Consider the following 56997-nt stretch of genomic DNA (forward strand, 5'->3'; position numbering starts at 1 on the left):
TGAGCTGAACGAGCACGTCTGGTACGACTTCCCCAGCGTCGAGAAACTGGTCACCGAGCTGGTGACGGTGCTGTCGGCGAAGGACCCGGCCGACGCGGCCGTCTTCAGCTCGGGCGCCGCCACGTTCACCAAGAAGCTCCAGGAACTGGAGTCCACCGAGGCGTCGATCAAGGCCGCACACGCCGGCGCGGGCGTGGCGATCACCGAGCCGGTCCCGGTGTACCTGCTGGAGGCGAGCGGGCTGGTCAACAAGACGCCGGAGGAGTTCAGCGAGGCGATCGAGGAGGGCACCGACGTACCGGCGGCGGTCCTGGCCGAGACCCTGGCCCTGTTCTCGCAGAAGAAGGTCAGCGTGCTGGCCTACAACGAGCAGACCTCGGGGCCGGAGACCGAGAAGGTGCTGGCCGCGGCGAAGAGCAACAACATCGCGGTCGTTCCGGTGACCGAGACGCTGCCGGCCGGCCAGGACTACCTGAGCTGGATGGGCGGCAACCTCGCGGCGCTCCAGTCGGCGCTCGGCTGAGCCCGATGACCCCGATCCTCGCGATAGACGACGCCACCCTGAACTACGGCTCCCGGCGGCTGTGGTCGCATCTGGACCTGACCGTGCGGCCGGGTGAGTTCGTGGCGGTGCTCGGCGCGAACGGGTCGGGCAAGACCAGCCTGCTCCGCGTCCTGCTCGGCCGGCAACGCCTGACCAGCGGCACGGTCACCATCGCCGGGCGGCCGGCGCACCGCGGCAGCAAGGACATCGGTTACGTACCGCAGCAGCGGCGGATCGACACGCTCACCCCGCTGCGCGCCCGCGACCTGGTCGGGCTGGGCCTGGACGGTCACCGCTGGGGACTCAACCTCCCCGGCGGCGGCCGCCGGCGGCGCATCGACGCCGTTCTCGGCAAGGTCGGTGCCGACGCGTACGCCGATCGCCCGGTCTGGTTGCTCTCCGGCGGTGAGCAGCAGCGCGTACGCATCGCGCAGGCCCTGGTCGCCGAGCCCGCGCTGCTGCTCTGCGACGAGCCACTGCTCTCCCTCGACCCACGCAGCCAGCAGGAGGTCACCGCGCTGGTCGACGAGCGCCGCCGGGCCGAAGGCACCGCGGTCCTGTTCGTCACCCATGAGATCAACCCCGTCCTGCCGTACGCGGACCGCGTGCTCTGGCTCGCGGACGGCCGATTCCGGATCGGGACGGTCGACGAGGTACTCACCTCCGAGGTGCTCAGCGAGATGTACCGGACCCAGGTCGACGTGATCCGCACCGGCGACCGCGTCCTGGTCGCCGGCCTCCCCGACCCGGCGCACTTCTCGTGACCGGCTTCTGGCACCAGATCTTCAACTTCGCCGACTACCGCGAATTGCTCGCCCTCGTGCACAACTCGCTCATCGCCGGGGCCGCGCTCGGCGTGGTCGGCGGCCTGATCAGCACCTTCGTGATGATGCGCGACCTGCCCTTCGCGGTGCACGGGATCAGTGAGCTGTCCTTCGCCGGCGCGTCCGGCGCCCTGTTGCTCGGCGTGAACGTGGTCGCCGGCTCCCTGGCCGGCTCGCTGCTGGCCGCGCTGGTCATCGGCGCGCTGGGCAGCCGGGCCCGCGACCGCAACTCCATCATCGGCGTACTCATGCCGTTCGGTCTCGGTCTCGGGGTGTTGTTCCTGGCCCTCTACAAGGGCCGCTCGGCGAACAAGTTCGGCCTGCTCACCGGCCAGATCGTCGCCGTCGACACGCCCCAGCTGACCTGGCTGCTGGGGACCTCGGCCCTGGTGCTCGCTGCCCTGGTGGTGATCTGGCGCCCGCTGACCTTCGCCAGCACCGATCCCGAGGTAGCGGCCGCGCGTGGCGTGCCGGTGGGCCTGCTCTCCCCGGTGTTCATGATCCTGCTCGGGCTCACCGTGGCGATGTCCGTACAGATCGTCGGCGCTCTTCTGGTTCTCAGCATCATCTGCACCCCGGCCGCCGCCGCGATGCGCGTCACCGCCGCCCCGCGCCTGGTCACGCTGCTGAGCGTGCTGTTCGCGGTCTGCTCGATGGTCGGCGGCATCCTGCTCGCGCTGGGCAGCAGCATCCCGATCAGCCCGTACGTCACCACCATCTCGTTCGTCATCTACCTGACCTGCCGAGTCATCGGCCGGGCCCGGCGGCTTGACTCTCCAATTGGAAATGGGTATCACTTTCGTCAAAGAATCCGACGAATAGGGCAACCCGCATGAAGATCGCGTTTGTTGGCAAGGGCGGCGCCGGTAAGACCACCCTGGCCGCGCTGTTCAGCCGCTACCTGGCGGCCGAGGGAAACACCGTGCTGGCTCTCGATGCCGACATCAACCAGAACCTCGCCGTGGCACTCGGCGCCGACCCGGCCGAGCCGGCCGCCCGGCCGGCCCTCGGCGAGAGCCTCCCGGAGATCAAGGAGTACCTGCGCGGCCATAACCCGCGGATCAGCTCCGGCTCCTCGATGGTCAAGACCACCCCGCCCGGCCGCGGCTCCCGGCTGCTGCGGATCACCGAGGACAACCCGATCTGGCGGCGCTGCGTCCACCTGGCCGGCGGGGTACGAACCGCGGGCACCGGCGCCTTCGCCGAGTCCGACCTCGGTGTCGCCTGCTACCACTCCAAGGTGGGCGCGGTCGAGCTGATCCTCAACCACCTGGTCGACGCCGACAACGAGTACGTGGTGGTGGACATGACCGCGGGCGCTGACGCGTTCGCCTCCGGCCTGTTCACCCGCTTCGACCACACGTTCATCGTCTGCGAGCCGACCGTCCGCGGCGTCGGGGTCTACCAGCAGTACCTGGACTACTCGGCCGGACACCGGGTGGCGATCTCGGTGATCGGCAACAAGGTCACCGACGCCACCGACGAGGCCTTCCTCCGCCAGCACGTCGGCACCGACCTCCGGGCCAGCATGTCGGTCTCCCGGCACGTCCGAGCGGCCGAGCAGGGCCGCCCCCGCGACATCCACGAGCTCGAACCGGAGAACCGCGCGGTGCTCGACGCGATGCGCCACACCGTGGACGCGTCGGCGCGCGACTGGCGGCGGTTCCACGCCCAGGCCGTCGAGTTCCACCTGCGCAACGCGGAGGCCTGGGCCAACGAGGCGACCGGCGAGAACCTGGCGAATCAGGTCGACCCGGAGTTCGCCCTCTCCTTATAACGAAAACCACGTTTAGTAACGACCGCAAGAAACTGCCCACTCTCACCCGGGGCCGGGCTTCCGGAACTAGCTTTTGCCCGGAAAGAAAGATCCCTTTTCCGTACGCGCCGGACCGCTCCCGTGGCACTCGGTCCCGGCAGGTGCGGCTCACCCTCCGCGCGCCGGCCCCGGGCGGTCCCGACCCAAGACCCCAACCGCCACCCGCAAAGCAAAGCCCCGGCGGGAGGGGTGTCCGGTTGCGCGAGAGTCGCGGCACGCGCCGGTGTGGCACGCCGGCCGCGCGGTGGCGGCGGTCGGGGGTAGTTGCGGTTGTCGACGGTGTCGCCCGTACCGGAAAGGTCTGTTTCTTGGGATCCTGATCCTGAAACGCCTAGGCGCAGTCGGTGCAGTGGCCGAAGATCTCGATGGTGTGGCCGACGTCGGTGAAGCCGTGTTCGGCGGCGACCCGGTCGGCCCACTTCTCCACGGCCGGGCCGGCGACCTCGACGGTCTTGCCGCAGCGGCGGCAGACCAGGTGATGGTGGTGCGTCCCGCCGCACAGCCGGAACAGCTGCTCGCCGCCGGGCAGCCGGGTCGAGTCGGCCTCACCGGCGTCGACCAGCAGCTGCAGGGTGCGGTAGACAGTGGTCAACCCGACCTTGGCGCCGCGCTCGCGCAGCATCTGGTGCAGCTGCTGCGCGCTGTGCGAGCTGTCCGTGTCCCGCAGCAGCGCGAGCACCTCGCCGCGCTGGCGGGTGCTACGAGTGGTGTTCGGGATCGTGGTCACGGCGCCAATTATGCACCTCTACGCATGTGCTCATCTCGCAACTAGACGATAATTACTGGAAACGATTACCGTTCCGGTTCTCAGGAACGGAGTCTTCATGAACGAGGCCGCCCTGGAGCGGGCGGTGATCGCGTTACGCGGCATGGCGTACGAGCACCGGCTGCACATCCTCCTGCTGCTGCGCGAGGGTGAGCAGACACCGACGTCGCTGGCCCACGCCGTGCCGGCCGAAGCCACCGCCATCGCGCACCACCTCCGGTCGCTGCGGGACGCCCGGCTGATCGTGCGACGACGCCACGGCCGGCAGATGTTCTACTCGCTGCACAGCGAGGCGATCGGGCGGTTCGTCACCGAGATCTACCGGCACGCCGAGGAGGCCGGGGCACGTCGCGCCCCGGCCTCGGATCAGTTCTAGCCGGCCTTGCGGGTCAGCCAGGTGGTGGCGGGCTTAAGGACCAATTGGGTGCCGTCGGCCTTGGCCTTGACCTGGTAACCGTCGGAGAACAGCCGGGAGCCGAGCCAATTGAAATCGTCCCGCACCGGGTTGCGCGGGGTGTAGGAGACGAAGTTGGCGGCGTCGTCGGTGCTGCCGCTGCCGTCGTAGCGCGCGACCGCCGGGTACGGGAAGACCGGACGGGTCCGGTCGACCGTGCCGCCGGTGCTGTGCGACGCGATGATCTTCGCGGGCGCCCGGCCGCTCTCGGTCCAGGCCATCACCGGGGTGAGCACGTCGAAGACGTTCGGGCCCTCGCCGCCGCCGCAGTGCGCGACGCCGGGGAAGAGGAACAGCTTGGCGAAGCTGTCGACGGCGTTGCGGCCCAGCGTCTTCTGCAGGGCGTCCCAGTATTCGAGGGTGCCCTGCGGGGAGATGTGCTGGTCCTCCCAGCCGTGCCAGAGCAGCAGTTTCCCGCCGGTCCGGCGGAACGTCGACAGGTCGGGGTCCATCGCGGACAGATAGCTCGACGACTGCACCGTGTCCCAGAACCCCTGCGCGGTCAGCTTGAGGTCCTTGAGCTGCCAGTTCGCGTTGACGTAGTTGGTGAAGCCGAGGTACCGGGCGAACGCGAGCACGAAGTTCTCGCTGCCCACGTGGGCTCCCTGCGCGGCCGGGACGAACAGCGACCAGTCCAGCTCCGAGCCCCACTCGTGCGAGATCGCCGGCTCCAGCCGGTCGCCCTTGTCGGTCACGGCACCGTTGTGCAGCCGCCGGACCACGCCGGCTTCGGCCGGACTCAGGCAGGTCGAGGCGTCCTGCGCTTTCTTACAGACCAGGGTGTACGGGTTGAAGTCGCACACCCGGGGGTCGCCGAGCAGCCCGTCCTGAACTCCGTCCAGCCTGTCGCACGCGGCCAGCACCGCGCTGTGGATCAGCGGCAGCTTGGCCGCCAGCAGGATGTAGTTGCCGTTGTCGTCGAGGTTGGTCAGCACGTTCCACGCGTGGTGGTAGGTGTTCTGCACGACCATGTTGTTGGCCGGCGCACCGGCGGCGATGCCGTCGAAGTCGCCCGGATAGCGCTGCGCCTCCATCAGCGCCTCGCGCCCGCCGTCGGAGCAGCCGGTGAAGTACGAGAAGGCCGGCTTGTGCGCGTAGAACCTCCCGATGATCGCCTTGGCCACCTGCGACGTGACGTGCACGCCCCGATAGGCGAAGTCGATCTGCGCCTGCGGGTTGTTCGCCGCCCACGAGCCGTCGTTCTGCCCCTGGTGGCCCATGTCGGTGGTGGCCACCGCGACCTGGCCGGCGACGACCGGCGGGCAGTTGGCCGCCTGCCCGAAGTTGATGTTGGAGCTGCCGCACTCGCCGCCGCATCCGGTCTGCACGTACCGCTGGGTCCAGCCGGCGGTGGGCAGCCGGAGCACGATCGTGTTGGCCGGCGCGATGGTGCCGCGCACCTCGCAGTACGGCGCGGCACCGGTGGTCACCAGGGTCGCCGAGGTGATGGTGACCGGTGCGTCGGTGGCCCGGCTGAGGTCGAGCCCGGTCACCGATGAGCAGTCGATGACCGGGCTGAGGGCGGCCAGATCGCGCAGGCCGTCCGCGGTGACTCGCGGGTGGGCGCTGGCTACGCCGCCGGCCGTGGCCAGGGCCGCCACCACGGCCACGGCCAGAGCCGCGCTGAAGAGGGATTTCCGGGATCGCAGGAACTCGTACATGGACGGCTGCCTCCTCGGCAGGTCGCAGTGCATCAAGCGCGCTACGGCCGGGTTACAGCCGCGTTCCGGATGTTAGCGAGATTGTTAACGATCCGGAAGACGATTCCGTCCACAACGGCCCCTCGGCCGCAATCTAAGCTTTCGCGAATCGTCCCCTCAGCCGTTGCAGATCTCGATCATGTCGGTGCGGGGCACGACCTTGACGCGCTTGCGGCCGTGCGGTGCGCCGAGCGCGATCTCGTGCTCGTCCAGCAGCTGCCAGCCGGCCCAGTTCGTCGCGCGCACACCGCGATTGGCCAGGTGGGCCAGGATCGCCTCCAGGTCGCGCTCGGGCGCGACCGGCAGCTTCGCCTCGTCGGCCACGATGCTGGCGACCGTCTCCCCGGCGTCGCCCTTGGTGTGGCCGATCAGGCCGACCGGGCCGCGCTTGATCCAGCCGGTGACGTACATGCCCGGAAGGTGGTCGCCGTCGAGGTCCAGGATGCGGCCCGCGGTGTGCGGGATGGTCCCGGTCGTGGTGTCGAACGGCAGGTCCGGCAGTGCCTGGCTGAGGTAGCCGACGGCCCGGTACACGGCCTGCACCGGCCAGTCGGTGAACTCGCCGGTGCCACGCACCCAGCCGTCCCCGGTCAGTTCCTGGGTCTCGGTGCGCAGCCCGGCCACCCGGCCGTCGCCGAGCACCTCCACCGGAGACTGCAGGAAGTGCAGGTGCAGCCGGCGAGGCCGGTCGCGAGGGTCGCGTACGGCCCAGTTCTGCAGAATGTCGACGCACATCTTCACGTGCCGCGTCGCGCGCATCGCGGCGAGGCTGCCCTCGTCGAACTCGATGCCCTCCGGGTGCACGATCACCTCGACGTTCGGTGACGCGTCGAGCTCGCGCAGCTCCATCGGGGTGAACTTCACCTGCGCCGGGCCGCGCCGGGAGAACAGGTGCACGTCGGTGACCGGGCTGTCCTTCAGGTGCCGGTACACGTTGTCCGGGATCTCGGTCTCGAGGAGCTCATCGGCGGTCTTGGCGAGGATTCGGGCCACGTCGACGGCCACGTTGCCGGCGCCGATCACCGCGACCTCGGTGGCCTCGAGCGGCCACTCCCGGGGCACGTCCGGGTGCCCGTTGTACCAGGACGCGAAGTCGGCGGCCCCGAAGCTGCCGGCCAGCTCGATGCCCGGGATGTCGAGCGGCCGGTCCTTCTCGGCACCGGTGGCGATGATGGTGGCGTCGTAGAACCGCTGCAACTCGTCCTGCTTGACGTCCACCCCGTACTCGACGTTGCCGATGAACCGGATGCGCGGATTGTTCAGCACCCGGTACAGGGCGTTGACCACCTCTTTGATCCGCGGGTGGTCCGGCGCCACGCCGTAGCGGATCAGGCCGTACGGCGTCGGCAGCCGATCGAAGATGTCGACCGTCACCGCCTCCGAGGTCTTGATCAGGTGGTCGGCGGCGTAGATGCCGGCCGGCCCGGTTCCGATGACGGCAACCCGCAGCGGGCGTTCCATGGTCGCGTTCCTCACTCGATCGACAACGTCAGCCTCGCGATCATAGTTAGGCATGCCTTACCTAATTTGAGGCGCACGTCACATCTGCGGGAAAAGTGACGACTTCGACGCTCGCCCACCGCGGGCTCCGTTCGTGAAAACTTTTCTCAGAAGAATGTCGCCTTGGACGTCGGATCCCTTTAGGATCAGCACCGCGCATCGCCCGGATACATTGAAGGGGATACATCGCTGTGGAGAACCCTTCACGGGTCCGACCCCACGTGTTCAGAACGCATGAGGAATCGTCCGTACCGCAACCTCCCTCATTCGGCTCCGGCTCCCACCGATCTGTTCCGGCGGCCGACTCGATGGATTGGCGACCGACCGGCGAAAGACTTCGGCGCAACGGGATCGGTCTCCTGATTTCGGTGCTCGCCGTCGCCGCCGTGATCGCAGTCCTGGTATCGACCAAAGACCCGGTCACCCGCCCGCAGGTCCCGCCGGTCGCCGACGTCCTGCCCAGTTGGCCCAGCGGTCCGGTCCGGGTAGAGCCGGCGCCGACCCAGCCCAGCGCGATCGTGGCGGATCTGCCGCAAGTGACTGGTCAAGCGGTAGTTCCGGAGGACACTTCGCGGCCGGCCCGCACCACGACCGCGCGCCGCACCTCGGCGCCCGCGCAGAACGCGACCGCCTACCGCACCACCCAGGCCGAGGAGTTCGACGAGCAGAACGGCATCACCGTCGAAGCCGACCAGACCGGCCCGGGCCGGCACGTCGGATTCATCACCACCGGCGATTGGGTGCGATACGACAACGTCGGTTTCACCGATGTGCCCGCGACCACGTTGCTGATCAGCGCCTCCAACTGGGCCGCGAACAACGGAACCGGCGAGGTCGAACTACATCTGGACAACCGGTCATCGGCCCCGATCGGCACAATGACGATTCCCAACAACGCCGACTGGTTCACGTTCACCGCCTATTCGATGAAAATCCAGCCGACGACCGGCGTGCACACCGTCTACCTGACCTTTACCAGTAAACAAACCGAAGAATTCGGCAACGTCGACTGGTTCCGTTTCCAGCATTGATCTGATATCGGAGATAACCCTTGTCCAGAAGCTCAGTGATTCTGGTCGCTGCCCTGGCTCTCACCGCCGGCACCGCCCTGACCCCGGTCGCGGCGGCCGCCGCCACGGCGACCGTCCAGTACGTCGCGCTCGGCGACTCCTACTCGGCGGGCGTCGGCACCCCCGACGAGTCCGGCTCCTGCGGCCGCAGCCCCAGCAGCTATCCCTCCCTGTGGGCGGTCAACCACCCCGCCGCCGTCCTGCACTTCGCCGCCTGCGGTGGCGCCACCACCGACAGCGTGCGCACCTCGCAGCTGGGTGACCTCGACGCCGGCACCACCGTCGTCAGCATCACCGCCGGCGGCAACGACGTGGGCTTCTCCCCCACCCTGTCGGTGTGCACGGCCGGCAGCGACGACGCCTGCCGCCAGCAGGTCGCCTCGGCCCGCGCCGCGACGACCAGCGTGCTGCCCGGCAAGCTCGACGCCACCTACCAGGCGATCCGCGCGAAGGCCCCGAACGCCCGGCTCGTCGTGCTCGGTTACCCCCGCCTGTTCAACCCGGCGGTGACCTGCCCGACCGGCGGCCTGAGCACGGTCAAGCAGAACCTGCTGAACGCGGCCGCCGACGACCTGAACGCGGTCATCCGCACCCGCGCGACCGCAGCCGGCGCCACCTTCACCGACGTGACCACCCTGTTCACCGGCCACGAGATCTGCACCGCGGTCGCGTGGATCAACAACGTGTCCCCGGCCCGGCCGTCCGACTCGTACCACCCGAACGGCGGCGGCTACGCCCAGGCGTACCTCCCGCTGTTCACCGCCGCCGCCGGCATCGGCGTCTGAATTCGTTACTGGGCCTGGAGCACGTCGGCAACCCCGCCGGTGGTCCATCCGCTTTCCAGGACGGCCAGGCCCTCGGCGACGGCAGCGCCGCCGAGGCTGGCCGGCCTTGCGCCGGCGACGGTGGCCGCGAGCCGATGCGCCGCACCGACCGGGCCGGCCGGCTGTGCCACTGGATCCTCGAGATCCACCTGGTCAACCGCGAACGCGGCTTCGGCGGCTTCTACGAGGAACTCCTCGACCTGGCCTGACCCGGCCACCCGATGAGGTGACGTTCGAAGACATCCCGCTCGGCGAGCACGTAGTCCGCGTCGCCGAGGTAGAGGACGTGATGCCCGGCGGCGAGGTGGCCGGCGTAGGCCTCCTCGCCGGCGGCGGCCCGGGCCCGCATGAAGTCGACGACGGTGTGCAACCGGGCGGCCACGGCGTCGATCAGCCCGGCCCGGCCGGCGTCGTCGAGTCCGTAGCGGTCGCAGAATATGCGCAGGCGGGCGGCCTGTTCTTCGGTCGTGCTCCCGGCCGCCTCCACGGTGCCCGGGGCGCTCATCGGCACCCACCGGTACGCGGCGTAGGCGACGTCCGACAGGCGCGGTCCGGGCCGCGCGTGGTCGAAGTCGATGATGCCGGCCACCCGGTTGCCGTCGAGCACGCAGTTGTGCGGCGCGTAGTCGCCGTGACAGATGACCTCGACCGGCTCGGCGGCGGGGATCTGCCAGCCGTCGCGGGGCGCCGTGCGCGCGTACTCGGCGGTGGCATCGTGGTACGCCCGCAGCAGTTCGGCCGCGCTCTCCAGCGCCTCGGGTGAGGCCGCCGCCGGGGTGGCCGGGTAGTTCGACACCTCACCCGGCAAGAAGTCGAGGACCTCGAATCCGTCGCCGGTGATCTCGAGCACCCGCGGCACGCCGCGGAAGCCCCGGGCGGCCAGCATCCGGAGCAGCCCGTGCACGCGCGGCGACCAGGGTCCGGTCGGCCGGCGCACCGTGTCACCGATCCGGATGACCTCGTTGACCCCGCCGGCCAGCACCTCGTAATCCGCCATCTACGTCGCCCCCTCGTCCTCGTCCCGCCCGCCATATTGCCTTGACCGGTACCCGGGGGGTTCACAGTTCCTCGACCCGCAGGTCCGGGCCGCGCAGTCGGCCTGGGGGTTCGTCGACGACGCGGCCGCCGCCCTGATCGACGAGGAGACCGGCCGATCGTCGCGAAACAGCAAACCTTTGCAAACTTCAGCCGGTTTGCAGTCATCAAAGCGCCGTTGACAACGGTGCAACCGATTGCAATATTCTCGATCGTCGATGCTTCATTTCGCCGATCGAGGGGGCTGGTCACGATCGCCACCAACGCCGCGGAACGCCTCCGGCCACTCGGGGAGGCGGACCCGGGCCGGGAGGTCCTGCCGGTCCGGATCCTCCAGGTCGGCGCCGGTAACTTCCTGCGCGGTTTCGCCGACTGGATGGTGCAGCGGGCCAACGACGCGGGCGTCCTGCGGCACGGCATCGCGGTCATGAAGGCCACCCCGCGGCCCGAACTGGTCACCGGGCGGCTCACCGAGCAGGCCGGGATGTTCCACGTCGTGCTCGACGGCGTTCGCGACGGCCGCCCGTTCAGCGAGACGACCCTGGTGACGGCGGTGCAGTCGGTCGTCGACGCGTACCGGGAGTGGGACCTCTGCCGTGATCTGATGCGCGAGGAAACGCTGAGTCTGGTCATCTCCAACACCACCGACGCCGGCATCGTCTACACGCCCGACGACCTCAGCGCCGCGCCACCCGCCTCGTTCCCCGCCAAGATGACCGCACTGCTGCACGAACGCTGGAGCCACTTCGCCGGCGACCCCCGGCGAGGCCTGTCGTTCCTGCCCTGCGAGCTCATCGAGGACAACGGTGCGACGCTGCGTTCCCTGGTGGTGCGGCATGCCCGCGAGGCGGCGCTCGCCCCGCAGTTCGTCGACTGGGTCACCGAGCACTGCCGCTTCTACGACACCATCGTCGACCGGATCGTGCCGGGCCTGCCCGAGCCCGAAGCCGCCGAACTCCGCGCGTCGCTGGGCTTCGACGACCGGCTGATCGTCCGCGGCGAGCACTACGCCGACTGGGCGATCGCCGGCGGACCGGCGATCCGCGACGAGTTCCCGCTCGACCGGGCCGGCCTGCCGGTGCGGTTCATGCCCGACATCCGGCCCTACCGCGAGCGCAAGGTCCGCATCCTGAACGGCACGCACACCGCGATGGCGGCCGTCGGCCCGCTGCTGGGCTGCCACACCGTGCGCGACGCCGTGCAGCATCCGGCGGTCGGCGCCTACCTGCACCACCTGCTGCAGGACGAGGTGCTGCCGTCGCTGCCGTCCGAGGACCCGGAGGAACTACGGCAGTACACCACCGCCATCCTCGACCGCTTCCGCAATCCCGCGCTGCACCACCTCCTGGCCGATATCCGGCTCAACGCACTGGCCAAGTGGCGCACCAGAAACCTGCCGGTGGTTCTCGACGCCTGGTCGCAGGGACGGCGAGCCGACCTCGGCATCTTCGCCTTCGCCTGTCTGCTGACCAGCTACGCGGGCGCCTTCGGCGAGATGCCAGTCCGCGACGACGAAACGCTCGTGGCCGGCTTGCGGTCCGGATTCGACGCCACCCACCCCGACCGGTGGATCGCGGACTTCATCGCGTCGCTCGACTGGCCCGAACTGAGCGACACCGCAACGGCAGCCCGCCTCACCGCGGAAACCGGTGCCCACGTCCGCGCACTGCTCGCAAACGAGCCTGCCCACGCCCTGCAGACGCTGCTGGCCGGCCACGAAGCCAAGTCGCCCTGACAGCCATTTTCCGAAGGCTGGGCGCGGGGCCGCTTTGCGATCCAAAACGACAATCCCTTTTCCGTACGCGCCGACTCAGTCCCGTGGCACTCGGTCCCGCTTGGCGCGACTCACCCTCCGCGCGCCCGCTACGGGCGGGCCCGGCCCCACCGCCAGGCGGCCTCCGGCCGCCGGCCGACCCCGGATGTCCGGTTGCGCGAGAGGCGCGGCACGCGCCGGTGTTGCACGGTGGTCGCGCGGTGGCGGCGGTCGGGTGTGGTTGCGGTTGTGGGCGGCGCAGCCCGTACTGATAAAGGTCAGCCTCTGGTCCGTAGGACCGCGAAGTCGAAGCGTTCGACCAAGTCGGTGCCGGACGGTGGCGGGCTTGGTCGATCTGGATTCGGGCGGCGCAGGTAATAGACCTTTCCGGTCAGCCAGGAGAGAACGTCGCCGATCGGCTCGTATTGTCGGCCGGTGCTGCCGAGCAGGACCGGCTGGCCCTCGTTCTCGTTTCTCGGGCGGCTGTGGCCGACCTGCCAATCGACGCCCGGGGCGGCCCGGCGGACGGTCTCGGCGAGATACCAGGCGACCGCGTCCAGCATGCGCAGCGACTCGTCCGACCAGTTGTGTGGCGCCAGCATGGCGGTGCGGCCGAACCACATCGGGAGGTCGGCGTCGCGGGGCCGGCGGAGTGTCGAGCCGTTCTCCAGGACGATCCGGTCCTTGGGTGCGTCGTCGGGGCGCAGCTGCAGGAAGCCGACCGCCCACTCCCAGAGCGGACCGAGGCTCGCCCGCGAGAAGTCCCGCGTGACCGGTGCGCCGGCCAGCCGGGCCAGCCGCTGGTCGCCGGCGGCCAGGTAGCGGCGCAGGTAGTCCTCATCGGACTCGGCGGGCGGGACCTGACCGGGGCCGCGCGAACCCGGCGCGATCAGGTCGAGGACCGCGTTGAGCGAGGCTCCGGTCAGGTCCCGTTCCTCGACCACGAACCGGGCGCCGTGCCGCCGGGCCAGCTCCTGCAGCAGGTCCACCACCCGGGCCAGTTCGGCGCGGTAGACGCCCGGTGGCCGTTTCGGGTATGCGTCGGCGACCGAGACGACGATCTCGCGCACCCCGTCACGGCCGGCCGAGACGGACCACTGCGTGCTGGCCCGCTCGCCCTCCCAGACGAGCTCGGCGAACTCGCCCCGGGCGACGCCCTCGGTCAGATCCTCGTCGTCGTCCCCGAACAGCCGGCCGAGCACCGCGACCGTGGCCGCCCGGCTCAGCTCGGCACCGGACGGGACGACGCCCATGTCCAGGCTCATGCGACGGCAGAATACCGTCTAGAGTGGACGGATGTTGGGTGTCGTCGCGAGCGCGCTCGGTGGTCCTGAAGTGTTGCGGGTGGCGGAGTTGCCCGAGCCCGAAGCGGGGCCCGGGCAGGTGCTCGTGCGCACGCGGGCGGTGTGTGTGCACCCGGCCGACGTGGCAGCCACCACCGGAATGATCCCCGGTGGGCCGGTGCCGCCGCCGTTCCTGCCGGGCTGGGACATCGCCGGCGAAGTCGCCGCGGTCGGCCCCGGCACGACCGAGTTCCGGGTCGGTGACCGCGTCGTCGGGATGATCCCGTGGTACCTGACGCGGGGCGCCCCCGGCGGCTACGCCGAGTTCGTGGCGGCCGACGCGGGCTGGCTGGTGCCGCTGCCCGACGAGCTCGACTTCGTGTCCGCGGCGACGGTGCCGCTCAACGCCCAGACCGCACACCAGGGCCTGGCCCTGATCTCGCCGGTCGGCCGCCTTCTGGTCACCGGTGCCAGTGGGAGTGTCGGCGGCTTCGTCACCCAGCTGGCCGTTCGGGCCGGCTACCACGTCCTGGCCCAGGCGAGCCACGACGACGAGGAATGGGTGCGCGGTCTCGGCGCCCACGAAGTCATTCCCCGCTCGGCCGATCTGGCCCCGGTGGCCGCGGTGTTCGACGCGGTCCCCCTGGGCGAGGCGGCGGCCGCCGCCGTCGAGGACGGCGGAGTCGTGGTCGCCACCCGGCCCACGCCGCCGATCATTCCCGCCCGAGGTGTGCGCCAGGAGGTGCAACTCATCCACCTCGACCGCGAACTGCTGGCCGATCTGGTGGGACAGGTGGCATCGGGACGGCTACGCACCCGGGTGGCGGCCACCCTGCCGTTGGCCGAGGCAGCCGAGGCGCACCGGCGAGTCTTGGCCGGCGGCCTGCGCGGCAAGCTCGTGCTGACCTTGAGCTGAGCAACGGATGGCGCCGGACGGTCAGCCGGGCTGCCCGGACAGCGTCGGTACGCGTGGGGCGGGCGGAAGCCGGGTCGCGGGGATGTCCGCGGTGATCCGGGCCGGCCGGAAGCCCTTGACGATCAGGTAGACGCCCAGCGAGAACTCCCACACCCCGATCGGGATGGTCAGCAGGCCCGACTGCGTCGACACCTGGTCCCAGAAGCCGAACAGCGTGGCGATCGCCGACGTGGCGAGCAACGGCGCCGCGATCAAACCAAGGACAGGCAGGATCCGGGGTACGAGTCGGGAGCGGTACAGCAGGGTGCCCAGCAGGACGGCGTTCACGGCCGGGATGAAGCCCTGTCCGAGCAGGAACGTCCAGGTGTGCAGCCCCGCCAGGGCCTGTCCGGTAACCAGGGCGTCCGCGCCGGCTCCGGCCTGCCGGACGGTCACGAAGGTCATCACGATCACGACCCCGGAGAAGATGGTGGCGGCTTCCAGGACCCGGGCGCCGACGAGACCGAGCGCCATCGCGTGGTTCTGCCGCTTGACCACCGGGTACAACGCGACCGCCGTGCCGATACCGGCCAGGGCCACGATCATCTCCAGGACGACGCCCCAGATCACGCCGGTGTCCGGGCCCGGGCCGACGACGAAGTTCGGGTCGCGGATCGGCGCGTACAGGCCGAGGGTCGGCACCGAGACGAAGCTGAGCAGATAGCAGATGCCGGCCGCGAGCGCCGTCTTCCGCAAGGGAGTCATCGGTGCTCGCCGGGCCGGCGGCGGCCGGATGTCGGTGGTGGCCATGTCGGTTTCCCTCCCGATCGGATGGCGTTCGTTGCCGACGCCTGCGGGTGACCCTACGCCGCCGGAACCGGCCCACTGGATGTCGTTTATGCAGCTCAGGGTCGTATACCGGCACCGCGGAGGCAACGCCGATCACCCGCCAGGTTCTTACCGAACGGTGACGGCGGAGTCGTGGTCGAACGGGCCGGTGTGCCGTCCCGGAGCGCGTACGTGCGCTAACGGGGCGGTGCCCGGCGGGGACGCGGCGAGGCGCGCTAGGCGATGCCGGAACAGCGGCCGGTAGAGGTAGCCGGCGACCGCGGTCAGGAACGCCGTCATCAGAGCCGACCCCACGACGACGGTGGCCGAGGAATCCGGGTCGTCGCGTGCGGCCATGGTGATCGCCATCCCGGTGACCGAGGCCCCGATCAGGCTGTAGGCGCCAACCATCGCGTAGATCGGTTTGCGCGCCCAGGGCCGGTGGCGCAGTGCTCCGATGCCGACGGCGAGCGCGACCGGGGCGACGACGGCCAGCGCGGCGGCGTCGCCCCCGATGATCTGGTTCAGGGTCGTCGGGGAGGTGCGGTAACGAATTACCCCGGACACGAACGGCCCCAGCACTGCGACGGCTGCCACCGCCGCGCCGAGCAGCACCAATCCGGCGCCGAGCAGGCGGTTCCGATCCTGATCGGCTACCTGCATCTAGGCGAGCCAGGTGTTGCGCCGCACCAGCGGGATGGCCGCCCACCGGCGGCCGAGTCCCCAGGTGGTTCCGGCGCCGAGCAGGGCCAGTAGAACCAGGACTGCCGCGTAGACGAGGTGGTCGTCCATGAACGGATTGGATTCCGGCGGCAGGACCGCGGTCCACATGAGTACGGTCAGCAGCGCCCCGGCGGCCGCGGCCATCCACATGCCGATGCCGAGGATCAGCGCGACGCCGATGCCGAGCAGGGCGGCCATGAACAGCACGTCGACGACGACGTTGCCGGCGATCGAGTGGTAGAGACCGGCGAACGGTCCGCTGGCGGCTTTGCCGAGGAACCCGGCGGTGGGGCTGCCGCCGTCCAGCCAGGCGTTCGCGGCGGGAGTGCCGCGCCCGAGGCCGAACAGTTTGTCGAGGAACGCCCACAGGAAGATCCAGCCCAGGGCGAGGCGGATGCCGGCGAGAAGGTACCGCGTCGCGGTGGCCTTGCGCCCGGTCACCGGGGAGGCGTTCTCCGGTACGGCGGCGGTGCCGGCCTGGTGCCGCCCGCCTCGTTCCAGCGGTTGTGTGGTGGTCAAGCGTGGGGATTCGTGACCGTTGGCGATGTTGACCATCGCACTCACATTCCTTCAGTTGCTCATGACGCATGTTCCGCAGCGCGTCCAGCGCGTCAACGGACGGAGGTGCCGCCTGCGCGAGATTTCTGCACGGCTGGGAGACCGCGTCAGCCGCAGCAGGATCCGTGATCGGTCGCAGATGTCGGAGGCGGTGGCGGGCTCAACAGCCACCGGGGTCCCGGGCGACGTGTTCACCGTACGCGCATTTCACCGTTCCTGCCGGGCGGCGCCCACCCGGCCGGCGGGTATGTCGTTTATGCAGCTCAGGATCGGATAACGGCACCACGGACGCGACGCCGATCACGCGTAGAGTCGACGGCGATAGGCCTGTTCACCCTTACGGTGACCCGCGATCCAGACCCCGTCGCTATGCCGTTGCACTGCACGGAGACGACAAATCGTCCCCGGGCAGCTGCCCCAGCCCCCGGTAGCGCACCATGTTCCGCCAAGGCGCTGGGAGACACTGTGGCCGCCGAACACCGTCCCGCCCGCCTGCCGATGGACCCGCGGTGAGCGGCACGGAGCGTCGGAACCCGGTCCGGCCGCTGCAGTCGCCGTACCTGCTCACCGCCGCGACCGACCGCCTCGGAGTGGGAATCACCATCAGCGGCGACGCGAGCACCGCCGTCATCGAGCTGACGGCGCACGGGCCATGGCTACCGCATCTTGGCGATCAGATAACCGCCCACCTGCGACTGTGCGTTGCCGGACCGTCCACCGCGATCATCATCGATCTGCAACACCTCGACGATCCGTACGCGGTCAGCATGCCGTTCTGGCTGGCAGCCTGGCGGCAGGCCAGACTCGAGCCGTCCCCGGTGCACCTGACGTTCTGCCTGCCCGCCACCACAGCGCTCAGTCGCCGGCTCCGCAATTTCCAAGGACCACAGCCCCGCGTGTGCGCCGACGTACCGGAAGCACGAATAGCGATCGCCGAGCGGATCTCACGCGCCGACCGGCTTCAGGTCCGCCTGACGCCCCAGCCGGCCTCCGTACGCGCCGCCCGCGGTCTCGTCACCCAGGCCTGCCACGCCTGGCAGCTTCCACAGTTGCTGCCCGACAGCGCTCTGATCATGTCGGAGTTCGCCGCCAACGCGGTGGAACACGCCCGCACCGACTTCATCGCCACCGTGCGACGCAGCGGCACCGGGCTGCACGTGGCCGTCCGGGACGGTGCCGCCCGCTTCCCCCAGCCGAGCCGGCCCCCGCTCTCCCACCCGCAGCCGAGTTCGCCGCTCGAACGGGGGCGCGGGCTGCGGCTGGTGCACGCGGTGGCCGACGCGTGGGGCGCCATGCCGACGCGCGGCGGCAAGGTCGTGTGGGCAACAGTGAATCACTTCCCTGCTCAGGTTCTTACCGATCGGTGACGTCATCGGGGCTGCCCCGTCCGGTGGAGCCCGTCGGCCGTATCGGGACACGTCGGCTCAGCACAGCCGCCACGTCGTCCACCGAGGAGCCTGAATGAAGGTCACCGATCGTCAACGCCGGCTGGTCCGGTCCCGGGCCGCGCGGGTCACCGTCGCCGCGGCCGTTCTCGCCGCCTGCGGCGCGCTCACCGTCACGTTCGTCAGCGGCGGCGGGCGGGACAGCGCCGCCGCGGCCACCGACCTGAGCCAGTACGTCGCCATCGCCAAGGTGGCGCCCAACGTGACGGCTCCCCCGGTCCGTCGTGGTGCCTCCACCGGACGGTTCACCGTCGACTGCGGAACCAACGGCAACGGCAAGTTCAGCCCGGACAACCCGGTCGCCCAGCCCGGCATCGTCAACGGCGCCGAGCACCTGCACGACTTCGTCGGCAATCTCGCCATCACCGCGAACACCTCCGACGCCGACCTCGCCAAGGCGGGTACGACCTGCCGCAACGGTGACCGGTCATCGTATTTCTGGCCGGTGGTGCGGATCGACGACGCCGTTCGCCCGGACGCGGCCGGCGTCGGCCAGGCCGTCCGGTCCACGGTGCCGACGGTGAGCTGCCCCCGGGTCGCCGACCGGCTCCCCGCGATCCCGGCGCAGGTGAAGAGCGCCGTGGATGCTCAGCTGCGGGCGCTGTCGCAGCCACGGGAAAACGCCGAGCGGCGGCTTGCCGGCCTGCGCGGACGCCTCGACACCACCGCCAACTCGTCGGTGCTCGAGACGCTCCGTCTGCAGCGCGCCGCGCACCTGCGGCGGATCGGTGAGCTCATCACCGCGGCCGGTGGGAAACGACCGGCGAACCTGGTCGGCCTGGCCGAGTGCGACCTCAGCTACGACGCCCTGCACGCGCTCACCCACACGCGGGACACGACCCCGGCCGCTGAGCTGACGGTTCGGTGCCCCAGCACCCGGGACAAGCTGCCGGGTGTTCCCGCGGCTGCTCTGGCCGAGGTGGACGCGGGCCTGGCCGAGCTCGACCGGCAGCAGTCGGAGGCCGACGAACGTCTGGTGGATGCTCGCGGGCAGGCCGATCCCGACTTCGCCCGCAACGCCGTCCTCGGGCCGCTCGCCGCCCGGCGGGCCGCGACACTCGATCGGATCGCCATCGCCATCGGCCGTAACGGCACCCGGCCGCAGGGTCTCGATTCCCTCGCGGCGTGCAGTCTGAGCCGGGCCGCCACGCCGGCGCCGTCCGCCTCGCCGACCACTTCCGCGTTGCCCGAGCCGCAAGGCCGCGATCTGGAGCTGCCGAACAACACCGGCGGCATCGTCCGTCCCGCCACCGTGCGCATCGAGTACCGCGGCAACCCGACCGGCAAGGTGGTGGCGATGCCGAAATTCCTGCGCGAGCTCACCGGCGACGCGAAGCCGACCAGCCGGGGACCGGCGAACGCCCGCGCCACCTGGACCTGCTCGGGCTTCACCGACCGGCTGACCGACAAGTATCCGATCTGCCCGCGCGGGAGCCGGGTGACCCGGGTGCAGGACTTCCCCGGCTGCTGGGACGGTGTCAACATCGACAGCGCCAACCACCGCGCCCACGTCGCGTTCGCCGACCGGACCACCGGTGCCTGCCCGGCCGGCTTCAAGGCCATCCCGCAACTGCGCATCACCATCGCGTACGACATCGCGCGCGACGATCAGGTCAACGGCCGGTACGCGCTGGACTCGTTCCCCGAGGAGAACCACAACCCGTTCTCCGACCACAACGACTTCATCAACGTCAACTCCACCGGGCAGATGAAGCGGATCACGGCCTGCCTCAACACCGGCCGGCAGTGCTCCTGACCAGCTCCGGGCCGGGATCAGCGGTGGCGGCGGCTCCGGACCGCCGCCACCGCCACCGCGGCCCAGATCACGGCGTACGCCTCGAGCAGGCCACGCCCGTAGTGCAGCGGCAGCAGGGACGGGTTGTCGGCGGCTCGGCCACGGGCGAGCACCAGCGGGACCGCCACGACCGTCACAGCCAGGCTCGCCAGCAGCCCGGCCCGGACGAAAGCCCGCTGCCGCACCGGGACGAGCCGGCCGATCAACGCGCCGGCACCGATGGCGATCGGCAGCAGGACAGCGTCGTGCGCGACGAGCACGCCGATCAGGAACACCAGGGCCCCGCCCTTGACGTCGGCGTCGGTGAGCGCGCCGGTCACGGCGTACGTCATGACGAGCGCACCGATCACGATGAGCGCTCGCCGCGCGGTTTTCACGACGCGCTCCGCGCGGTGATCCGGGCGACCCACTTGGTCTGCAGCACCCCGGGACGGTTCGGGGCGATCAGCCGGGCCGGGTATCCGTGGTCGGGATGCAGCGGCTCGCCGCCCAGCCGCAGGGCGATGAGCGTGAACGGGTCGCGGACGTGTGGCGGCGGCACGGTCGTGGCGCGGTACCGGCCGCGGGTCTCGAGGGACTCCACGTATGCCTCGACGTCGTCCGGGTCGACACCGGCGAGGGCGACCAGGTCGCGCAGCCGGACCCCGGTCCAGGTGCCGGTGGAACTCCAGCCTTCGACGCAGCTGATCGGCAGCACGACGGTGTGCTGCGGGAGGGCGGCGAGGTCGGTCAGGGTAAGGCTTTCGGTCCGGGACGGGCCGATCACGGTCAGCCGGTAGGCCGGGTCGAACAGGGCGTCCCGGACGCCGGCGGCACCCGCGGTCTTGTTCACCGGCACGTGCTGCGGCCCGGAGCGCGGCCGGCGCGGGGCGAGCACCGCCACCGGTGCGAGTGGAGCGACGGTCTGCCCGACGGTGGCCAGGGTGATGACCCCGGCGGCGGCGCCGATGGTGCCGAGCAGGCCCCGCCGGCTGAGCGTTCCCGGGCCGGTGCGGTCCGGGGTGGGCCGGGTGAGCGCCGGCCGGATGATCGGGAGCTTCACCCCGATGTGGGTCAGCAGGGCGCCGATCGCCAGCCAGGCCGACCAGTAGTGGCCGGCGGTGAAGAAGAACGGCATCGGCCCGTACCAGTGGGCGATGTTGAGGATGCCGCTGACGAGCTGGAACAGCGCGGCGGCGACCAGGACGGCGATGCTCGCGCGTTCGATCGCGTGGACGACACTGCGCGCGGGCGGCCAGCCGAACAGCCGCGGGTAGACCGACCAGAGCTTCGCGCCGAGCAGCGGCACCGACGCCAGCCCGGTCGCCACGTGCGTGCCCTGGGTGACGCGGTACAGGTTGACCGGCCGGGCCGGCCAGCTGAACCAGAACGGCGGATGCTGGATGAAGTGGCTGATCAGGCCGGTGACGAAGCAGATCGTGAAGGCGACCCCGAGCGCGGCGCCGAGCAGGCTGGTGAGCCGCGGCGAGCGCAGCTTCGAGTCGAAGGCGCCGCGGCGCCACGGTCCGCGGCGCAGGGCTGCCGGTGGTGGCGGCAGTGGCGCGTTGAGCCAGGCGAGGCCGCGCCGGGCCCGGGCGATCAGGCCGGCAGCAACGTCGCGAACCATCGGTTCGCCTCCGTCCAGGTGGTCAGGATCCGCAGCGCGCCGGACGCGGCGATCGCGGGCAGGTCGGCGACGGCCAGGACGGCCCAGGGAAACGGTTCGCTCGCGGCGCCGTCGCCGATGCTGAGGCGGGCCTTCCCGGACCAGCTCGTGGCGCCGGGCGGGGCCAGCTCGACGTGCAGGCGGCCGTCGGCGGCCAGCAGTTCCCGGCAGCGGCGCAGCAGGCGGTGCGGGTCGCCGCCGATGCCGATGTTGCCATCGGCGAGCAGCAGGTGCCGCCACCGGCCGTGCCCGGGCACGGCGGCGAAGACGTCGCGGCGCAGGACGGCCGCGCCACGAGCGCGGGCCAGGCGGACGGCGGCGGCGCTGACGTCGATGCCGAGCGCGGGATGCCCGCGCTGGTTGAGGGCATAGGTGAGCCGGCCCGGGCCGCAGCCGATGTCGAGCGTCGGACCGGAGCAGCGGTCCAGCAGGCGGCCGTCGCCGGGCAGATGGCTGCGGCACCACGCGGCGGCGTCGACCCGCTGCTCGGCCCCGGTGCGAGAGTGGAGGGTCAGAACGGCCGGTGATCCGCCGGCGGCACGGGACAGGGCAGCATCGAAGACGGCCAGGGCGGTCATGCCGGGACCAGTTCCGGTACGGCGGCCGCGAAGCGGCTGCCGGGCGGGCAGAGCGCGGCGACGGCGTACGCGTCCGGGGCCGTGTCGACATCGGTGAGCACCGGCAACGCCGTCACCCGCAGCCCGCGGGCGGTCAGCGCGGCCAGGGTCAGCACACCGGTGTCCGAAGTGGACATCGGCACGTCCCGCAAGACCTGGGCGTGGGCCGGATCGCGCAGGCCGAGCGCCCACCAGCCGCCGTCCGCAGCCAGGCCGAGCACCGCGTCGGCGCCGTCCGCGACCAGCCGGGCGGCCGCGTCGCCGAGCAGAGCGGGACCGGCCTGCGGGGTGTCCATCCCGATCAGCAGGCTGGCCGTGCCGGGAACGGCGGTGTCGGCGTACGCGTGGGCGAGGCGTTCGCCGAGCGGACCACCGCGCTGAACCACCCGGCCCCAGCCCGGCGGTGCCGGGAGATCGCCGTCGACGACGAGGATCCGCGCGGCGGCCGGCGTCGCGGCGACGGCGTCCAGGGTGTCGGCCAGGGCCGCGGCGGCGAGCCGGGCCGCCTGCCGGGGCGTGCACGGTGGACACAGCCGCGTCTTGACCCGGCCCGCCACCGGCGTCTTGGCCAGGACCAGAATTTGTACGCTCATCGGGCCAGCACCGCGCTCATGTCGCGGATCGCCCGGGCGGTTCCCCGTACCGTGCCGGTGACCTTGGACTTCGTCCCGGCGGCCCGCGGGTGGTAGGCGACGTCGACCTCGGCCACCGACCATCCGGCGCGGGCGGCGGCGACGAGCAGTTCGAGCGGGTAACCGAACCGGCGGTCGCGCAGGCCGAGCGACAGCATGTCGTCGCGCCGGGCCGCGCGCATCGGGCCGATGTCGTGCACGTTCAGCCCGGTGCTGCGGCGCAGTCGCCGGGCCAGCACGGCGTTGCCGAGCCGGGCGTGCGGCGGCCAGGCGCCGCGGGTGGTCGGCCGGCGGCGGCCGAGGGCGAGCCGCACGGTGCCGGCCCGTACCGGATCGGCGACCAGCGGCAACTGGGCCGGGTCGAAGGAGCCGTCGGCGTCCATCACGCAGACCACCCCGTCGGCCGGGTCGGCCGCGACGATCCCGGCGTGCACGGCCGCGCCGTAGCCGGGCTGCGGAACGGTGACGACCGTGGCGCCGAGGCTGCGGGCCAGCTCGGCCGAACCGTCGGTGGAGCCGTTGTCGGCGACGATCGCCCGGTAGCCGGCGGGTAGCCGGCCGAGCAGCCACGCCAGGGCGGGAGCCTCGTTGAGGCAGGGAAGTACGACGTCGGTCATGAACGCCGAACGTAGCCTCGCCCGAGGGCCGCGATCGCCGGTTCGGGATTACGGCTCCCTTACGTCGCCGGCAGTTCTTACGAACCGCTGACGTGCTGCTCAGGGACCATGTTCGCGGGCCGGCCGGCGGCTACGGTCGGCGGCGTGACCCACGTACTCGTGACCGGCGGCGCCGGTTTCATCGGCTCCCAGGTGACCGCCGCCCTGCTCGCCGCCGGGCATCAGGTGCGGGTGCTCGACTGCGCCCACCCGGCCGCGCATTCCGGCCCGCCGCCGGGCGACGTCCACGGTGTACCGGTGCTGCGGGCCGACGTCCGCGACCGGGCCGCGGTGGCCGGCGCGCTGCACGAGGTCGACGCCGTGGTGCATCAGGCCGCGATGGTCGGGATGGGCGTCGATCTGGACGACCTGCCGGAGTACGTGGGCTGCAACGACCTCGGGACCGCGGTGCTGCTCGCCGAGATGGCCCGCCGGGGTGTGCACCGGCTGGTGCTGGCCAGCTCGATGGTCGTGTACGGCGAAGGTGCCTACACCTGCCCGGAGCACGGCTCGACCCGGCCCGCCGCCCGCCAGGTCGCCGCCCTGGCCGCCGGCCGTTTCGAGCCGGCCTGCCCGGCCTGCGGACGGGACCTCACCCCGGTGCTGGTCGACGAGGACGCCGCCCTCGACCCGCGCAGCGTGTACGCCGCCACCAAGCTCGCCCAGGAACATCTGAGCGCGGCCTGGGCCCGGCAGACCGGCGGATCGGTGGCCGCGCTGCGCTACCACAACGTGTACGGGCCGGGCATGCCGAAGGACACCCCGTACAGCGGGGTCGCCGCGATCTTCCGGTCGGCGCTGGAGGCGGGCCGGGCCCCGCGGGTGTTCGAGGACGGCGGCCAGCGACGAGACTTCGTGCACGTGTCCGACGTGGCCCGGGCCAACCTGGCCGCCCTGGACGCGACGGCCGGCCGCCCGGCCGGCTTCCGCGCCTACAACGTCGCGTCCGGCCGGCCCGCCACCGTCGGCGAGATGGCGGCCGCGCTGGCCGAGGCGTTCGGCGGGCTCCGGCCGGTGGTGACCGGCGAGTTCCGGCTGGGCGACGTCCGGCACATCACCGCCTCGTCCGCCCGGGCCACCGCCGAGCTGGGCTTCACGGCCGCGACCGACCTGCGCACCGGGGTGGCCGAGTTCGCGACGGCGGCGCTGCGGGGATGACGGTCCGCCGGGTGCCGCGAGCAGACCTGGCCGCGGCCGGAGCGGCCCTCGGGCTCGTCGCGCTGGCCGGCCTGGCGGGAGCGGCCCTCTACCTGGCCGGGCGGCCGGTGCACGCGAGTTCGGCCCCGTTCACCGGGCGCTGGCTGCCGCACCTCGGTCCGGGTACCCCGCTGGCGCTCGGGGTGGCCGTCCTGGTGGTCCGGACGGGTCCACGGCTGGCCGCCACCCTGCCCTGGCGGCGGCTGCTCGCCGCCGCCTACCTCACCGCGGTCGGCTGGATCCTCGCGCTCGCCCTGGTGGACGGCTGGCAGCGGGGCGTCGCCGGCCGGCTCACCACCCGGCACGAATACCTCAGCGAGGTCGGCGGGGTCACCGGCGTGCACGCCATGCTGCGCGGGTTCACCGGCCGCATCCTCGACTTCCAGCCCGACTCGTGGACCACCCACGTCGCCGGGCACCCGCCCGGCGCGTTCCTGGTCTTCATCGCCCTTGACCGGATCGGCCTCGGCGGGGGTGGGTGGGCGGCGATCACCTGCGTCGCGGCCGGAGCGCTGTGCGCGGTGGCCGTGCCGGTGACGCTCCGGGCCCTCGGCGACGAGGCCGCGGCCCGCGCCGCCGTCCCGTTCCTGGTGCTGTTCCCCGGCGCGGTGTGGATCGGGGTGTCCGCCGACGGTCTGTTCGCCGGGGTCACCACGAGCGGTCTGGCGCTGCTCGCGGTCGGTCTGACCCGGCGGAACCTGGTGGCGACCACGGCGGCCGGCCTGCTGCTCGGCGGTGCCCTCTACCTGTCGTACGGCCTGGTCCTGATCGGCGTGCCCGCGCTGGCCGTCATCGTTCTCGCCGCGCGGGTCCGGCCCCTGACCGTGCTGCCACTGGGCGCCGCGCTGGCCGGCGTCGCAGCCGTGGTGGCGGCGTTCACCGCGGCCGGCTTCTGGTGGCCGGCCGGCTACCACCTGGTCACCATCCGGTACTACCAGGGGATCGCGCGGGTCCGCCCGTACGCGTACTGGATCTGGGGTGATCTTGCTCTTGTTGTTGTCTCGGCCGGACCGGCCGCCGCCGTGATCGTCCGGCGTGCGGCCCTGGCCGGCCGCAGGCTGCACCCGGCCGTGCTGCTGCCCGCCGCGGGGTTGATCGCCATGCTGGCCGCCGACCTGTCCGGGTACAGCAAGGCTGAGGTCGAGCGGATCTGGCTGCCGTTCGCGGTCTGGCTGATGGCCGGCGCCGCGCTGCTCCCGGCGCCCGGCCGCCGCTTCTGGCTCGTCGGGCAGGCCGCGGTCGCGCTGCTGGTCAACCATCTGCTGCTGACCACCTGGTAGGGAACCGTAAGGACTTCACAAGGTGGTTCGGGGCCGGCCTTCGGTAGCGTCGGGACGTGGCCCATGTTCTCGTCGTCGACGACGACCCGACCGTCAGCGACGTCGTCCGGCGGTACCTCGAACAGGACGGCTGCCGCGTGCGGCTCGCCGCCGACGGCCTCGCCGCCCTCGCGGCCGTCGAGGAGGACCAGCCTGACCTGGTCGTTCTCGATCTGATGATGCCCGGCCTGGACGGCCTCGAGGTCTGCCGCCGGCTGCGGCATCGCCGGCCCGACCTGCCGGTGGTGATGCTCACCGCGCTGGGCGAGGAGGCCGACCGGGTGGTGGGTCTGGAGGTCGGCGCCGACGACTACGTCACCAAGCCGTTCTCGCCCCGGGAGCTGGTCCTGCGGGTCCGCTCGGTGCTGCGCCGCAGCACCCCCGCGGCCGAGCCGGCCCTGCTGGTCGACGGTGACCTCACCGCCGACACCGGCCGGCGGATCGCCCGGCTCGGCGACCGGCCGCTGGCGTTGACCGTCCGCGAGTTCGACCTGCTGGTCTTCCTGCTGCGGAACCCGGCCCGGGCCTGGTCCCGGGCCGAACTGCTGGAACAGGTGTGGGGCTGGCAGTTCGGCGACCAGTCGACCGTCACCGTGCACGTCCGCCGGCTGCGCGAGAAGATCGAGGCGGATCCGGCGGAACCGCGGCGCATCCTGACCGCCTGGGGCGTCGGCTACCGCTACGAGCGTGCGCATGACTGACCTGCTGCTCATCGCCCTGTACGCGCTGCTCTCCGGTGGTGCGGTGGGGGCGGCCGGGATGCTGGTGCTGCGCCGCCTGGCCGGCCGGTCGATCACCGTGCACGTCTGCGTGCTGCTCGTGGTCACCGTCGCCGCTGTGGTGGCCGGGGTCGTCACGGTGGCCACGGCGATGTTCCTGTCCGCGCACGACCTGCAGGTCGTACTGCTCACCGTGACCGCCTCGGCGGCGGTCAGCCTGGCCGTCGGCGTCACCTTCGGCCGGCGCCTGGCCGCGGCGGCGGTGTGGTCGGCGCAGGCCCGCGACCGGGAGCGCCGGCTGGAGGCGGGGCGCCGCGAGCTGGTGGCCTGGGTGTCGCACGACCTGCGGACGCCGCTGGCCGGACTGCGCGCCATGGCGGAGGCCCTGGAGGACGAGGTGGTGGCGGACCGGGCGGCCGTCGCCGATTACCACCACCGGATCCGGGTCGAGACCGACCGGATGACCCGGCTGGTCGACGACCTGTTCGAGCTGTCCCGGATCAACGCGGGAGCGCTGCATCTCGCCCTCGCCCAGGTGCCGCTGGGCGACGTCGTCTCGGACGCCATCGCCGCCACCGCGCCGCTGGCCGCCCATCGCCGGATCCGCCTGGTGGCCGCCGAATCCGGCTGGCCGACGGTGCTGGCCAGCGAGCCGGAGCTGGCCCGGGTGGTCACCAACCTGCTGGTCAACTCGGTGCGTTACACCCCGCCCGACGGCTCGGTGCACATCGAGGCCGGCCACGACGACGAGAACGCCTGGCTCGCCGTCACCGACACCTGCGGCGGCATCCCCGAGGACGACCTGCCCCGCGTGTTCGACGTGGCGTTCCGCGGATCGCGGGCCCGCACCCCGGCGCCGGCCCCGACCGCAACGGCCGGCGGCGGCCTCGGTCTCGCCATCGTCCGCGGGCTGGTCGAGGCACACGGCGGCCAGGTACGCGTCGACAACACCGGCAACGGTTGCCGCTTCGTCGTCCACCTACCCGGCGCACCGGGCCCGCTCCCCCGGCACCGCGCCGGCTCCATCGCCTGACCCGATCAGCCGCCGACCTTGCCCTGCAGTGCGTCGGTGAGCCGGGCGGCCTGCGCCGGGGTGATCTCGCCGTCGTGGCTCCACGCCTCGGTCACCACCTTGCGGAACTCCGCGCTGAACTCGGTGTAGTGCGGGGTGAGCGGCCGCGGCCGGGCTCGCCGGATTGCCTCCAGCAGGGTGGTCGCGTACGGGAACTTGGTCGTGACGTTCTCATCGCGATAGACGATTTCGCGGGTCGCGGCCAGCCCGCCGTGTTCGAAGAGGATCTGCTGGCTGCGCTCGCCGGTGAGGAACTCGATAAGGGCCTGCGCGGCGCGCGGTTCACCGCTGTTGCGGGTGACGGCGAGGTTCTGGCCGCCGAGCACGCTCGTCTTGCCGGGGACGGTGGTCACCTCGTACTGAAAGGTCTTTGCGGAAAGGTCCCGATAGGCGACCGGCCAGTTGCGCATCGCCAGGACGCGCCCGTCGCCGAACGCGTTCATGCTCTTCTTCTCGTCGAAGGTTCGCGAGTCGGGCAGGATCACCGGGTGGCTGCTCGACTGCAGGCCGTCGGAGAGACGGCGCAGACCGCGCTCGGCGGCATCCGAGTCGATGACCACCTTGCCGTTGTCGTCGACCACGTCGCCGCCGGCCGACCAGATGGCCTCCAGCGCGGTGACGGTGAGGATCTCCGAATTGGGGTCGAGCTGGGCGGCGTACCCGGCCTCCATCCTGGGTTCCAGCTTCGCCTCGAACGCCTCGGTGCTGTCGCTCACCACGTCGTCCCAGGTGGTCGGCTGCTCGGGCCAGACCTTTCCGTCGCGTTTGAAGGTGCGGTAATAGAGCAGGCCGGCGTCGGTGTTGAACGGCAACGCGTACGGAATGTCGTTGTATTTGCAGGTGCGCAGCGGCTCCTCGAGGAAGCCGGTGAGGTCGGCGTCGGGCAGGGCGCGGATGCGGCCGGACGCCGCGAACTCGGTGGTCCAGGTGACGTCGAGGTTGAGAATGTCGACGTCGGCCGGGGCGTCCAGCATTTCGCCGTGCGCCTTCGCCGGGTCCCGGTTGACCGGCTTGATGCTCGCGTGGTTGGTGTCGCCGTGCATGAAGTTCCACTGGTCCAGCAGACGTTGCCGCTGCCCGTCCTGGCTCTCGTCGACGCTGCTCATGATGACCAGTTCGCCGGGCTCCAGGCCGTCGTCGTCAGCCACCAGTTTCGGTACGACCACGGCGATGGCGAGACCGGCGACAAGGCCGGCGGCCGCGCCGGCGATCAGGCCGGCCCGCCCGCGCCGGGCCTGGATCCAGGGCCAGATCCTCACAGCACCGCCTCGAAGATGGTGTTCAACGGTTCCGCCACCGAGCCGCGTTCGGCCTCGAGACACTTCCCGGCGGTGGCGGTGGTGATCGTCCGGAGGACCGGGGCGGCACAACCGGTGGTGCCCATCGCGATCGCGAACACTCGTACTCCTTTGTTCTCGACGGCGGCCCGGAACTGTCCGGTGTCCAGCGCGCTGGCGTTGTCGTCCTCGCCGTCGGTCAGCAGGATCACGGCGGTCACCCGGTCGACGGTGCTGGGACCGACCTGTTTGGTCGCGCCCGCCACCGCGGCGTAGAGCGGCGCCGGCCCGCCCGGCTTGATCCGGTTCAGGGCCGGACCGGCGCCCGGCTTGCGGACGGTGGTGCCCTGGAACGCCCAGACGCCCAGTTCGGTGCGGCTGCCCAGGCCCTTGGCGGCGTGGTTCACGTCGCGGGCCGCGACCCCCCACAGTGATCCGCCGGGCCCGCCGGTGCCCATCGAGCCGGAGGCGTCGATCGCGATCAGCATCCGCCCGTAACGGTGTGCCTGCTGGTAGGTGACCCGGACGTTCTTCATCAGGTCGACCGAGACGATCGCCGGCTTCGGATCGACATCCGGCTGGATGCCGTACTGCGGGTTCAGCGTCGCCCCGGGCGGCCGGAGGCCGGTCGCCACCAGCGCGGCCTTCCCGGCCGGCTCCGCCAGCCAGGCGGCGAACCGGGCCGCCGCCCGGGTGCGCCGCTCGCTCGTCTGCGGCCAGTCGAACTGCACCGCCTGGCGATCCAACACCGGGGTGTTCGCGGCGTAGACCGCGCTCAGCCGGGCCGGCGGCCCGCAGACCGACTCGTGGTTGTAGCGGGCGACGTCCTGCTCGGTCACCACGTAGGCGGTCCGCTCGCGCAGGCCGCCGGTGGCGCACAGCAGGGCGGTGGCGTCCGAGTCCAGGGTGAACTTCCCCCGGTCGAGCGACTGGTCGAAGAAGCGCTCGGCCCGCTTCGCCACGACGTCGGCCTTCTCCTTGTTGCGGGGCTGATAGAGCGCGATGCGGGCGAGCGCGCCCACCGAGGTGGACGGGTCCGGCATCGCCACGGACCACTCACGTTCGCGCAGGTCGTCGATCAGCACCGGCCATGCGGTGCCGCCGTACGGTCCGATCTCGACCCCCGCGGCCAGCACCACCGGCGTGGACGCGATGGTGCTCGTCGCGGCGACCGGCAGGTTCCGTCCCGCTCTCGTCGCGTCGGCGGTGGCCTGCCGCACCTCCCCCGACCAGTCCGCCAGCCACACATCCGGAGCGGGCCCGATCCGTACGTGTTCGGCATCGCCCCACCCCGCGGCCATCGCCGCGTTGATCTCCGGCGCGGTGGCCGAGTAGACGAGCAGCCGCGACTCCGGGCACCCGAAGTTGCCGGCCGCGGTGTCCCGTTCGTACGCCTGGGCCAGCTCGCGGGCCGGTTCCAGGCTGCCGGTCGGCGCCAGGACGCTGACGATCGCGCTGGTCGGGCAGGTCGCCAGCAGCACCCGGGCGCCCGCGCCGGCGGTGAGCGCCAGACCGCCCAGCAGCGCCGTCAACGCGAACGCGGTCACCCCGAGGAACGGAACCCGGAGCCGGCGCAGCGGACGCCACCGGGACCGGACCGCGACCTGGGTGATCCAGTGCGCGGCCGGACCGGCGGTGACCAGCGCGACCAGGGCCGCCGTGGCCACCAGCAGGAGCACGCCCCACCATTGCTGGAGCACCTCGGCGCGGACCCCGACCGGCAGCCAACTGCCCCGGCCGTGGCTCACCACCGGCGCGGCCACCGCCCCGGCGAGCACCGTGGACAGCACGATCGGCACCCGGATCCGGCGCCGCGGCGGCCGCAGTGTCGCCCGGCGCGGCGGTTCGCCCTCGCCGTGGTACGCCGGATTGTCGGCCAGCACGAACTGGTCGGCGACGCCGATCACCCGCCGCCGCGGCTGCGGGTATCCCGCCGCCGACAGGACCCGGTCCAGGTACGCGTACATCGAGTCCAGGGTGATCTCCGGCCCGCCGGCCGGATCTCCGCTTTCCAGCAGCTTGATCAGCTCACCGCTGAAGGCGGTGTGCCGCGCGCCCGGCGGGGCGATCGACGCCTCGTCCCCGGCCGAGGTCAGGACGTACGCTCCTTTGATCCCCGTCCGCTGCTCGATGTCGTCGGCGGAACCGAGGTTGCCCACCGCGATGCCGGAGTAGCAGCAATCGAGGATTACGATCTTCAGCGCGGCCGGACTCTCCCGCACGTATCGCCGGACCGTCGCGTACGACAATGTCGTGTGCCCGATCGATTCCTGCCGCGGGTCGCTCTCGGCCGCCGCGAGGTGCAGCGTCCCCTCCGCATCGACCATGCCGTGCCCGACGTAGTAGACGATCAGCACCTCGTCGGCCCGGTGGGTGGCCGTGGTGATCGCGGCACCGAGCTCGGACAGGTTCTTGGGGTCGATCAGCACGGTGGGCTTCCGCGCGCCGCACCGCTCGGTCAGCACCTCGGCCAGGTCGGTCAGGGTGGTCTTGACGGACGGGATGTTGGCCAGCCGGGAGCCGCGCTTATGCGTACCGGTGCCGCAGAGCAGGACCTCGGCTCGCGACAGGTACCGATGCCGGCGGCGGCCGTTGGCCGCCTCCGGGCTGGAGACCCCCGTCTCGTCCAGCAAGACCCTCCTGCCGAGCCTCAGTCCCGGGCGCCGAGCTGGGCCGCGAGATCTCCGATCATGACGCTGAGCTGATCGGCGTCGACAGCGCGGATCCGCTTGCCGTCGACCTCGATGGTGGTGCCGTCCGCCCCGGTGATCTTGAGCGTCAGGTCGGTGGTGCGGTGCCGCAACCACGAGACCACCGCACCGGCCAGCGCGGTGATCGCGCCGCCCGAACCGGCCGCCACGACCAGCGCGTCGCTCAGCGATCCCATCTCACCGGGCTGCGGATCGGCCTCGCGCAGATCGACCGGTCCACTGAGGTTCCGGACGTCGAGCATCCACCGCCGCAACGATCGAAGAGCGTCCCCCGAAAGATCAGTTCCGAAGATCAAGTACGTCGATCCCTCAGGCATCACGGCACTTTAACAGAAGCGCGTAACGTCCCGGACACACTGTGTGTGCGCATGATCGGCAGCAGGTGCGCGTTGTGCGAGGCGGCCAGCCCGATGAGCGGCCGCCGGCTGGTGATCAGCACCAGCTGCCGGTCGAGTTCGGCAGCAGCGGGCTGGTGCGGCCGCGGTCCGCCATCCGGGCGACAAGATCCAACAAAAGATCCAGCTCACGCGTACGCCCTACCCGCAGCACCTGCTTCTGCGCATCCTGCAGCTCTCGCCCCGGATCGATACCGAGCTCGTCGGCGAGGCGCTCCCGGATCGCCCGGTACACCGCCAGCGCCTCGGCCTGATGCCCGGCGGCGGCCAGGACTCGCACCAGGGCGGCGTGGACGAGTTCGTGGAACGCGTTCATCCCGGCCGCGAGCCGCAGCGGCCCCAGCACCGCGGCCGGCCGGCCCTGGCTGACCGCCAGCGCCGCGCCGGCCACGACCGCGTCGAAGAACTCCTGGTCGACGCCCGCGAAGGTGGACGCGGCCGTCCCGCTGTCGGCCAGGGCGCCGCCCGCCGGTCCCTGGCCGAGCCGGAGCGCATCGGCGTACCGGTCGAGCGCCTCGTCCGACCGGTCGGCGCCGGCCACGAGCCGCCGGAATTCCCGCAGGTCGAGCGTGGCCGAGCCGGCCACGAACCGGTAGCCGCCGCCGTGCCGCAGCAGGTACGACCCCTGGGCGCGGGGCGGCAGTTCGGGCTCGAGGAGCCGGCGCAGGGCGCCGACGTACTTGTGGATGACGTTCGCCGCGGTGGCCGGCGCGCCGGGCCCCCAGACCAGGTCGATCAGGTCGGCCATGCTGGTCGGGTTGCCCTCCCGGACCAGCAGGACAGCGAGCAGACAGCGCTGCTGGCGGGCGCCGGGGTCCAGTTCGAGGTCGCCTCGCCAGAGCCGCAGCGGGCCCATGACCTGTAGACGCAACGCCGTGGTCCCCATCCGCGCATTCAGCCACGACCTTGTGGAACCGGACTGACCGGCCGCTGACCGATCAGCCGGCCGCGGCTCGCTGGACGAAGAGGTAGGCCCCGCGGTCGGCCGAAAGGGCGGCACCGCCGGGGTCGAGCCGGGCCCGCAGCAGCCGGATCAGCCCTTCGGAGTAACGCTGCCCATACTGGTCGAGCGCCTGTTCGGCCCGCTCCAGAGCGGCCTCGGCCTCGGCCGGCCGCCCGGCCGCGAGGCGCATCTCGGCGAGCGCGCCGTACCAGGTCACGATGGAGGATCGGGGCGGGTCGAGCAGCCGCGCCTCGATGATCCGCTCGAGTTCGGCCGCGGCGCCGTCCGGGTCGTGCCCGGTCAGGGCCAGCGCCCAGAGCCGGGCCAGCCGCTGGTACGTCCCGAGGAACTCGAAGGTGAGATCGGGATCGACCGCGATGCCCCGGTCCGCGGCGGACAGCGCCCATCCGGATTCACCGGCCAGCGTGGCCGAGATGGCGGCGAACGTGGCCCAGAAGGTGATCGCGTACGGGTCGTCGCCGGCGTCGGCCTCCATCGTGTCGAACAGCTCCCGGGCGGCCGGGACGTCCCCGTGCAGCGTGGTCACCAGCCCCAGCATCCCGGCCGAGAGCAGCCCGAGATCGCGCAGGAGCGGGGCATCGGTGCGCCGGGCCGAGCCCGCCGGGGTCGTGCGGACCGACCGGGTCAGGTAGCGCAGCGCTTCCCCGATGTCGCCGATCTCCCACTGGTGGATCCCCCAGGCGAGCCAGCCGTACGCCCGCACGACCGGGTCGGCGGACTGTTCGCCCTGCTGGCGCAGCCGCCCGGCCAGCCGCCCGCTGAGCTCGATCCGCAGGCCCTGGGAGTAACCGGTCCAGCGGGTGAACAGGAAGCTGGTGGCCTCCAGTTCCCGGCCGAGGCCACGGGCCAGTTCCTCGGAGCGTTCCAGGATGTCGGGCGGGGCACCGACGTACCCGGCCTGCATCCCGAGGACCATGGTGAGCTGCGAGAGGGCCGCCAGTTCCGGCTCGGCCAGACCGGCCGTACGGGCGACCTGGACCGCGGACCGCAGATGCCGTTCGGCGACGTCGAAGGCCGCCTTGACCGCCGCCCGGCGGCCCGCGCGCAGCAGCGCGGCCGCGGTGCGGGCGGGGTCGGCCAGCGGGCCGGCCGCCCACAGGTGGTGGGCGAGCCGCTCGGCCACCGACTCGCCCTCGAGGTCGGTGCGCTCGAGGGCGTCCGCGACCCGCAGGTGCATCCGCGGCGCCCAGCCCGGCGGCGTGCTCCGGGCGATCGACTCGCGGATCAGGTCGTGCGCGAAACGCAGCGAGAACGGATTGCCGGGCGCCGGGCCGAGCAGCCCGAGCGCCTCGGCCGGTTCCAGGCGGTGCAGGCAGGCCGGGACGTCCACCTCGGCGACCTGGGCGAGCAGGCTCACCTCGACCTCCCGCCCGACCAGGGCCGCGACCCGCAGCAGGTCACGGGTGGTGTCGTCGAGGCCGGTCATCCGATCGTGCACGACGTCCCGGACGGTGGTGGGCACCCGGGTGAGAGCCCCGGTGTCGGCGAACAGGCGGGACAGCTCCCGGACGAAGAACGGATTGCCACCGGTACGGGCGTGGATGCTGCGGGTGGCGTCGGCGGGCGGCGTCCGGCCGATCTCCCGGCGGACCAGCTCGGTGACCTCGTCGGTGCCGAGCGGGCCGAGCAGCAGGCGGCGGTGCCCGGCCAGGCGGCTGGCGCCGGCCAGAGTGCGGGTGAGGTCGGCGCCGGGCAGCGGTGCGTGTGACCGCAGGGCGCCCACCAGCGTGACCCCGGCGGGCAGCCGGGCCGCGAGGTGACCGAACAGCTGCAACGAGGCGAGGTCGGCCCATTGGAGGTCGTCGACGACAAGCACCAGCCGGCGCGGCGAGGCGGCTCGGGCGACGAGCTCGACCATCCGCTCGAACAGCCGGAACTGGGCGCCGGTGTCCGGTCGCAGCGGCGCGTCGAGAGCGGCATCGCCCCGCGCGACCAGGCGGCCGAGCTCCCCGGCCAGCCACTCCCCCTGGGTGTCACCCGGCAGGCCGGCCAGGATCGCGCCGACCGCCTCCACCCACGGCCACATCGAGGGGGTGCCCTCGCCCTCCAGGCAGTGCCCCCAGACCACCAGCGCACCGCGGCCCGCCGCCTCGGCGGCGGCCTCCTCCAGCAGGCGGGTCTTGCCGACCCCGGGCTCGCCCTCCACCACGACCAGCCCGGTGCCGCCGGCGAAGGCCCAGTCGATCCCCCGGCGCAGCACGGCCAGTTCCTCGGTCCGGCCTACTAAGCCACCGGCCGGGCCGAGCAGATTCTGGCGCGCCGCTTGCAGGGCGGGGCCGGGATCGATCCCGAGTTCACCGACCAGCCGGGCCTGCACCGCGTCGGCCAGCGCCAGCGCCTCGGCCTGCTGCCCGGCGGCGCTGAGCGCGGAGATCAGGGCCGCCTGCACCGGTTCGTGCAACGGTGCCATCGAGGCCGCCAGCCGCAGCGGGCCCAGTATCCGATGCGCCTGGCCCTGCCCGATCGCGAGCTCGGTCGCCGCCGTGCAGGCGGTGAAGAACTCCTGGTCGAGGGCGGCGAAGATGGGGGAACCGTCGCCGGCCGGGCCGCGCCACAGCTGCAGGGCTTCCACATAGGAGTCGAGGTGACCGGCCGCCACCAGCTCCCGGAACGCGATGAGGTCCAGCACGTCCCGGTCGGCGACGAACCGGTAGCCGTTGCCGTGCAGCCGAAGGTACGAACCGGCGGCCCGGGCCGGCAGCCGCGGTTCGAGGAGCCGGCGCAGGACGCTGATGTGCTTCTGGATGACGTTCCCGGCGGTGGCCGGGGCGGCCTCGCCCCAGATGAGGTCGATCAGCTCGCTCACACTGATCGGCTGACCGGCCCGGGCCAGCAACACGCTCAGCAGGAACGCCTGCTGACGAGGCCCGGGGTCGATCTCGGCGCCGTCGCGCCAGATCTGCAACGGGCCCAGGATCGCGAGGCGCGGGGAGCTGTTCCCCATGCCCATGCCACGAACCTTACGGTAAGCCGGCCAGGAACTCCTCGGCCCGGTCCGCGAACAGGTGCGCCTCCCGCTCGGCCGACAGCGCCCGGGCCCGCTCGGCGGCGGCCCGCACGACCTCGGCGGGCTCACCCCGGGCCTGCAGCAACCGCGCCCGCAGCAGCAGAATCAGGCCCTCCGCGTAGCGCTGCCGGTAGGCGTCGAGGAAATGGCCGGCCCGCTCCAGGGACACGCTCGCGTCCTCGAGCCGGCCGGCCGCCATCTGCATCTCGGCCAGCAACCCGTGCCAGGTGGCGACGCAGGTGCGGACCGGGTCCAGCAGGTTCGCGTCGATCAGCCGCCGCGCCTCGGCCACCGCTGCGGCGGGATCGCGGCCGGTGACCGCCCGCGCCCAGCACCGGGCCAGCCGCTGGTAGTTGCCGAGGAAGACGAACGAGAAGTCGGGGTCGGTGGCGATCCCGCGTTCGGCCACCCGCAGCGCCCAGGCCGGGTCGCCGGCGATCGCGGCGGTGCGGGCGGACAGCGAGGACCACACCGTGATCGCGTACGGGTCGTCGGCGGCCGCCTCGGCCCGGTCGAACATCGCTCGCGCCTCGCCGACCCGGCCGTGCAGCGCGGTCGTCTCGGCGAGCATGCCGTCCATCAGCAGCTCGACGTCGTGCCGGACCGGGTCCTCGTCACGAGCGGCGTGCATCAGCTGACTCGACCGGGTGAGGTAGCGGAACGACTCGCCGATGTTGCCGACGTGCCACTGATGCAGCCCCCAGGCGCGCAGGCCGTACGTGCGTACCGTCGGATCCTCGGAGATCTGGCCCTGGTCGAGCAGGCGGCGGGCCACCTGCCCGCTGCGATCCAGTTCGATCAGCGTGGCGTGCACCAGCCAGCGGGAGAACAGGAAGCCGGTGGCCTCGCGTTCGAGGCCGAGGCCGTGGGCCAGCTGCTCGGCCCGTTCCAGCACGTCGCGGGTGGCGGCACCGTAGCGCGACTGCATGCCGACCGCCGCGGTGAGCGCCAGAGCGGTCAGCTCCAGCTCAGGCCGGCCGGCGGTGCGGGCGATCCCGGCCGCCGACCGCAGGTGTCGTTCGGCGGCCTGCACCGCGGATTTGGCGGCGGCGCGGCGCCCGGCGTGGATCAGCGCGGTGGCGGTCCGGACCGGGTCGGCCAGCGGGCCGGCCGCCCACAGGTGATGGGCGAGCCGCTCGGCGGTCGAGTCGTCGCCCGGCCCGGCCTGGTCGAGGGCGTCCGCGATCCGCAGGTGCAGCTCGGGGACCTGGGGCCGGGGCGTCGAGCCGATGACCGACTCGCGGACCAGGTCGTGGGCGAACCGGACCGCGAACGGGTTGCCCGGCGCCGGTCCCAGCAGGCCGAGCGCCTCCACCGGTTCGAGCCGGTGCAGACAGGTCTCCAGGTCCAGGCCGGCGACCCGGGCGAGGAGGCTGAGCTCGATGTCGCGGCCGATCAGCGCCGCGATCTGCAGCAGCCCCCGAGCATCATCGTCGAGGCCGGCCATCCGATCGCGCACGACGTCCCGGACGGTGGTGGGCACCCGGGTGAGGACACCGGTGTCGGCGAACAACCGGGACAGTTCCCGGACGAAGAACGGATTGCCGGCCGTACGCGCGTGAATGCTCCGGGCAGCATCATGGCCGGGATCCTGGCCGGTCTCCCGCCGGACCAGCTCGGCCACCTCGTCCGGGTTGAGCGGTCCGAGCCGGAGCCGGCACAGTCCCGGCACCCGGCTCGCGGTGGCCAGCAGCCGGGTCACCTCCGATCCGGGCACCGGCGCGACCGTGCGCAGCGTGCCGATCAGCACGGTGCCGCCCGGCAGCCGGGTCACCAGGTGCGCGAACAGGTGCAGCGAGGCCAGGTCGGCCCACTGCAGGTCGTCGATCACCAGCACCCGCGGCCGCTGCGCCGACGCCTCGCCGACCACCCCGGCGACCCGTTCGAACAGCCGGAACTGGCTGTCGTCGGCCGGCATCATCGGCCCGGCGAGACCGTCGCCGCGGGCCTCCACCAGCCGGCCCAGCTCCCCGGCGAGCCACCGCTCCCGGGCCGGCTCGGGCAGGCTGTCCAGGATCGCGCCGATCACCCGCACCCAGGGCCACATCGACGGGGTGCCGCCGCCCGCGAAGCAGTCGCCCCGCACGACGTGCGCGCCGCGCCGGCCGGCCTCGGCGACCGCCTCCTCCACCAGCCGGGTCTTGCCCACCCCCGGTTCGCCCTCGACCACCGCGAGCCCGGTGCCGCCGGCCAGGCCCGACTCGATCACCTGCCGCAGCGCGGCCAGCTCCTCGACCCGCCCGACCAGTGCGACCGACCCCGGCCCCGGTTCATGCATGGGTGGATGGTCGCAGCGTCGAGTGGAGAACTACTTGATCGTGGCCAGGAACTCGGTGGCCCGCCGGGCGAACAGGTGGGCCTCCCGCTCGGCGGACAGCGCCCGGGCCCGCTCGGCGGCCGCCCGGACCGTCGCGGCGGGCTCGCCCCGGGCGTGCCGCAGACGTGCCCGCAGCAGGAGCAGCAGCCCTTCGGCGTAGCGCTGGCCGTGCGCCTCGAGGAAGTGCTCGGCGCGGTCGAGGGCCGCGGTGGCCTCGTCGAGCCGGCCGGCCGTCAGCCACATCTCGGCGAGCAGCCCGTACCAGGTGTGCAGGTTCGACCGGGGCGGGTCCAGCAGTCGCTCGCTGATGATCTTCGCAGCGGAGGCCGCGGCAGCGGCATCGGCCGAGGCCCAGCATCTCGCAAGCCGCAGATAGGTTCCGAAGAAGGTGTACGAGAACCCCGGATCGGCCGCGATCCCCCGCTCGGCGGCGGCCCGGGCCCACGACCGATCGCCGGCCATCGCGGCGGTCCGGGCAGCGAAGCTGGCGGCCACGGTGATCGCGTACGGGTCGTCGCCGGCCTCGGCCGCCAGGGCGTCGAGCATCGCCCGCGCCGTCGGCAGGTCACCGTGCAGCGCGGTCGTCTCGGCCAGCATCCCGGCCGACATCAGCCGCAGGTCGTACCGCAGCGGCTCGGCACCCCGGTCGTCCCGGATGACCCGGCTCATCTGGTTGAGGTGCCGGACGGCCTCGCCCACGTTGCCGAGGTCCCACTGGTGGATGCCCCAGGCGTGCAGCCCGTAGGCGCGCACGACCGGGTCGGCGGACGCGTTGCCCTGCTCGAACAGCTGGCCGGCCAACCGGCCGCTCACCTGGAGTTCGACGGCCTGCGAATGGGCCGCCCGGCGGGAGAAGAGCAGGTCGGTGGCCTCCCGCTCGCGGCCCAGCACGCGGGCGAGGTGCTCGGCCCGGCGCAGCATCTCGGGCGCCGAGGAGTGGTAGCCCGCGCTCATCCCGGCCACCGCGGTGAGCCTGGTCAACGCGGCCAGCTCCACCTCGGCGAGGCCGGCCGTGCGGGCCACCCGCGCGGCCGAATTGAGGTGCCGCGCGGCGGCCTCCAGCGCGGACTTGGCCGCGGCCTGATCGGCCGCCCGCAACAGAGCAGCGGCGGTCCGGGCCGGATCGGCCAGCGGACCGGCCGACCAGAGGTGATGCGCAAGACGTTCCGCTGCCGCGCTGCCCGGGCCGGTCCGCTCCAGGGCATCCGCGATCCGCAGATGCAGGTGGTTCGCGCCCGGCGACGGCGTGGTACCGGCGATCGCCTCCCGGACCAGGTCGTGCGGGAAACGCAGCGTATCGCCGGCAAGGTCGAGCAGCCCACGGGCCGTCAGTGGTTCGACCGGCACGTCGACGCCGAGCACCCCGGCGAGCAGGGCCGGATCGACGTCGCGGCCGATGAACGCGGCGACCTGCAGCAGCTCCCGGGCCTGGTCGTCGAGCCCGTCCATCCGGTCCCGGACGACATCCCGCACCGACGCGGGAACCTCCGCCGACCCGCTCACGGCCGGGAAACGGGCCAGCTCCCGGACGAAGAACGGATTTCCGGCTGTACGGGCGTGAATGCCCCGCACCACGGCCGCACCGGGCTCCTCGCCGGTCTCCGCGCGGAGCAGATCGGTCACCTCGGCCGGGGTCAGCGGCCCGAGCCGGATGCGGCGGCGACCGGGCACCCGCTCGATCGACGCGAGCGCCCGCCGAAGGTCGGATCCGGGCACCGGGGCCCGGTCCCGGAACGCGCCGACCAGCACGGTCCGGCCGGGCAGCCGGGTCGCGAGGTGGGTGAACAACTCCAGCGACGCGACGTCCGCCCACTGCAGGTCGTCCAGGATCAGCAGGACCGGGCCGGCCGCCGCGAATACCGCGACGACCTGGTCGAACAGCCGGGACCGACGGCCCTGGTCGGGCGGCGCGGGGTCATCGTCGTAGGACGCGACGAGACGGCGCAGCTCGCCTGCGGGCAGATCGTCGACGAGGACCGGCAGGGCCTGCGTCCAGGGCCACATCGACGGCGTCCCGGCACCGTCGAGGCAACGGCCCCAGACCGTGCGGACACCACGTTGCCCGGCCGCCGAGGCCATCTCCTCCAGCAGCCGGGTCTTTCCGCTGCCCGGCTCTCCCTCGACCAGGACGAGCCCAGGGGCGGATTCGACCGTCCGGCGCAGCATCGCCAGCTCGGCGGCCCGGCCGACGAAGACACCGGCCGCGTGCGCGCCCGGTGCCGGCTCCGGTGCTGGGGAGGCCAGCACCTGCCGGTGCGCCCGCCGGATCGCGGGGCCGGGCTCGACGCCGAGCTCCTCGACCAGCCGCCGGCGTACCGCGTGGAAGACCGACAGCGCCTCGGACTGCTGCCCCGACGCCCCCAGCGTCGCGATCAGGCCGGCGTGCACCGGCTCGTGCAACGGCGCCATCGCCGCCGCCAGCCGCAGGGCCGGCAGCACCGGCTCCGGGCGGCCCAGGGCACCCGCGATCTCCGCCGCCGCCACGCAGGCGTCCAGGAACTCGCGGTCCAGCGCCGCGAAGATGGCGGCCACCGCCGTATCGCTCCGGAGCCCGTCGCCGGCCGGGCCGTGCCACAGGTTCAGGCCCCGCGCGTACGCGTCGAGGGCCGCATCCGGTTCGCCGCCGGCCAGGGCCGCCGCGGCGGTGCCGACCAGCTCGCGGAAGGCGGCCAGGTCCAGGACCTCGGGCCCGGCCTCGATCAGATAGCCGCTGCCCTTGCGGATCAGGTAGGAACCCGCCGCCCGCGCCGGAAGCCCCGGCTGCAGAACCCGGCGCAGCGCACCGACGTACCGCTGCAGGGCGTTCACCGCGGTCACCGGCGGGTCGTGCTGCCAGATCAGGTCGACGAGTTCGGCGATGCTCGTCGCCCGGCCCGGCCGGGCCAGCAGCAGCGCGAGCAGGTGCGCCTGATGCCGCGGCGGGATGGGAATCTCGACGCCGTCCTGCCAGATCCGCAGCGGACCGAGAATCCACAGGGAGGTGGCGATGCCGGCACACTCCTCAGATCAACTTCCAGATCAACTTCAAGATCAACGGGCCCATGGTACGTCCATCGCACCCGATCAACTTCTGAGTACGGTATTTGTCCACTCCGGATCCCTACCGTCCAGCTCATGAAAACCATCCACGTACGGCAGCTGGTTGCCGCAACCGCGGCCGCCGCGTTGCTGTCCGCCCTGTTGCCGGCGGCCGCGCAGGCCGCTCCCGATCCGCAGGGCATCGTCGCGTTCGACGCCCGGACCGGCGCGGTCCGGCAGATCGCCACGCTCGACGGCTTCCTCACCGCCGCCAGCAGCGCCGCCCCGGAGAAGGTCGCCCGCGACTATCTCGCCGCGCACCGGACCGTCTTCGGCCCCGGCGCGGCCGGCCTGGCCGGCCTCCGGCTCCGCAAGGACTACCTCGACATCGAGGGCACGCACCACCTGAGCTTCACCCAGAACGTCGACGGCGTGGAGGTCGTCGGCAGCGGCGTGAAGGTGCACATCGCCCAGGACGGCCGGATCATCGCGGTCGACGGCTCCCCGCAGGCCGGCCTGCCCGCCTCGATCGCGTCCTTTTCGGCGGCCGGCTTGCCCGCCTCGGTCGGCGACGGCCAGACCCGTCAGGTCATCTACGGCACTCGACTGGCGTGGGAGGTGATCGACATGGACGAGGGGCAGCTCAGCGTGGTGGACGCGGCCGACGGCACGGTCCTGTTCGGCAAGAGCCTCACCGCCAACGACCACGCCCAGACCTGGGAGAACTACCCGGGCGCGCCAGCCGGCGGCACCCAGCACACCGTGCGGCTGCCGGTGACCGGGCCGGCCCTGACCGGCAACGCCGCGCACGTCTACTCCGACGTCAACGACGACGACGTGGCGCAGGAGTCCGAGGAGGTCCGGCCGAGCGGCCGGGGCAGCTTCGACTTCCCGTTCGTCGACTTCACCGCCCAGGTCGGCGCGCCCTGCTCGGCGCAGCGGCAGTGTTCGTGGAATCCGGCGGTGCCGAACTCCTGGCAGGTCAACCGGGCCCAGAACGCCACCCAGCTCTACTACTACCTGAACACCTGGCACGACCACCTGAACGCCGCCCCGATCGGATTCACCCGCCGGGCCGGCAACTTCGAGGCGGTCGACGGTGACGCGGTCGTCGGCCAGTCGATGGACGGCGCGAACACGGCGGACGGCCTGCCCGACGCCGACCACGACAACAACGCCAACATGACGACGGCCCCGGACGGCATCGCGCCGCGCATGCAGATGTACCTGTTCCAGCGGTCCGCGTCGGTGCTGGCCGGCAACTCCGGTGACGCCGCCGACATCGTCTTCCACGAGTACACCCACGGGCTTTCCGAGCGGCTGGTCGTCGACGCCGCCGGCAACAGCGCGCTGATCAGCGCCCAGGCTCGGGCGATGGGCGAGGCCTGGGGCGACTGGTACGGCCTGGACTACCTGGTCGACAAGAAGTTCGAGCAGGACGACACCGTCGACGGCGACGTCCGCGAGGGCGACTACATCCTGGCCGGGCGCTCGGTGCGCAGCGAGCCGATCGACTGCCCGGTGGCCAGCACCGAGCCGGTCTGCGCGGGCACCCCCGCCGCCGGGGTGGGCGGCTACACCTACGGCGACTACGGCAAGATCCGCTCGTCCGGTGGCCCGGAGATCCACGCCGACGGCGAGATCTGGGCGCAGACGCTCTGGGACCTGCGCAAGACGATCGGCAGCTGGCAGGCGCGCTCGCTGGTGACCCGGGCGATGGAGCTGGCCCCGGCCGACCCGTCGTACCTGGACATGCGCAACGCGATCCTGCTGGCCGACCGGGTGGTGAACCACGGCCACGGTCAGGACCGGATCTGGCAGGTGTTCGCCGCCCGCGGCATGGGCTTCCATGCGAGCACCGAGGGTGCCGCGGACACCGCACCGACCGAGGACTTCACCCTGCCGCCGACCAAATAAGCCGAAGGCCGGCTCACCAATTGGTGAGCCGGCCTTCAACGCAATGAATCAGAACTTCGCGGACGACGCCCGGTTGTCCTGGAGTTCGCCCTCGAAGTAGCCGAAGTTCCACGCCTGGCCGGGGAGAATGCTGGTGAGCCGGCCGGCCTTGTACTTGTTGAAGTCGCCGTGCTCGTAGAAGTAGATGGTCTTACCGGTCAGGTTGATCGCCGAGTCGGCCGAGTCGTTCAGGTTGTTCCCGTTGGTGTACGTGTAGTCCCGGAAATCCCGAGCCGAGCCGGTGTACTTCCCGCTGGCCGGGCTGAGCTCCGGCAGGACGGCGACACTGCCGGTGAGGTTCAGGTTCTCGTAGATGCAGACGTAGCCCTGCTTGCAGACCCACGCGGCCTCGGCCGGCGACGTCACGGCCAGGGCCGCGGAAACCGTCAGCGCGGTCGCGGCCAGGCCACCGAGAACAGTACTTCTTTTCATCAAGCTTCCCCGATTCACATGGGTTTCCATATTGCCGCCGAAAACGTATCTCGCGCCACTTGACGACAACTGGAAACGCATGTCAGTCGATATCAAGTGCCGAATTGACTATTGCTGTTCACTCGACAGCCGAATTGAATGCACGCGGGTTATCCATCATGGACGAATGCCACTTCGCAAGATCATTGTCCCGTTGACCGCAGCCGCCGCCGTACTGGCCGTGACCGCCACCGCGGCCGTCCTGAAGGCGCCGGCCACCTCCCCGCCGGCTTCCCCGCAGAGGCTTCTCGCCCAGCACGGGCCGGGTGCCGCCATCATGATCGCCGCCCACCGCGGCTACTGGCGGGGCGCCCCGGAGAACTCGCTCGGGGCGATCACCCAGGCCGTCACGCACGGCGCGCAGATCGTCGAGATCGACGTGCAGCGCACCAGCGACGGCGAACTCGTGCTGATGCACGACGACACGGTCAACCGCACCACCAACGGCACCGGACGGGTCGCCGACCAGACACTCGCCCAGATCAAGGCGCTGCGACTGCGGGCCGGGCTCGGCGGCGGGCAGGCCCCGGTCACCGACGTCACCGTGCCGACGCTGCGCGAGGCCATGCAGGCCGTCCAGCGCACCGGCACGATCATCAACCTGGACAAGGCCTGGGGTTACCGGGACCAGATCTACGACCTGCTTGTCGAACTCGGTCAGCTCGACCAGGGGCTGTTCAAGGGAAGCGCGCCGGTCGCCGAGGTCACCGCGTTCCTCGACCGGGATCCACGGATCCTCTACAGCCACGTGGTCGACGACGGCAACGCCGGGGACATCGGCGCCTTCCCTGGCCGCAAGCCGCAGGCGTACGAGCTGATCTTTGATCGTTTGACCGACCCACAGATCCAGCCGGCGGCGGTGGTCAAGGCCCGGACCACCAGCCGGGTTTGGATCAACACCATGTGGTACGGGCTGGCTGCCGGATACACCGACGAGGCTTCCCTGCGGGACCCGGCGCTCGGCTGGGGTTCGGTGGTCGGGCGGCACGGGGCCGACATGATCCAGACCGACAACGAGGACCTGCTCGGCGAGTGGCTGAAGGCTCGTGCACGCGGGCAGCAGTGGCCGGTCGTGCCCGAGGGAACCGTGCGGGTGCAGGCCGAGGACTACTCGACGGCGGGCAAGGGAGTCGGGTACTACGACACCGACGACACCAACAGCGGCGGCGCCGCCCGTAAGTACGAGGGTGTCGACGTCGGTGACAACGCGGGCGCGATCGTGGTGGGCTGGATCCGGCCGGGCGAATGGATTCGGTACGACGTGACCGTGCCGCGCACCGGCGACTACCGGATCACCGCCCGGGTCTCCTCGCCGTACAAGCCGGCCGGCCGCTTCACCCTCGACTTCGGCGCCCAGGGGGTCACGGCCCCGGTCGACGTGCTCACCACCACGTCGCACGACGCGTTCACCGACCAGGTGGTGGCCGAGAAGCGGCTCAGCCGGGGCACGCTGAGCTTCGTGCTGCGCATCGACCCGGCGGCGTACCAGAACTTCAACATCGACTACTTCGAACTCCGGCGTCCCTGACGCCGTCCGGCCGCCGTCCGTTGTGGACGGCGGCCGGATTGCCGGTCAGCCGGTCAGCCCGCGAAGTCCAGGGTCTGCAAGCCGGTGTAGCCGCCGGACGCGACGAGCTTGCCGTTGTCGACGTTGAGGATGCCGAAGGCGCCGCGCAGCTCGAACTGGCCGGAGTCGCCGGCCGGGACCACCTGCCAGGTCTGCGACGCCTTGCCGGCCTGGCACGTCTCCAGCTTCAGCGCCGTGCCCGCGGTGTCCGCCACGCAGGAGCCGGCGCCGGTGTCCTCGTTCCAGAACGGGGGCTTGATGGTGACCCGGTTCTTGGCGGACACCGCAGCCGGCTTCAGCGACATCATCGTCGAGTCGGTCCGGGTGGTGCCGGTGAAGTCGACGACGCCGTTCTTGCCGACCTGCAGGTAGCGGTCCAGGCCGTCGTCGGCGACGTCAATGATCATGCCGACCTCGACGTCGATGCCGAGGGACTTGAGCTGCGACAGGTCCGACTCGGCGCCGGGCTTCGCCGTGGTGGGCTTGGCGGTCGCCGGCTTGGTCGTCGCGGTCTTCGTCGGGGCCGCTGTCGTCGTACTCGTCGGCTCGGGTTCCGGGGTTGTCGTGGCCGGCAGCGCTGCCGGGGCCGACGCGGAGGTCGCGGCGGCCTCCGCCGGTGTGTCGTCCTCGCCGCAGGCGGCGAGCGCGGCGGTCAGGACGCTGATCGCGCCGAGGGCGAAGATGCGGGCGAACCGGGATCCTTCCATCAGGGCGGTCAGTCCTCCACGTGCGCGGCCGCGGCCAGGATCGCCTCGACGGTGACCTCCGGGTGCGACACCAGCGACAGGTGCGAGGCCGCAACGTCGAGGATCTTCGAGCCGGCCCGCTCGGCCATCGACCGCTGGGTGGCGGCCGGGATGACCCGGTCGTCGGTGCCCACGACGGCCCAGCTGGGCAGGGTCCGCCACGCCGCCTCGGCCGACGGGGCGGCGTTGGCGCTCAACGTGATCGGCCGCTGACCGGCGACGACCAGCCAGCCCTCGTCCTCGGACAGGTCCGGCGCGAACGACGTGAAAACGGTCTCCGGCTTCAGGAACGCCTCGGCGTCGCCCTCCGGGGCGCCCGGGTAGCCGCCGATGTCGAGAACCGTCGTCGGGTCCGGAACGTCCAGGCTCGAGCCCGACCCGCCCAGGATCCCGAAGATGCTCTCACCCTCGGCCGGGATGAACGCGTTGACGTAGACCAGCGCCCGCACGTCCCCCGCGCTCGCGGCGGCGTTGCTGATGACGACCCCGCCGTAGGAGTGCCCGACCAGCACCACCGGCCCACTGGTCCGCTGCGCCACGAACGACGACAGGTACGCGGCGTCGGACGCCACGCCCCGCAGCGGGTTCGGCGGCGCCAGCACCGAGAAGCCCTGGTCACGCAGCGCCGAGATGACCTGGTTCCAGCTGGACGCGTCGGCCCAGGCGCCGTGCACCAGAACGATCGTAGGCTTTGCCATTCGCTTGCCCCCTGTTGTGTCAGTGCCCGGACCGCCGTGCGATCCGATGCCACAACAGTGATCGTGTCCGTACCCTCTGGAGATTTTGTGAACAGCCAGTGCAGAGCGGTCGTCGTTGACCGCGCCGCGTCCGGGCCTCAGCTGATCAGGGCGTCCGTGTAGAGCTCGGCGACCGAGGCCGGGTCGGCCAGTTCGGGGCCGATCGCGGTCAGGCCGAAGTCGACGACCTCGGCGCCCAGGTCGCTCAGCAGCCGGGCCAGGGAGGCCTCGGCGACGTCGGCCTGCGCCTGCATCTCGGCGGTGACGACCGGAATGGCGAGCACTCCGGCCAGGGCGTTGGCCGGCAATTGATCGAGCAGCACCTTGAGCACGCCGGAGTACGTGCTGCGGTACGTCGGGGTCGCCACGATCAGCAGCGTGGCGTCCTGCACTTCGAGCAGAGCCTCTCCGGTGGCACCATCGCCACAAACCAGCAGGCCCGGCCCCAACTGGGAAACATCGACCACCACCAGCCTGGTGGCACCCCGGCTCATCGCAATCCGCTCGCCCAGCGCTCTGGCCAGCTGCAACGTCCTCGAACCGGGGTTGGGATGGCCGGAAACGACTACCACATCTGACATACGGCCTACCCTCCGATCGCTACGATCTCCCGACATCATCACGCCGGAGGGCGACGAAAGCTATCGGTACATTCATCAATTACGCTACGTAATCACCCGCGCGAGGGAGCGGTGGGGTCGGCTTGTCGGCGACGATCTCGTAGACCAGGTCGGTGGTGATCGAGCCGATCCGGGCCAGGTCCGAGGTGATCGCCTCGAGGTCCTTCATGCCGGTGGCGACGATCTCCATCAGGTAGCAGGACTCGCCGGTGACCCGCAGGCAGCGCACGATCTGCGGGCGCCGGTCCAGCACCGAGGCGACCTTGTCGTAGAGCGAGCCGTGCACCTTCATCCGGACCACCGCGCGCAGCGGGTAGCCCAGGGCCTCGGCGTCGACCCGGGCGGCGTACGCGGTGATGGTCCGATTCTGTTCGAGCCCGCGCAGCCGGGCCCGCGTCGCCGAGACGCTCAGCTGGATGGCGTCGGCCAGTTCGGCGAGGGTCGCCCGGCCGTCCCGCTGCACCGCCGTCAGCAGCGCATGATCGACAGCATCCAGGTCGCGGACCGGGCCCTCGTTCGTCATCCGGCAATATTGCCGCAGATGCGGCGGCGGCAGGCGGTTGATTCCGCAAAAGTGAGCTGCCGTACGGGCCGATCGCGCTCAAGACTGGAAGCCATGACCCGCTTCTACTTCGTTGACGTGTTCGCGGACCGGCCGCTGACCGGCAACCCGCTGGCGCTCGTGCCCGACGCCGACGACCTGACCGTGCCGCAGATGCAGGCGATCGCGCGCGAGTTCAACCAGTCCGAGACCACCTTCCTGCTGCGGCCCGAGGAGGACGGCGTCGACTGGCGGCTGCGGTCGTACACCCCGGCCGGCGTCGAGGTCGACGGCGCCGGGCACAACGCCCTGGGCGCCTGGTTGTGGCTGGCCGAGCAGGGACTCACCGGCGACCGGCCGGCCGTGACGATGCGCCAGCGGATCGGCGCCGAGGTGCTCGCGGTCGAGATCCTGCGCGCGCCCGGCCGGCCGATCCGGATCGTCATGGACCAGGGTGCCCCGAGCTTCGGCAAGCAGGTCACCGACGACGAGCGGCTGACCGCCGCGCTCGGACTCGAACCGCGGCACCTCTCCCCCGACGCCGTCGCCCAGGTCGTGTCGACCGGCGTCGCGCATCTGCTCGTCCCGCTGGCCACCCGCGAGGCGGTCGACGCGGCGGTGGCGCAGAGCCGCGACCTGGCCGCGATCCTGGCCGAGTCCGGTGGCGAGGGCTGCTATCTCTACACGACCGCCGGCGACGACGAGGCGGCCGCGTACACCCGCTTCTTCAACCCCACCGTAGGGATCGCCGAGGACCCGGCGACCGGTACGGCGGCGGGGCCGCTCGCCGTCGCCCTGGTGCGCTCGGGCCGGGTGCCGGCCGGCGAACCCGTCCTGATCGAGCAGGGCCACCACCTCGGACGCCCCAGCCGCATCCGGGTCGACGTGACCGGCGACCGGGTGCGACTGTCCGGCTCGGGCCTGGTCACCGCGCACGGAGAGCTCCGGCTGGCATGAACGCCGCCGACGAGAAACTCCTGGCGATCGCGATCGATCTGGCCGCCGACGCAGCCGCCCAGGGCGAGCTGCCGTACGGGTCGCTGCTGGCCGACCCCGACGGCACGGTCCTGCAACGCGCCCACAACACCGTGGTCAGCAGCGGCGACATCACCGCCCACCCCGAACTGAAGCTGGCTCGGCTGGCGGCGGCGACCTACCCGCCGGAGCGGTGCGCGACCATCGTGATGTACACCAGCTGCCAGCCGTGCGCGATGTGCGCAGAGGTCATCGCCCGAGCGGGTCTGCGCCGCGTCGTGTTCGCGCTGAGCTCCGAGCAGCTGAGCGCCCTGCGGCCACCGGGCCTGGCCCCGGCCACCTCCGCCGACGTCACGTTCGACGGCCCGGCGCTGACCGGCCGCGCGAGCGAACTGATCCGCGCCCACTACCGTTAGCCGTCTCGTCTCGCCGGAGGAGTTTCTGTGCCGACCGCTGTCATCACGGGTGGGACCGACGGCATCGGCCGCGCGCTCGCCCACACCTATCTCGATCGGGGCCACGACGTCGTGGTCATCGGCACCAGCGCCGAGAAGGGCAAGGACTTCCTGGCGTACGCGGATGGCAGCGGAGCCGGCGCACGAGCGCAGTTCCTGCCGGCCGATCTGAGCCGGGTGGCCGAGAACCACCGCGTCGTCGACCAGATCACCGAGCGGTACCCGGCGCTCGACGTTCTGGTCCTGGGCGCGCGCTTCCATCGCTCGACGCGGGCCGAAACCGCGGACGGCCTGGAGAGCAACTTCGCCCTGTTCTACCTGAGCCGCTACCTGCTCAGCCACGGGCTGGCCGATCTGCTGGGCCGGGCCGAGCAGCCCGTGGTGCTCAACTTCGGCGGCGCGGGCCGCACCGGCCCGGTCCGCTGGGACGACCTGCAGCTGACCCGGAACTACCCCGGCACCGGCGCCCTCGGCCACAGCGGCGCCCTGTGCGATCTGCTCGGCGTCCACTTCGCCGGGGTCCACCCCGGCATCGCTTACGTTCTGAACCATCCCGGCGTCGTCGCCACCAGCTTCGCCGGCGAATACGACGCCGCCACCGCGACCGCCGTCCAAGGTCTGCGGGCGTCCGGCAAACCGGTCGCCGAGGCCGTCGCGCAGATCCTGCCCTTCCTCGACGCGCCGACCGCCGGGCTCACCGCGGTGCTGGAGGGCACCCGGGTCGCCACCGACACGCCGGCGTTCGACCCCGCCGACGCCGCGCGTCTCCACCAGCTCACCGAGGCGCTCCTGACCGGCGAGCCCGGTCAGGAGCGGTAGACGGCGGTGGGTCAGTCGGTTACGTGGGCGGCGGCGGCCAGGATCGTGTCGATGACCACCTGGGGGTGGGAGACCAGCGAGACGTGCGAGCCCTCCACCTCGGTGGTCTTGGCGCCGGCCCGCTCGGCCTGGGAACGCTTGACGCCCGGCGGGATCACCTTGTCCTCGGTGCCGATGACGGCCCAGCTCGGCAGGTTCTTCCAGGCCGGGGCGGCCGACGGGGTGGTGTTGGCGCTCAGGGTGATCGGTCGCTGGCCGGCCGCGATCAGCCAGCGGTCGGCCTCGGGCAGGTCCTGGGCGAAGAAGTTGTGCACGGTGTCCGGCTTGAGGAACGCCTCCGCGTCGCCCTCGGGGCTGCCCGGGTAACCGACGATGTCCAGCACCGTGGTCGGGTCGGGCACATCGAGCGCCGACCCCGAACCGCCCAGGATCTGGAAGACGAACTCGCCCTCGTCGGGGATGAACGCGTCGACGTAGACCAGGGCGCGCACGTCACCGCCGCCGGTGGTGTTGCTGATGACGAAGCCGCCGTACGAGTGGCCGACCAGCACCACCGGGCCGGTCGTGCGCTGGGCCAGGAAGGACGAGATGTAGGCCGCGTCGGTTGCCGGGCCGCGCAGCAGGTTGGGTGGGGCGAGGACGGTGTAGCCCTGCCTTTGCAGTCCGGACGCGACCGCGTTCCAGCTGGACGCGTCGGCCCAGGCCCCGTGCACGAGAACGATCGTCGGTTTCGCCATGTCTGTCTCCTCAGGTGTCGTCGATCCCGACGCTACCCGGCAGGACGCATCATGCCTATAGGATTTATATGAATAAGGCCGACTCGCGCGCACCCTGACCCTCAGGCGTCGCGGGCCAGGGTGCGCGGCACGTCGCGGCGCAGGGCGAGAGCGGTGGGCAGCACCGTGGCGGCCAGCGTCAGGACCAGACTCGCACCCGTCACCGCCGCGACGGCGGCCAGGCCGAACGACGGTGCCGTGTCCACCGCCGCGGCACCGGCCAGGGCGGTGACCGCGACCGCGACCAGGCCGAGCAGGGCCGCCGTCAGCACGTAGATGACCGCCTCGGCGGCGGCCGCGGCCAGCACCGTTGCCGGGGTGCCGCCGGCCGCCAGGAGCAGGGCGAACTCGCGCTCCCGGCGGCCGCTGCCCATGAAGACGGTGGCGGCCGCGCCGAGCAGGGACAGCAGCAGCGGGCCGCCGAGCAGCAGCGCCACCGAGCCGGCACCGGGCGAGTCGCCGCCGGAGACCGTGGCGTCCGCCGCGTACAGGCCGCCGGCCAGCGCGATCGCCACCGTGATCGGGCTGATCGCGGCGGTGCTGCGGGCGATGTGGTGGGCGGTGCTGTTGCGGGCCAGGAACCAGGCGCCGGACAGCGTGACCGGCACGACGCCGGTCCAGCCGCGCAGCAGCGGGGCGAGATAGAGCGGGCCGAACGCCGCGAGGACCCCGGCGGTGAGCGGGCCGACAAAGGTGAGCGGGGCGGTCAGCCGGTCCGGGTCGCGGCCGGGCAGGCTCACCACGATCGCCGCGGTGATCGCCAGGGTGGCCAGGCCGGTGACCCAGCGGCCCGCGCTCATCGACCGGTCGGGCAGTTCCGGCTCGCGCAGTGACCGGATCGGCGGGGTGCGGCTGGCCCGGCCGGCGCTGCGGGCGCCGCCGAGCGTCACCACCAGCACGACCACGGCGATCACCGGCACCGCCTCGCGGGCGTCGAACCGCACGTCCACGTCGCTGAGGGCCAGGCGCCACAGCGGGCCGAGGGCCGGCGACGCCGCCACGCAGCCGGCCGCCGCGCCGAGCACGGCGACCAGGGCGAGCTGGGTGGTGACCACGGCCCGGACCCGGCCGGGGGCCACGCCGGCGAGCTGCCAGAGGGCGTAACCGCGCTGCTGCAGGGCGACCGTGAGGTTGGCGACCGTCCCGGTCACGATCAGCGCCGTGATCACGGTCAACAGCAGGATCGTGCCGGCCAGGCCGTACAGGGCAAGGGCTTGATCTCCGCCGACCGCGATCGCGGTCTGGAAACCGGAACCCACCACCGCGCCGACCGCGCCGGTCGCCGCGGCGACCAGAAGGGCACCGAGCCAGACGCGTACGTTTCCGGCGAGGTCACCGAGGATCAGTTCGAGCACGTCAGTCCCCCATCGCCGCGAAGATCCCGGCCGCCGTCGGGCGGGCCAGCTCGCGGTGCAGGGCGCCGTCGCGCAGCACCAGCACCCGGTCGGCGCGGGCCGCGGCCTGCAGGTCGTGGGTGACCATGACCACCGACCGGCCGTCGGCCACGACCTTGCCCAGCAGGTCCAGCACCTGGACGCCGGCGGCGGTGTCGAGCGCGCCGGTCGGCTCGTCGGCGAAGACCACGTCGGGCCGCAGGGCCAGGGCCCGGGCGATCGCCACCCGCTGCTGCTGGCCGCCGGACAGGGCCGACGGCCGCGCGGCGGCCCGGTCGGCCAGGCCCACCTCGGCCAGGGCCCGGTCGACGTCGGCGGCGCTGATACCGCGCCGGGCCAGCCGGGCGGGCAGGGCGACGTTGTCCCGGGCGGACAGCGACGGGATCAGGTTGTACGACTGGAAGACGAACCCGAGGTGGTCGCGGCGCAGCCGGGCCAGCGCCGACCGGCTGAGCGGCCCGATCGGCGTGCCGAGGATCCGCACGCTGCCGGAGGTGGCCGGTTCCAGGCCGGACATGCAGTAGAGCAGCGTCGACTTGCCCGAGCCGCTCGGGCCGACGATGGCCACGAACTCCCCCGGCGCCACGGCCAGGCTGACATCGCGTAGCACCGGCGTGTCGCCGAACGATTTACTGAGCCGGTCCACCTCGATGATCATGAAGCCAGGCTATTCGACCGACCCGGGGTGCAGCATCAGGCGGTGTTCGCTGCCGTTCTCGGTGCTCATGACGACTACCGAACCGCCCTCGAACCGGCAGCGGGTGACCGCGGCATCGCCGTCGAACGCCGCGATCCAGGCCGTCGTGGCGAGGTCGAAGACCTCCAGCCGGCTGCTGCCGATGGCGAGCAGGCCGCGCAGCCGTGCGCCCTTGGCCAGCCGGGCCGCGCCGATCGCCACCGACCGGGCATCGGGGACAACGCGGTCGACCACGACCTGGGCACCGGGTAGCCGCCACACCCGTACCCGGGAATCGTCCGTCCTGGCGACGGCGAAGCGCCCGTCCACCGACACCCGCAGGATGGGCGCGGGCGCCGGGAGCGAGACGGGGCGGCCGAACGACCCCGGCGGGCCGACGGTCCAGTGCCACAACCGGCCGTCCCGGGTCGACCACCAGGCGCGTCCGCCGTCCGGGGCGAATCCGACGGTGGCGTTCGCCGGCAGCGGCCACCGGACGACCGGATCGGCCTCGCCGACCCGCCACAGGCCCACGAACCGCTCGGGTGCCAGGGCCAGCAGGTGGCCGCCGTCCGGAGTGAACCGCGGATCCACCGGCCCGACAGCCTTCGGGTTCTCGGCACCGGTCGCCGTGTCCCAGGTGCCGACATGGTCCTCCCCCGCGCACAGGATCATCCGGTCGTCGGCGGAGAAGGCCAGCGGGCCGGGCCCGGTCAGGGCGCACGACCAGCGTTCGATGCCGGTGGCGACCTCGTACACCGCGAGTCTCGGGTCTCCTTCGGTGGCGAGGACCGCGGCGAGCAGTTCGCCGCGGTGGGAAAGCGCCGGTGGCACTCGGCACCGGCCGGTCACGATCTCCGGCGACCGGTCCTGCAGGTCGCGGTCGACGACCCGGAAGCCGACCGGCTCGTCCTCGTCATCGTCGTTCCGGGAGCCGTAGCGGGTCGGCCAGATCCGCCACCAACCGGTGGGCGGCTCGAGCGTGCCGACGTCGATGACCGGCGGAGCGGGCGCCTGGCTCGATCCGGCGTGGTGCACCCCGCGCCACGTCTCGCGGGACCGCCGGTCGTCGGCTTCGGAGTTGGAACCGCTACCCCAAAGGGCGCGGGGATCGAGCCCGCCCGCCGGCGGGGTCAGGTCCCAGACGCGGAGGGTGCCGTCCCCGCCGGCCGTGATGACCCGCCGCCCGTCGGGGGTCACGGCCATCTGTTGAACCCGGTGGCCGGTGGTGGACACGACCTTCCGGGGGCCGCCTTTTTCCCCCTGCAGGATCAGGCGACCGGCGTCGTCGGCGCTGAGGACATCGCCATCGCCGGTCACGGCCAGCGAGGTGATCTTGTGGTAGCCGTGTCCGCCGAGCTGGCCGACCTGGTGACGCGCGTCGAAGTCCCAGACCTTGATCCGGCCTTCCCAGTCGGCGGACAGCGCCCGGCGGCCGTCGTGGGTCATCGCCACCGCGGAGACCCAGCTGTCCCGGCCCTGGCCGAGTTCCGCGACCTGCTCGCCCGATTCGAGGTCCATCAGGGACACGAAGTCGTACACCCCGCCGATGATCGCCCGCCGGGCGTCGGCCGAGATCGCGATGACGGTGGTCGCGCGACTGCCGGAGGCGATCGTCGAGAGCTGCTCGCCGGTGGCGAAGTCCCACAGCACCGCCGGGCCGTTCGTGCCGGAGATCAGGCGGGTCCCGTCCGGGGTCAGGACGAGCGTCCGCCACGGCCGGGGCCCCTGCCAGCGCCGAACCAGCGCCCCGCTCGCCAGGTCCCAGACGTCGATGCTCCCGTCCGCGGAACCGCTTACCGCCTGGCGCCCGTTCGGGGTCACCACGAGTGCGTTCACCTCGCCGTGCCCGACCGGGATGATGAACCGTTCGACCTGCCGGTCGAGATCCCAGACGCGTACGGTGCCGTCGGCCGACGCCGAGACGCCCAGCGTGCCATCCGGCGTGACCCCCACCGCCCGAACCTCCTGGGCGTGACCGGCGAGCGTCGCGATCAGGTCACCACCCGGTGCGGCCAGCGTCCGGCCGGCGGGCTGCAGCGACGAGCCCGGACCGGCCGTGCCCGCCTGGGCCAGCAGCCGGTCGATCAGCGGGTTGCCGCCTTGCTCGACGCGGCCGCGCAGCTGACCCGCGAACTGCGCGGGATCACGGCTCAGGATGTGCGCGACGAGGCGCAGGAAGGCACGCAGCGTCGACAGCGCGCCGGTCGCCTCCACGCCGAGGTCCCGGCGGTCGGCCGCCTCCAGCGCGAGGTCGAGGTCGTCGATGACCTCCTGCGGTCCCCACCCGCGCAGTCGCGCGTCGAGGAAGGCGAAGTCGACCACCGTGCCGACGAACTGGTCCCATCGGCGGGCGTGGGCCAGACTCCACGGAAGCTCGGTCAGACGCCGGCGGTCCGGCCGGGATGCGAAGTAGTCGGCCAGCGAGCCGTACCGGTCGGTCCGCACCAGGTCCGCCACGGCCACGTCGGCCAGCTGCCGGTGGAAGAAGCCGAGCGTGGCGGTTCCGTCGGTGTCCCGGGTGGTGAGGTACGGCTCCAGGTCATCGAACAACCGTGACCACACGACATCCGGCACCCGATCGGTCACCGGTGATTTCGGAAACCGTCGTCGCAGGTCGGCCCGCACCACGTCGTCGGCGGACAGGACGTCGAGCAGTTCGTCCTCGGTCATTCCGTGGCGCGCGGCGGCCAAGTAGCCGAGCGCACGTTCGGTGAGGACGCGTCCGTGCCGGGTCTCCGCGGCCAGCCGCTCGACCATCAACCGGATCAGGACCCGCGGATCATCGGCGAGCTCGGTCCCCGGTTCGAACGACCGCCAGCGGCGGGCCTCCTCGAAAGCCAGCCGCAGCTGCAACGGCAGGCCGCCGCGTGCGAAGCTCGCCAGCACCGCGTCGCGTTGATCCGGCTGGAGTGTGCGACCGTCCGCTCGCAGCCACTCGTCGAGGGCGGCGGCTCCACTCGGGACGGGCAGCGGCGCCAGCCGGACGATGGCCGACGCCGGTTGCCGGCCCTGCAGCACGTCGGTGACCGCGCCTGGGGCCGCGGACACGACCATCCGTACTCCCGGGGGCAACTCGTGCGGCAGCCAGGCCAGGGTCCGCGCGGCGTCGGTGCCCGCGAGCTGGTCGAGGGCGTCGATGAACACGACGAGTGGACGGTCCGCGGACGCCCGGGCCAGCTGCTCGGGAAACCAGCCGGTGAGGTCGCGCGGCCCGGCCGGCGGGTCGACGACGACCCCGAAGAGGGCGGCGACCTCCGCGCCGATGCCGCCCAGCAGCCGGACCCCGGAGGTCGACGCGGCGGTCGCGCCGACGAACCGGTGCACAACGTTCGGTTGCCCGCCGGCCTCGACCGCGGCGCGGGCCATCAGCGCCGATTTGCCGGAACCGAAGTCGCCGAGCACGGCCAGCGGCGCCGGCTCGGTGCTGCCGAGGTAGGCGGCGATCCGGGCGAGCTCCGACGCCCGGCCGGCCACGACCGCGGCGCGCTCGTCGCGGAATCCGGCGTGCGCGTCGCGCTCCACCTCCCGCGGCGAGCGCGAGTCGTCGCGCGCGCACGCGGCCCGGATGATGCCGCCGAGGTGCCGCCACACCGCGTCGCACACCGTGGTCGGCTGGTCGTCCCGGTCGAGCAGCGGCAGGCAGTCCTCGAGCTGTTCAGGAAGGTCGCCGAGGTGCTCGGTGCCCGGGCCGCCGGACGACCAGACCGCTGTGATGTCGCGGGCGTTGCCCCGGAGATGCCCACGCAGCCGGGACCTCAGGTCCTCGACCAGCCGCGCCGCGTCGGCGTCGATCGAGCCGTCGGCGGCCAGGTCGAGGTAGGCGGACGCGGGACCGGCCGCCCGCGGCAGCCCGTCGATGCGGCGCAGCAGGCACAGCACGTGTTCGTCCGCGTCGGGCACCG

49 protein-coding genes (2 of these 49 only partly in view) are annotated in these 56997 nt (G+C 72.2%); 20 read left to right on the forward strand and 29 right to left on the reverse strand.

Features of this window, described 5'->3' with window-relative positions:
• The 4 genes in view from Ate02nite_RS31175 to Ate02nite_RS31190 are tightly spaced (at most 5 nt apart) and all read left to right on the forward strand, a layout consistent with a single transcriptional unit that may run on beyond the window.
• Positions 1-523, forward strand: the 3' portion of a protein-coding gene (locus tag Ate02nite_RS31175; RefSeq protein ID WP_203811429.1) for a metal ABC transporter substrate-binding protein. Its footprint begins 389 nt before the window's first position; 523 of the gene's 912 nt are visible here — the last part of the coding sequence; the start codon falls outside the window, past its left edge; its stop codon occupies positions 521-523.
• 5 nt (positions 524-528) lie between these two features.
• The gene (locus tag Ate02nite_RS31180; protein ID WP_203811430.1) at positions 529-1308 is read left to right on the forward strand and encodes a metal ABC transporter ATP-binding protein; all 780 of its coding nucleotides are present in this window, start codon (positions 529-531) and stop codon (positions 1306-1308) included.
• Entirely contained in the window at positions 1305-2204 is a 900-nt protein-coding gene (locus tag Ate02nite_RS31185; RefSeq protein WP_203811431.1) for a metal ABC transporter permease, read from the forward strand. The genes Ate02nite_RS31180 and Ate02nite_RS31185 overlap by 4 nt, the downstream gene beginning before the upstream one ends.
• A complete protein-coding gene (locus tag Ate02nite_RS31190; protein ID WP_203811432.1) occupies positions 2201-3145 on the forward strand; it encodes an ATP-binding protein in 945 nt (314 codons plus the stop codon). Before Ate02nite_RS31185 ends, Ate02nite_RS31190 begins: the two co-directional genes overlap by 4 nt.
• Positions 3146-3515: 370 nt before the next feature.
• Here the strand turns inward: Ate02nite_RS31190 and Ate02nite_RS31195 are convergent, their stop codons facing one another.
• Positions 3516-3911 (reverse strand): Fur family transcriptional regulator, encoded by a 396-nt coding sequence (locus tag Ate02nite_RS31195; protein ID WP_438871271.1) that lies wholly within the window; start codon positions 3909-3911, stop codon positions 3516-3518.
• Positions 3912-4008: 97 nt separating this feature from the next.
• Here Ate02nite_RS31195 and Ate02nite_RS31200 point away from each other — a divergent pair, with 97 nt between their 5' ends.
• Positions 4009-4326 (forward strand): ArsR/SmtB family transcription factor, encoded by a 318-nt coding sequence (locus Ate02nite_RS31200; RefSeq protein ID WP_203811433.1) that lies wholly within the window; start codon positions 4009-4011, stop codon positions 4324-4326.
• Here Ate02nite_RS31200 and Ate02nite_RS31205 read toward each other — a convergent pair.
• Positions 4323-6065 (reverse strand): tannase/feruloyl esterase family alpha/beta hydrolase, encoded by a 1743-nt coding sequence (locus Ate02nite_RS31205; RefSeq protein ID WP_239147825.1) that lies wholly within the window; start codon positions 6063-6065, stop codon positions 4323-4325. The genes Ate02nite_RS31200 and Ate02nite_RS31205 overlap by 4 nt on opposite strands.
• 156 nt (positions 6066-6221) lie before the next feature.
• A complete protein-coding gene (locus tag Ate02nite_RS31210) occupies positions 6222-7565 on the reverse strand; it encodes an FAD-dependent oxidoreductase (RefSeq protein WP_203811434.1) in 1344 nt (447 codons plus the stop codon).
• Positions 7566-7972: 407 nt separating this feature from the next.
• On the opposite strand from Ate02nite_RS31210, the gene Ate02nite_RS31215 reads away from it, so the two are divergent.
• The gene (locus tag Ate02nite_RS31215; RefSeq protein ID WP_203811435.1) at positions 7973-8635 is read left to right on the forward strand and encodes a carbohydrate-binding protein; all 663 of its coding nucleotides are present in this window, start codon (positions 7973-7975) and stop codon (positions 8633-8635) included.
• 35 nt (positions 8636-8670) lie between these two features.
• Positions 8671-9459, forward strand: a complete 789-nt coding sequence (locus Ate02nite_RS31220) for an SGNH/GDSL hydrolase family protein (RefSeq protein WP_239147826.1) — start codon at positions 8671-8673, stop codon at positions 9457-9459.
• 220 nt (positions 9460-9679) lie between these two features.
• Here Ate02nite_RS31220 and Ate02nite_RS31225 read toward each other — a convergent pair whose 3' ends face one another.
• Positions 9680-10495: a phosphotransferase enzyme family protein gene (locus tag Ate02nite_RS31225; protein WP_203811437.1), complete on the reverse strand. Its 816-nt coding sequence runs from the start codon at positions 10493-10495 to the stop codon at positions 9680-9682.
• A gap of 225 nt (positions 10496-10720) precedes the next feature.
• On the opposite strand from Ate02nite_RS31225, the gene Ate02nite_RS31230 reads away from it, so the two are divergent.
• On the forward strand, positions 10721-12268 hold the full coding sequence (locus tag Ate02nite_RS31230) for a tagaturonate reductase (RefSeq protein WP_203811438.1): 1548 nt from the start codon (positions 10721-10723) through the stop codon (positions 12266-12268).
• A 296-nt stretch (positions 12269-12564) separates the two neighbouring features.
• Here the strand turns inward: Ate02nite_RS31230 and Ate02nite_RS31235 are convergent, their stop codons facing one another.
• Positions 12565-13551, reverse strand: coding sequence for a hypothetical protein (locus Ate02nite_RS31235; protein WP_203811439.1), 987 nt, complete (start codon positions 13549-13551; stop codon positions 12565-12567).
• 31 nt (positions 13552-13582) lie between these two features.
• On the opposite strand from Ate02nite_RS31235, the gene Ate02nite_RS31240 reads away from it, so the two are divergent.
• Positions 13583-14485 carry an NADP-dependent oxidoreductase gene (locus Ate02nite_RS31240; RefSeq protein ID WP_203811440.1) on the forward strand — a complete coding sequence of 301 codons (903 nt, stop codon included), beginning with the start codon at positions 13583-13585 and terminating at the stop codon, positions 14483-14485.
• Between the two features lie 21 nt (positions 14486-14506).
• Here Ate02nite_RS31240 and Ate02nite_RS31245 read toward each other — a convergent pair whose 3' ends face one another.
• From Ate02nite_RS31245 to Ate02nite_RS31255, 3 genes are all read right to left on the reverse strand, one after another.
• Positions 14507-15274, reverse strand: coding sequence for a DUF4386 domain-containing protein (locus Ate02nite_RS31245; protein ID WP_239147827.1), 768 nt, complete (start codon positions 15272-15274; stop codon positions 14507-14509).
• A gap of 147 nt (positions 15275-15421) precedes the next feature.
• Entirely contained in the window at positions 15422-15955 is a 534-nt protein-coding gene (locus Ate02nite_RS31250) for a hypothetical protein (RefSeq protein WP_203811441.1), read from the reverse strand.
• Positions 15956-16534: a hypothetical protein gene (locus Ate02nite_RS31255; RefSeq protein WP_438871272.1), complete on the reverse strand. Its 579-nt coding sequence runs from the start codon at positions 16532-16534 to the stop codon at positions 15956-15958.
• A gap of 548 nt (positions 16535-17082) precedes the next feature.
• On the opposite strand from Ate02nite_RS31255, the gene Ate02nite_RS31260 reads away from it, so the two are divergent.
• Complete coding sequence (locus tag Ate02nite_RS31260) at positions 17083-17940, forward strand: ATP-binding protein (protein WP_203811442.1); 858 nt, start codon at positions 17083-17085, stop codon at positions 17938-17940.
• A gap of 94 nt (positions 17941-18034) precedes the next feature.
• On the forward strand, positions 18035-19774 hold the full coding sequence (locus Ate02nite_RS31265) for a DUF1996 domain-containing protein (protein WP_203811443.1): 1740 nt from the start codon (positions 18035-18037) through the stop codon (positions 19772-19774).
• Positions 19775-19791: 17 nt separating this feature from the next.
• On the opposite strand, the gene Ate02nite_RS31270 is transcribed toward Ate02nite_RS31265, so the two are convergent.
• From Ate02nite_RS31270 to Ate02nite_RS31290, 5 genes are read right to left on the reverse strand one after another with little or no spacing between them, the layout of a single operon-like run.
• Positions 19792-20190 carry a hypothetical protein gene (locus tag Ate02nite_RS31270; protein ID WP_203811444.1) on the reverse strand — a complete coding sequence of 133 codons (399 nt, stop codon included), beginning with the start codon at positions 20188-20190 and terminating at the stop codon, positions 19792-19794.
• The gene (locus tag Ate02nite_RS31275; protein ID WP_203811445.1) at positions 20187-21419 is read right to left on the reverse strand and encodes a molybdopterin-dependent oxidoreductase; all 1233 of its coding nucleotides are present in this window, start codon (positions 21417-21419) and stop codon (positions 20187-20189) included. The genes Ate02nite_RS31270 and Ate02nite_RS31275 overlap by 4 nt, the downstream gene beginning before the upstream one ends.
• A complete protein-coding gene (locus Ate02nite_RS31280) occupies positions 21392-22036 on the reverse strand; it encodes a methyltransferase domain-containing protein (protein WP_203811446.1) in 645 nt (214 codons plus the stop codon). Before Ate02nite_RS31280 ends, Ate02nite_RS31275 begins: the two co-directional genes overlap by 28 nt.
• Complete coding sequence (locus Ate02nite_RS31285) at positions 22033-22668, reverse strand: TIGR04282 family arsenosugar biosynthesis glycosyltransferase (protein ID WP_203811447.1); 636 nt, start codon at positions 22666-22668, stop codon at positions 22033-22035. Before Ate02nite_RS31285 ends, Ate02nite_RS31280 begins: the two co-directional genes overlap by 4 nt.
• A complete protein-coding gene (locus Ate02nite_RS31290) occupies positions 22665-23324 on the reverse strand; it encodes a glycosyltransferase family 2 protein (RefSeq protein WP_203811448.1) in 660 nt (219 codons plus the stop codon). The genes Ate02nite_RS31285 and Ate02nite_RS31290 overlap by 4 nt, the downstream gene beginning before the upstream one ends.
• A gap of 144 nt (positions 23325-23468) precedes the next feature.
• Between Ate02nite_RS31290 and Ate02nite_RS31295 the strand changes: the two genes are divergently transcribed.
• Genes Ate02nite_RS31295 through Ate02nite_RS31310 form a run of 4 tightly spaced genes read left to right on the forward strand, consistent with a single transcriptional unit; the run spans position 23469 to position 27631 of the window.
• Positions 23469-24521 (forward strand): NAD-dependent epimerase/dehydratase family protein, encoded by a 1053-nt coding sequence (locus Ate02nite_RS31295; protein WP_438871273.1) that lies wholly within the window; start codon positions 23469-23471, stop codon positions 24519-24521.
• A complete protein-coding gene (locus Ate02nite_RS31300) occupies positions 24518-25840 on the forward strand; it encodes a hypothetical protein (RefSeq protein WP_438871274.1) in 1323 nt (440 codons plus the stop codon). Before Ate02nite_RS31295 ends, Ate02nite_RS31300 begins: the two co-directional genes overlap by 4 nt.
• 56 nt (positions 25841-25896) lie before the next feature.
• Complete coding sequence (locus Ate02nite_RS31305) at positions 25897-26580, forward strand: response regulator transcription factor (RefSeq protein WP_203811450.1); 684 nt, start codon at positions 25897-25899, stop codon at positions 26578-26580.
• Positions 26573-27631, forward strand: coding sequence for a sensor histidine kinase (locus Ate02nite_RS31310; RefSeq protein WP_203811451.1), 1059 nt, complete (start codon positions 26573-26575; stop codon positions 27629-27631). The genes Ate02nite_RS31305 and Ate02nite_RS31310 overlap by 8 nt, the downstream gene beginning before the upstream one ends.
• A gap of 5 nt (positions 27632-27636) precedes the next feature.
• On the opposite strand, the gene Ate02nite_RS31315 is transcribed toward Ate02nite_RS31310, so the two are convergent.
• The 7 genes from Ate02nite_RS31315 to Ate02nite_RS31345 all read right to left on the reverse strand — a co-directional run bounded on the left by Ate02nite_RS31315 (position 27637) and on the right by Ate02nite_RS31345 (position 41329).
• On the reverse strand, positions 27637-28929 hold the full coding sequence (locus Ate02nite_RS31315) for an extracellular solute-binding protein (RefSeq protein ID WP_203811452.1): 1293 nt from the start codon (positions 28927-28929) through the stop codon (positions 27637-27639).
• Positions 28926-31580, reverse strand: coding sequence for a caspase, EACC1-associated type (locus tag Ate02nite_RS31320; protein WP_203811453.1), 2655 nt, complete (start codon positions 31578-31580; stop codon positions 28926-28928). The genes Ate02nite_RS31315 and Ate02nite_RS31320 overlap by 4 nt, the downstream gene beginning before the upstream one ends.
• Positions 31581-31597: 17 nt before the next feature.
• On the reverse strand, positions 31598-31975 hold the full coding sequence (locus tag Ate02nite_RS31325; protein WP_203811454.1) for an effector-associated constant component EACC1: 378 nt from the start codon (positions 31973-31975) through the stop codon (positions 31598-31600).
• Positions 31976-32090: 115 nt separating this feature from the next.
• Positions 32091-32939 (reverse strand): AfsR/SARP family transcriptional regulator, encoded by an 849-nt coding sequence (locus Ate02nite_RS31330; protein WP_203811455.1) that lies wholly within the window; start codon positions 32937-32939, stop codon positions 32091-32093.
• Between the two features lie 52 nt (positions 32940-32991).
• Entirely contained in the window at positions 32992-35967 is a 2976-nt protein-coding gene (locus Ate02nite_RS31335; protein ID WP_239147829.1) for an ATP-binding protein, read from the reverse strand.
• Positions 35968-35977: 10 nt separating this feature from the next.
• Complete coding sequence (locus tag Ate02nite_RS31340) at positions 35978-38302, reverse strand: ATP-binding protein (RefSeq protein ID WP_203811456.1); 2325 nt, start codon at positions 38300-38302, stop codon at positions 35978-35980.
• Positions 38303-38332: 30 nt separating this feature from the next.
• Positions 38333-41329 carry an ATP-binding protein gene (locus tag Ate02nite_RS31345; RefSeq protein WP_203811658.1) on the reverse strand — a complete coding sequence of 999 codons (2997 nt, stop codon included), beginning with the start codon at positions 41327-41329 and terminating at the stop codon, positions 38333-38335.
• A 126-nt stretch (positions 41330-41455) separates the two neighbouring features.
• Between Ate02nite_RS31345 and Ate02nite_RS31350 the strand changes: the two genes are divergently transcribed.
• On the forward strand, positions 41456-43276 hold the full coding sequence (locus Ate02nite_RS31350) for a M36 family metallopeptidase (protein ID WP_203811457.1): 1821 nt from the start codon (positions 41456-41458) through the stop codon (positions 43274-43276).
• A gap of 48 nt (positions 43277-43324) precedes the next feature.
• Here Ate02nite_RS31350 and Ate02nite_RS31355 read toward each other — a convergent pair whose 3' ends face one another.
• A complete protein-coding gene (locus Ate02nite_RS31355) occupies positions 43325-43747 on the reverse strand; it encodes a peptidase inhibitor family I36 protein (RefSeq protein WP_203811458.1) in 423 nt (140 codons plus the stop codon).
• A 166-nt stretch (positions 43748-43913) separates the two neighbouring features.
• Between Ate02nite_RS31355 and Ate02nite_RS31360 the strand changes: the two genes are divergently transcribed.
• On the forward strand, positions 43914-45314 hold the full coding sequence (locus Ate02nite_RS31360; protein ID WP_203811459.1) for a glycerophosphodiester phosphodiesterase family protein: 1401 nt from the start codon (positions 43914-43916) through the stop codon (positions 45312-45314).
• Between the two features lie 53 nt (positions 45315-45367).
• Here the strand turns inward: Ate02nite_RS31360 and Ate02nite_RS31365 are convergent, their stop codons facing one another.
• From Ate02nite_RS31365 to Ate02nite_RS31380, 4 genes are all read right to left on the reverse strand, one after another.
• Positions 45368-46060: a hypothetical protein gene (locus Ate02nite_RS31365; protein WP_203811460.1), complete on the reverse strand. Its 693-nt coding sequence runs from the start codon at positions 46058-46060 to the stop codon at positions 45368-45370.
• Between the two features lie 8 nt (positions 46061-46068).
• Positions 46069-46797, reverse strand: coding sequence for an alpha/beta fold hydrolase (locus tag Ate02nite_RS31370; RefSeq protein ID WP_203811461.1), 729 nt, complete (start codon positions 46795-46797; stop codon positions 46069-46071).
• Between the two features lie 137 nt (positions 46798-46934).
• Entirely contained in the window at positions 46935-47417 is a 483-nt protein-coding gene (locus Ate02nite_RS31375; protein WP_203811462.1) for an NADPH-dependent FMN reductase, read from the reverse strand.
• 79 nt (positions 47418-47496) lie between these two features.
• On the reverse strand, positions 47497-47979 hold the full coding sequence (locus Ate02nite_RS31380; protein WP_203811463.1) for an Lrp/AsnC family transcriptional regulator: 483 nt from the start codon (positions 47977-47979) through the stop codon (positions 47497-47499).
• Between the two features lie 93 nt (positions 47980-48072).
• Here Ate02nite_RS31380 and Ate02nite_RS31385 point away from each other — a divergent pair, with 93 nt between their 5' ends.
• The 3 genes from Ate02nite_RS31385 to Ate02nite_RS31395 are packed head-to-tail and all read left to right on the forward strand — an operon-like array spanning position 48073 to position 50246.
• A complete protein-coding gene (locus tag Ate02nite_RS31385; RefSeq protein ID WP_203811464.1) occupies positions 48073-48954 on the forward strand; it encodes a PhzF family phenazine biosynthesis protein in 882 nt (293 codons plus the stop codon).
• A complete protein-coding gene (locus Ate02nite_RS31390; protein ID WP_203811465.1) occupies positions 48951-49388 on the forward strand; it encodes a nucleoside deaminase in 438 nt (145 codons plus the stop codon). The genes Ate02nite_RS31385 and Ate02nite_RS31390 overlap by 4 nt, the downstream gene beginning before the upstream one ends.
• A 27-nt stretch (positions 49389-49415) precedes the next feature.
• On the forward strand, positions 49416-50246 hold the full coding sequence (locus Ate02nite_RS31395; RefSeq protein WP_203811466.1) for an SDR family NAD(P)-dependent oxidoreductase: 831 nt from the start codon (positions 49416-49418) through the stop codon (positions 50244-50246).
• 11 nt (positions 50247-50257) lie between these two features.
• On the opposite strand, the gene Ate02nite_RS31400 is transcribed toward Ate02nite_RS31395, so the two are convergent.
• The 4 genes from Ate02nite_RS31400 to Ate02nite_RS31415 all read right to left on the reverse strand — a co-directional run.
• A complete protein-coding gene (locus Ate02nite_RS31400; protein ID WP_203811467.1) occupies positions 50258-50983 on the reverse strand; it encodes an alpha/beta hydrolase in 726 nt (241 codons plus the stop codon).
• 101 nt (positions 50984-51084) lie between these two features.
• A complete protein-coding gene (locus tag Ate02nite_RS31405) occupies positions 51085-52377 on the reverse strand; it encodes a hypothetical protein (RefSeq protein WP_203811468.1) in 1293 nt (430 codons plus the stop codon).
• A 1-nt stretch (position 52378) separates the two neighbouring features.
• On the reverse strand, positions 52379-53074 hold the full coding sequence (locus tag Ate02nite_RS31410) for an ABC transporter ATP-binding protein (protein WP_203811469.1): 696 nt from the start codon (positions 53072-53074) through the stop codon (positions 52379-52381).
• Positions 53075-53083: 9 nt separating this feature from the next.
• Positions 53084-56997, reverse strand: the 3' portion of a protein-coding gene (locus Ate02nite_RS31415; RefSeq protein ID WP_239147864.1) for a DUF4062 domain-containing protein. The gene runs 541 nt beyond the window's last position; only the last 3914 of its 4455 coding nucleotides appear in the window; its start codon lies beyond the right edge, outside the window; it ends in the stop codon at positions 53084-53086.

Origin of the sequence: Paractinoplanes tereljensis, from assembly GCF_016862435.1 — a bacterium.
GTDB lineage: Bacteria > Actinomycetota > Actinomycetes > Mycobacteriales > Micromonosporaceae > Actinoplanes > Actinoplanes tereljensis.

Bases quoted from the DNA above. Each gene is read 5' to 3' on its own strand.
- Ate02nite_RS31330 (WP_203811455.1), bottom strand. From the start codon at position 32,939: ATGGGGACCACGGCGTTGCGTCTACAGGTCATGGGCCCGCTGCGGCTC.
- Ate02nite_RS31360 (WP_203811459.1), top strand. From the start codon at position 43,914: ATGCCACTTCGCAAGATCATTGTCCCGTTGACCGCAGCCGCCGCCGTA.
- Ate02nite_RS31310 (WP_203811451.1), top strand. From the start codon at position 26,573: ATGACTGACCTGCTGCTCATCGCCCTGTACGCGCTGCTCTCCGGTGGT.
- Ate02nite_RS31225 (WP_203811437.1), bottom strand. From the start codon at position 10,495: ATGGCGGATTACGAGGTGCTGGCCGGCGGGGTCAACGAGGTCATCCGG.
- Ate02nite_RS31300 (WP_438871274.1), top strand. From the start codon at position 24,518: ATGACGGTCCGCCGGGTGCCGCGAGCAGACCTGGCCGCGGCCGGAGCG.
- Ate02nite_RS31250 (WP_203811441.1), bottom strand. From the start codon at position 15,955: ATGCAGGTAGCCGATCAGGATCGGAACCGCCTGCTCGGCGCCGGATTG.
- Ate02nite_RS31235 (WP_203811439.1), bottom strand. From the start codon at position 13,551: ATGAGCCTGGACATGGGCGTCGTCCCGTCCGGTGCCGAGCTGAGCCGG.
- Ate02nite_RS31290 (WP_203811448.1), bottom strand. From the start codon at position 23,324: ATGACCGACGTCGTACTTCCCTGCCTCAACGAGGCTCCCGCCCTGGCG.
- Ate02nite_RS31390 (WP_203811465.1), top strand. From the start codon at position 48,951: ATGAACGCCGCCGACGAGAAACTCCTGGCGATCGCGATCGATCTGGCC.
- Ate02nite_RS31180 (WP_203811430.1), top strand. From the start codon at position 529: ATGACCCCGATCCTCGCGATAGACGACGCCACCCTGAACTACGGCTCC.
- Ate02nite_RS31400 (WP_203811467.1), bottom strand. From the start codon at position 50,983: ATGGCGAAACCGACGATCGTTCTCGTGCACGGGGCCTGGGCCGACGCG.
- Ate02nite_RS31335 (WP_239147829.1), bottom strand. From the start codon at position 35,967: ATGGGCATGGGGAACAGCTCCCCGCGCCTCGCGATCCTGGGCCCGTTG.
- Ate02nite_RS31385 (WP_203811464.1), top strand. From the start codon at position 48,073: ATGACCCGCTTCTACTTCGTTGACGTGTTCGCGGACCGGCCGCTGACC.
- Ate02nite_RS31200 (WP_203811433.1), top strand. From the start codon at position 4,009: ATGAACGAGGCCGCCCTGGAGCGGGCGGTGATCGCGTTACGCGGCATG.
- Ate02nite_RS31355 (WP_203811458.1), bottom strand. From the start codon at position 43,747: ATGAAAAGAAGTACTGTTCTCGGTGGCCTGGCCGCGACCGCGCTGACG.
- Ate02nite_RS31190 (WP_203811432.1), top strand. From the start codon at position 2,201: ATGAAGATCGCGTTTGTTGGCAAGGGCGGCGCCGGTAAGACCACCCTG.
- Ate02nite_RS31210 (WP_203811434.1), bottom strand. From the start codon at position 7,565: ATGGAACGCCCGCTGCGGGTTGCCGTCATCGGAACCGGGCCGGCCGGC.
- Ate02nite_RS31325 (WP_203811454.1), bottom strand. From the start codon at position 31,975: ATGCCTGAGGGATCGACGTACTTGATCTTCGGAACTGATCTTTCGGGG.
- Ate02nite_RS31380 (WP_203811463.1), bottom strand. From the start codon at position 47,979: ATGACGAACGAGGGCCCGGTCCGCGACCTGGATGCTGTCGATCATGCG.
- Ate02nite_RS31275 (WP_203811445.1), bottom strand. From the start codon at position 21,419: ATGGTTCGCGACGTTGCTGCCGGCCTGATCGCCCGGGCCCGGCGCGGC.
- Ate02nite_RS31340 (WP_203811456.1), bottom strand. From the start codon at position 38,302: ATGCATGAACCGGGGCCGGGGTCGGTCGCACTGGTCGGGCGGGTCGAG.
- Ate02nite_RS31265 (WP_203811443.1), top strand. From the start codon at position 18,035: ATGAAGGTCACCGATCGTCAACGCCGGCTGGTCCGGTCCCGGGCCGCG.
- Ate02nite_RS31285 (WP_203811447.1), bottom strand. From the start codon at position 22,668: ATGAGCGTACAAATTCTGGTCCTGGCCAAGACGCCGGTGGCGGGCCGG.
- Ate02nite_RS31365 (WP_203811460.1), bottom strand. From the start codon at position 46,060: ATGGAAGGATCCCGGTTCGCCCGCATCTTCGCCCTCGGCGCGATCAGC.
- Ate02nite_RS31350 (WP_203811457.1), top strand. From the start codon at position 41,456: ATGAAAACCATCCACGTACGGCAGCTGGTTGCCGCAACCGCGGCCGCC.
- Ate02nite_RS31375 (WP_203811462.1), bottom strand. From the start codon at position 47,417: ATGTCAGATGTGGTAGTCGTTTCCGGCCATCCCAACCCCGGTTCGAGG.
- Ate02nite_RS31370 (WP_203811461.1), bottom strand. From the start codon at position 46,797: ATGGCAAAGCCTACGATCGTTCTGGTGCACGGCGCCTGGGCCGACGCG.
- Ate02nite_RS31410 (WP_203811469.1), bottom strand. From the start codon at position 53,074: ATGATCATCGAGGTGGACCGGCTCAGTAAATCGTTCGGCGACACGCCG.
- Ate02nite_RS31245 (WP_239147827.1), bottom strand. From the start codon at position 15,274: ATGGCCACCACCGACATCCGGCCGCCGCCGGCCCGGCGAGCACCGATG.
- Ate02nite_RS31280 (WP_203811446.1), bottom strand. From the start codon at position 22,036: ATGACCGCCCTGGCCGTCTTCGATGCTGCCCTGTCCCGTGCCGCCGGC.
- Ate02nite_RS31205 (WP_239147825.1), bottom strand. From the start codon at position 6,065: ATGTACGAGTTCCTGCGATCCCGGAAATCCCTCTTCAGCGCGGCTCTG.
- Ate02nite_RS31240 (WP_203811440.1), top strand. From the start codon at position 13,583: ATGTTGGGTGTCGTCGCGAGCGCGCTCGGTGGTCCTGAAGTGTTGCGG.